The 56,467-nt window shown below is 74.1% G+C and carries 54 protein-coding genes and 1 tRNA gene (2 of these 55 only partly in view); 33 read left to right on the top strand and 22 right to left on the bottom strand.

Annotated elements, in window-relative coordinates:
* Positions 1 to 29 carry the final stretch of a response regulator gene (locus tag BD833_RS09390; RefSeq protein WP_279536007.1) on the top strand. Its footprint begins 610 nt before the window's first position, so only the last 29 of its 639 coding nucleotides appear in the window; its start codon lies beyond the left edge, outside the window; it ends in the stop codon at positions 27 to 29.
* A gap of 14 nt (positions 30 to 43) precedes the next feature.
* On the opposite strand, the gene BD833_RS09385 is transcribed toward BD833_RS09390, so the two are convergent.
* The 5 genes from BD833_RS09385 to BD833_RS09365 form a co-directional block, all read right to left on the bottom strand.
* On the bottom strand, positions 44 to 1,519 hold the full coding sequence (locus BD833_RS09385) for a sensor histidine kinase (protein WP_166532868.1): 1,476 nt from the start codon (positions 1,517 to 1,519) through the stop codon (positions 44 to 46).
* Positions 1,520 to 1,708: 189 nt separating this feature from the next.
* A tRNA-Gly gene (locus tag BD833_RS09380) sits at positions 1,709 to 1,782 on the bottom strand.
* A gap of 52 nt (positions 1,783 to 1,834) precedes the next feature.
* Positions 1,835 to 2,788, bottom strand: coding sequence for a methyl-accepting chemotaxis protein (locus tag BD833_RS09375; protein WP_166532867.1), 954 nt, complete (start codon positions 2,786 to 2,788; stop codon positions 1,835 to 1,837).
* 1 nt (position 2,789) lies between these two features.
* Complete coding sequence (locus tag BD833_RS09370) at positions 2,790 to 3,368, bottom strand: PAS domain-containing protein (RefSeq protein WP_208092499.1); 579 nt, start codon at positions 3,366 to 3,368, stop codon at positions 2,790 to 2,792.
* Between the two features lie 162 nt (positions 3,369 to 3,530).
* A complete protein-coding gene (locus BD833_RS09365) occupies positions 3,531 to 6,218 on the bottom strand; it encodes a S8 family serine peptidase (RefSeq protein ID WP_166532866.1) in 2,688 nt (895 codons plus the stop codon).
* A 178-nt stretch (positions 6,219 to 6,396) separates the two neighbouring features.
* On the opposite strand from BD833_RS09365, the gene dcd reads away from it, so the two are divergent.
* Entirely contained in the window at positions 6,397 to 6,981 is a 585-nt protein-coding gene (gene dcd / locus BD833_RS09360) for a dCTP deaminase (RefSeq protein WP_166532865.1), read from the top strand.
* Here the strand turns inward: dcd and BD833_RS09355 are convergent.
* From BD833_RS09355 to BD833_RS09350, 3 genes are all read right to left on the bottom strand, one after another.
* Positions 6,953 to 8,023, bottom strand: a complete 1,071-nt coding sequence (locus BD833_RS09355) for an MFS transporter (protein WP_243737558.1) — start codon at positions 8,021 to 8,023, stop codon at positions 6,953 to 6,955. The genes dcd and BD833_RS09355 overlap by 29 nt on opposite strands.
* On the bottom strand, positions 8,020 to 8,307 hold the full coding sequence (locus BD833_RS22960; RefSeq protein ID WP_243737557.1) for a hypothetical protein: 288 nt from the start codon (positions 8,305 to 8,307) through the stop codon (positions 8,020 to 8,022). The genes BD833_RS09355 and BD833_RS22960 overlap by 4 nt, the downstream gene beginning before the upstream one ends.
* Positions 8,308 to 8,462: 155 nt before the next feature.
* Complete coding sequence (locus tag BD833_RS09350; RefSeq protein ID WP_166532864.1) at positions 8,463 to 10,763, bottom strand: (Fe-S)-binding protein; 2,301 nt, start codon at positions 10,761 to 10,763, stop codon at positions 8,463 to 8,465.
* A 488-nt stretch (positions 10,764 to 11,251) separates the two neighbouring features.
* Between BD833_RS09350 and dnaK the strand changes: the two genes are divergently transcribed.
* The 7 genes from dnaK to BD833_RS09315 all read left to right on the top strand — a co-directional run bounded on the left by dnaK (position 11,252) and on the right by BD833_RS09315 (position 18,332).
* Positions 11,252 to 13,132 carry a molecular chaperone DnaK gene (gene dnaK, locus BD833_RS09345; protein WP_166532863.1) on the top strand — a complete coding sequence of 627 codons (1,881 nt, stop codon included), beginning with the start codon at positions 11,252 to 11,254 and terminating at the stop codon, positions 13,130 to 13,132.
* Positions 13,129 to 13,815, top strand: a complete 687-nt coding sequence (gene grpE / locus BD833_RS09340; RefSeq protein ID WP_166532862.1) for a nucleotide exchange factor GrpE — start codon at positions 13,129 to 13,131, stop codon at positions 13,813 to 13,815. Before dnaK ends, grpE begins: the two co-directional genes overlap by 4 nt.
* A 31-nt stretch (positions 13,816 to 13,846) precedes the next feature.
* Complete coding sequence (gene dnaJ, locus BD833_RS09335; protein WP_166532861.1) at positions 13,847 to 15,058, top strand: molecular chaperone DnaJ; 1,212 nt, start codon at positions 13,847 to 13,849, stop codon at positions 15,056 to 15,058.
* Complete coding sequence (locus BD833_RS09330; protein ID WP_166532860.1) at positions 15,055 to 15,495, top strand: heat shock protein transcriptional repressor HspR; 441 nt, start codon at positions 15,055 to 15,057, stop codon at positions 15,493 to 15,495. The genes dnaJ and BD833_RS09330 overlap by 4 nt, the downstream gene beginning before the upstream one ends.
* Positions 15,492 to 15,986, top strand: a complete 495-nt coding sequence (locus BD833_RS09325; RefSeq protein WP_166532859.1) for a MarR family winged helix-turn-helix transcriptional regulator — start codon at positions 15,492 to 15,494, stop codon at positions 15,984 to 15,986. Before BD833_RS09330 ends, BD833_RS09325 begins: the two co-directional genes overlap by 4 nt.
* A gap of 91 nt (positions 15,987 to 16,077) precedes the next feature.
* Complete coding sequence (locus tag BD833_RS09320; RefSeq protein WP_166532858.1) at positions 16,078 to 16,596, top strand: MarR family winged helix-turn-helix transcriptional regulator; 519 nt, start codon at positions 16,078 to 16,080, stop codon at positions 16,594 to 16,596.
* A 50-nt stretch (positions 16,597 to 16,646) separates the two neighbouring features.
* Positions 16,647 to 18,332 carry a DHA2 family efflux MFS transporter permease subunit gene (locus BD833_RS09315; protein ID WP_243737556.1) on the top strand — a complete coding sequence of 562 codons (1,686 nt, stop codon included), beginning with the start codon at positions 16,647 to 16,649 and terminating at the stop codon, positions 18,330 to 18,332.
* An 86-nt stretch (positions 18,333 to 18,418) separates the two neighbouring features.
* On the opposite strand, the gene BD833_RS09310 is transcribed toward BD833_RS09315, so the two are convergent.
* Together BD833_RS09310 and BD833_RS09305 are read right to left on the bottom strand one after the other, a co-directional pair.
* Positions 18,419 to 18,856: an OsmC family protein gene (locus tag BD833_RS09310; protein WP_166532857.1), complete on the bottom strand. Its 438-nt coding sequence runs from the start codon at positions 18,854 to 18,856 to the stop codon at positions 18,419 to 18,421.
* Between the two features lie 75 nt (positions 18,857 to 18,931).
* Positions 18,932 to 19,408 carry a MarR family winged helix-turn-helix transcriptional regulator gene (locus BD833_RS09305; RefSeq protein ID WP_166532856.1) on the bottom strand — a complete coding sequence of 159 codons (477 nt, stop codon included), beginning with the start codon at positions 19,406 to 19,408 and terminating at the stop codon, positions 18,932 to 18,934.
* Positions 19,409 to 19,627: 219 nt separating this feature from the next.
* Between BD833_RS09305 and clpB the strand changes: the two genes are divergently transcribed.
* Positions 19,628 to 22,219 carry an ATP-dependent chaperone ClpB gene (gene clpB, locus BD833_RS09300; RefSeq protein ID WP_166532855.1) on the top strand — a complete coding sequence of 864 codons (2,592 nt, stop codon included), beginning with the start codon at positions 19,628 to 19,630 and terminating at the stop codon, positions 22,217 to 22,219.
* A 108-nt stretch (positions 22,220 to 22,327) separates the two neighbouring features.
* Positions 22,328 to 23,131, top strand: coding sequence for a hypothetical protein (locus tag BD833_RS22685; protein ID WP_208092491.1), 804 nt, complete (start codon positions 22,328 to 22,330; stop codon positions 23,129 to 23,131).
* Positions 23,132 to 23,149: 18 nt separating this feature from the next.
* Here the strand turns inward: BD833_RS22685 and BD833_RS09290 are convergent, their stop codons facing one another.
* Entirely contained in the window at positions 23,150 to 23,611 is a 462-nt protein-coding gene (locus tag BD833_RS09290; RefSeq protein ID WP_166532854.1) for a hypothetical protein, read from the bottom strand.
* A 164-nt stretch (positions 23,612 to 23,775) separates the two neighbouring features.
* On the opposite strand from BD833_RS09290, the gene BD833_RS09285 reads away from it, so the two are divergent.
* From BD833_RS09285 to BD833_RS09250, 8 genes are all read left to right on the top strand, one after another.
* Entirely contained in the window at positions 23,776 to 24,438 is a 663-nt protein-coding gene (locus BD833_RS09285) for a fasciclin domain-containing protein (protein ID WP_166532853.1), read from the top strand.
* An 86-nt stretch (positions 24,439 to 24,524) separates the two neighbouring features.
* Complete coding sequence (gene pyrE, locus BD833_RS09280; protein ID WP_166532852.1) at positions 24,525 to 25,076, top strand: orotate phosphoribosyltransferase; 552 nt, start codon at positions 24,525 to 24,527, stop codon at positions 25,074 to 25,076.
* A gap of 40 nt (positions 25,077 to 25,116) precedes the next feature.
* A complete protein-coding gene (locus BD833_RS09275) occupies positions 25,117 to 26,532 on the top strand; it encodes an FAD-binding oxidoreductase (RefSeq protein ID WP_208092490.1) in 1,416 nt (471 codons plus the stop codon).
* Positions 26,529 to 27,881, top strand: coding sequence for an FAD-dependent oxidoreductase (locus tag BD833_RS09270; RefSeq protein ID WP_166532851.1), 1,353 nt, complete (start codon positions 26,529 to 26,531; stop codon positions 27,879 to 27,881). Before BD833_RS09275 ends, BD833_RS09270 begins: the two co-directional genes overlap by 4 nt.
* Positions 27,882 to 27,885: 4 nt before the next feature.
* Positions 27,886 to 28,476: a pentapeptide repeat-containing protein gene (locus BD833_RS23225; protein ID WP_166532850.1), complete on the top strand. Its 591-nt coding sequence runs from the start codon at positions 27,886 to 27,888 to the stop codon at positions 28,474 to 28,476.
* A 136-nt stretch (positions 28,477 to 28,612) separates the two neighbouring features.
* Positions 28,613 to 29,032, top strand: a complete 420-nt coding sequence (locus BD833_RS09260; RefSeq protein WP_166532849.1) for a hypothetical protein — start codon at positions 28,613 to 28,615, stop codon at positions 29,030 to 29,032.
* Positions 29,033 to 29,162: 130 nt separating this feature from the next.
* Positions 29,163 to 30,197, top strand: coding sequence for a class II fructose-bisphosphate aldolase (gene fbaA / locus BD833_RS09255; protein ID WP_166532848.1), 1,035 nt, complete (start codon positions 29,163 to 29,165; stop codon positions 30,195 to 30,197).
* A gap of 2 nt (positions 30,198 to 30,199) precedes the next feature.
* A complete protein-coding gene (locus BD833_RS09250) occupies positions 30,200 to 30,622 on the top strand; it encodes a DUF3151 domain-containing protein (protein ID WP_166532847.1) in 423 nt (140 codons plus the stop codon).
* 237 nt (positions 30,623 to 30,859) lie between these two features.
* On the opposite strand, the gene BD833_RS09245 is transcribed toward BD833_RS09250, so the two are convergent.
* The 3 genes from BD833_RS09245 to BD833_RS23220 all read right to left on the bottom strand — a co-directional run bounded on the left by BD833_RS09245 (position 30,860) and on the right by BD833_RS23220 (position 33,475).
* Positions 30,860 to 31,693 carry an ATP-binding cassette domain-containing protein gene (locus tag BD833_RS09245; protein ID WP_166532846.1) on the bottom strand — a complete coding sequence of 278 codons (834 nt, stop codon included), beginning with the start codon at positions 31,691 to 31,693 and terminating at the stop codon, positions 30,860 to 30,862.
* Positions 31,690 to 32,754, bottom strand: a complete 1,065-nt coding sequence (locus tag BD833_RS09240; protein ID WP_243737555.1) for an ABC transporter permease — start codon at positions 32,752 to 32,754, stop codon at positions 31,690 to 31,692. Before BD833_RS09240 ends, BD833_RS09245 begins: the two co-directional genes overlap by 4 nt.
* A gap of 106 nt (positions 32,755 to 32,860) precedes the next feature.
* Positions 32,861 to 33,475, bottom strand: coding sequence for a hypothetical protein (locus BD833_RS23220; RefSeq protein WP_166532844.1), 615 nt, complete (start codon positions 33,473 to 33,475; stop codon positions 32,861 to 32,863).
* 80 nt (positions 33,476 to 33,555) lie between these two features.
* Between BD833_RS23220 and BD833_RS09230 the strand changes: the two genes are divergently transcribed.
* Positions 33,556 to 34,845, top strand: a complete 1,290-nt coding sequence (locus tag BD833_RS09230; RefSeq protein WP_166532843.1) for an adenylosuccinate synthase — start codon at positions 33,556 to 33,558, stop codon at positions 34,843 to 34,845.
* A gap of 290 nt (positions 34,846 to 35,135) precedes the next feature.
* Positions 35,136 to 36,167 (top strand): ribosome small subunit-dependent GTPase A, encoded by a 1,032-nt coding sequence (gene rsgA / locus BD833_RS09225; RefSeq protein WP_166533068.1) that lies wholly within the window; start codon positions 35,136 to 35,138, stop codon positions 36,165 to 36,167.
* 10 nt (positions 36,168 to 36,177) lie between these two features.
* Here rsgA and BD833_RS09220 read toward each other — a convergent pair whose 3' ends face one another.
* On the bottom strand, positions 36,178 to 37,203 hold the full coding sequence (locus tag BD833_RS09220) for a glycerophosphodiester phosphodiesterase family protein (protein WP_166532842.1): 1,026 nt from the start codon (positions 37,201 to 37,203) through the stop codon (positions 36,178 to 36,180).
* A 217-nt stretch (positions 37,204 to 37,420) separates the two neighbouring features.
* Here BD833_RS09220 and purD point away from each other — a divergent pair, with 217 nt between their 5' ends.
* Positions 37,421 to 38,704 carry a phosphoribosylamine--glycine ligase gene (gene purD, locus BD833_RS09215; protein WP_166532841.1) on the top strand — a complete coding sequence of 428 codons (1,284 nt, stop codon included), beginning with the start codon at positions 37,421 to 37,423 and terminating at the stop codon, positions 38,702 to 38,704.
* Here the strand turns inward: purD and BD833_RS09210 are convergent.
* A complete protein-coding gene (locus tag BD833_RS09210) occupies positions 38,691 to 40,157 on the bottom strand; it encodes an AI-2E family transporter (protein ID WP_166532840.1) in 1,467 nt (488 codons plus the stop codon). The genes purD and BD833_RS09210 overlap by 14 nt on opposite strands.
* Positions 40,158 to 40,284: 127 nt before the next feature.
* On the opposite strand from BD833_RS09210, the gene purB reads away from it, so the two are divergent.
* Together purB and BD833_RS09200 are read left to right on the top strand one after the other, a co-directional pair.
* On the top strand, positions 40,285 to 41,592 hold the full coding sequence (purB, locus tag BD833_RS09205) for an adenylosuccinate lyase (RefSeq protein ID WP_166532839.1): 1,308 nt from the start codon (positions 40,285 to 40,287) through the stop codon (positions 41,590 to 41,592).
* The gene (locus BD833_RS09200; RefSeq protein ID WP_166532838.1) at positions 41,589 to 42,449 is read left to right on the top strand and encodes a phosphoribosylaminoimidazolesuccinocarboxamide synthase; all 861 of its coding nucleotides are present in this window, start codon (positions 41,589 to 41,591) and stop codon (positions 42,447 to 42,449) included. Before purB ends, BD833_RS09200 begins: the two co-directional genes overlap by 4 nt.
* 21 nt (positions 42,450 to 42,470) lie before the next feature.
* Here BD833_RS09200 and BD833_RS09195 read toward each other — a convergent pair whose 3' ends face one another.
* Positions 42,471 to 43,058: a hypothetical protein gene (locus BD833_RS09195; RefSeq protein ID WP_166532837.1), complete on the bottom strand. Its 588-nt coding sequence runs from the start codon at positions 43,056 to 43,058 to the stop codon at positions 42,471 to 42,473.
* A gap of 5 nt (positions 43,059 to 43,063) precedes the next feature.
* Positions 43,064 to 43,552 carry a hypothetical protein gene (locus BD833_RS09190; protein WP_243737553.1) on the bottom strand — a complete coding sequence of 163 codons (489 nt, stop codon included), beginning with the start codon at positions 43,550 to 43,552 and terminating at the stop codon, positions 43,064 to 43,066.
* 240 nt (positions 43,553 to 43,792) lie between these two features.
* On the opposite strand from BD833_RS09190, the gene purS reads away from it, so the two are divergent.
* From purS to BD833_RS09170, 4 genes are read left to right on the top strand one after another with little or no spacing between them, the layout of a single operon-like run.
* Entirely contained in the window at positions 43,793 to 44,032 is a 240-nt protein-coding gene (gene purS / locus BD833_RS09185; protein WP_040338692.1) for a phosphoribosylformylglycinamidine synthase subunit PurS, read from the top strand.
* Between the two features lie 7 nt (positions 44,033 to 44,039).
* A complete protein-coding gene (purQ, locus tag BD833_RS09180) occupies positions 44,040 to 44,711 on the top strand; it encodes a phosphoribosylformylglycinamidine synthase subunit PurQ (RefSeq protein WP_166532836.1) in 672 nt (223 codons plus the stop codon).
* Entirely contained in the window at positions 44,708 to 47,089 is a 2,382-nt protein-coding gene (gene purL, locus BD833_RS09175) for a phosphoribosylformylglycinamidine synthase subunit PurL (protein WP_243737552.1), read from the top strand. The genes purQ and purL overlap by 4 nt, the downstream gene beginning before the upstream one ends.
* Entirely contained in the window at positions 47,089 to 47,466 is a 378-nt protein-coding gene (locus tag BD833_RS09170) for a sterol carrier family protein (protein ID WP_166532835.1), read from the top strand. The genes purL and BD833_RS09170 overlap by 1 nt, the downstream gene beginning before the upstream one ends.
* A 181-nt stretch (positions 47,467 to 47,647) precedes the next feature.
* Here BD833_RS09170 and BD833_RS09165 read toward each other — a convergent pair whose 3' ends face one another.
* Both BD833_RS09165 and BD833_RS09160 read right to left on the bottom strand, forming a co-directional pair.
* On the bottom strand, positions 47,648 to 47,794 hold the full coding sequence (locus BD833_RS09165) for an MFS transporter small subunit (protein WP_166532834.1): 147 nt from the start codon (positions 47,792 to 47,794) through the stop codon (positions 47,648 to 47,650).
* The gene (locus tag BD833_RS09160; RefSeq protein WP_208092487.1) at positions 47,791 to 49,209 is read right to left on the bottom strand and encodes an OFA family MFS transporter; all 1,419 of its coding nucleotides are present in this window, start codon (positions 49,207 to 49,209) and stop codon (positions 47,791 to 47,793) included. Before BD833_RS09160 ends, BD833_RS09165 begins: the two co-directional genes overlap by 4 nt.
* 216 nt (positions 49,210 to 49,425) lie before the next feature.
* On the opposite strand from BD833_RS09160, the gene BD833_RS09155 reads away from it, so the two are divergent.
* From BD833_RS09155 to purM, 4 genes are all read left to right on the top strand, one after another.
* Positions 49,426 to 50,511 carry an S-(hydroxymethyl)mycothiol dehydrogenase gene (locus tag BD833_RS09155; RefSeq protein WP_166532832.1) on the top strand — a complete coding sequence of 362 codons (1,086 nt, stop codon included), beginning with the start codon at positions 49,426 to 49,428 and terminating at the stop codon, positions 50,509 to 50,511.
* Complete coding sequence (locus BD833_RS09150; protein WP_208092485.1) at positions 50,511 to 51,119, top strand: MBL fold metallo-hydrolase; 609 nt, start codon at positions 50,511 to 50,513, stop codon at positions 51,117 to 51,119. The genes BD833_RS09155 and BD833_RS09150 overlap by 1 nt, the downstream gene beginning before the upstream one ends.
* A 66-nt stretch (positions 51,120 to 51,185) precedes the next feature.
* A complete protein-coding gene (gene purF, locus BD833_RS09145; protein ID WP_166532831.1) occupies positions 51,186 to 52,724 on the top strand; it encodes an amidophosphoribosyltransferase in 1,539 nt (512 codons plus the stop codon).
* Positions 52,721 to 53,803, top strand: a complete 1,083-nt coding sequence (gene purM / locus BD833_RS09140) for a phosphoribosylformylglycinamidine cyclo-ligase (protein WP_243737551.1) — start codon at positions 52,721 to 52,723, stop codon at positions 53,801 to 53,803. The genes purF and purM overlap by 4 nt, the downstream gene beginning before the upstream one ends.
* Positions 53,804 to 53,948: 145 nt before the next feature.
* On the opposite strand, the gene BD833_RS09135 is transcribed toward purM, so the two are convergent.
* Together BD833_RS09135 and BD833_RS09130 are read right to left on the bottom strand one after the other, a co-directional pair.
* A complete protein-coding gene (locus BD833_RS09135) occupies positions 53,949 to 54,170 on the bottom strand; it encodes a DUF3073 domain-containing protein (RefSeq protein ID WP_166532830.1) in 222 nt (73 codons plus the stop codon).
* 325 nt (positions 54,171 to 54,495) lie between these two features.
* Positions 54,496 to 55,545: a Glu/Leu/Phe/Val family dehydrogenase gene (locus BD833_RS09130; protein ID WP_166533063.1), complete on the bottom strand. Its 1,050-nt coding sequence runs from the start codon at positions 55,543 to 55,545 to the stop codon at positions 54,496 to 54,498.
* 161 nt (positions 55,546 to 55,706) lie between these two features.
* Here BD833_RS09130 and BD833_RS09125 point away from each other — a divergent pair, with 161 nt between their 5' ends.
* Positions 55,707 to 56,467: the 5' portion of a sugar ABC transporter substrate-binding protein gene (locus BD833_RS09125; protein WP_166532829.1), read on the top strand. The gene runs 223 nt beyond the window's last position; only the first 761 of its 984 coding nucleotides appear in the window; the start codon lies at positions 55,707 to 55,709; its stop codon lies off the right edge, out of view.

Raw genomic sequence — 56,467 nt, 5'->3', positions numbered from 1 at the left:
CCGAGCTGCGCGACCCACCGGGGCGCTGACCCGCGCACCCCGGTCACCCGGGCAGCGGCACCGTCCACTCGATCTGCGTCGCGGACGGGCCCGACGACACCGTCAGCCGGCCGCCGCGGCGCTCGGCCCGGTCGGCCAGGTTGACCAGCCCGCTGCGCACGACCACCTCCGGCAGCCCGCGGCCGTCGTCGGTGACGACGGCGGAGAGCCCGCCCTCGGCGGTGACCGTCACGGTCATCCGGGTCGCGCCGGCGTGCCGCACCACGTTGGTCACCAGCTCCCGGACGACGGCGATCAGGTCGCCGACCACGTCGGCGGGCAGGTCGTCGACCTCGCCGCGGATCCGGAGCGCCGGGCGCAGCGGCTCCCCGTCGGTGATCGACCGCACGACCTCCGCCAGCCGGCTCCGCACCGCGGTGGCCGAGGGATCCGCGGCGCTCTGCAGCTGGAAGATCGCCGTCCGGATCCGGGCGATCGTCCCGTCGAGCTCGTCGACGCGGGCGCCGATCCGCCCGGCCACCTCCGGGGCCGCCTCCTCCAGCGAGCGGCCGATCCGGTCCAGCGCCAGCGCCGTCGCGAAGATCCGCTGCACCACGTGGTCGTGGAGATCACGTGCGATCCGGTCGCGGTCGCCCTGCACCTGCAGGCGCCGCTCGCGCTGCTGGCTGCGCACCAGCTCCAGCGCCACCGCCGCGTGGGTGGCGAAGGCGGCGGCCGGCTCCAGGACCGCCGGGTCGAACGGCGCCCGGTCCCGGGTCCGCAGCGCGACCAGCGTCCCGAGCGGGGTCGGCCGGCCGAGGGGGAGGAGCAGGGTGGGCCCGTAGCCGCCGGCGAGCTCCCCGATGACGCCGCCCTTCGGCGCCCCCGGCCGGGCGATCGCCTCGTCGAGCAGCCGGGGGACGCCGGACCGGTGCGCGGCGCCGAGCCGGCTGCCGGCCAGCGGGATCCGGACGCCCTCCACGTCCTCCGCACCGGGCCCGATCGCGGCGGTGACGGTCAGGGTGTCCTCGTCCCCGGACAGCGGGACGAGCACGCCCACGGCGTCGGCCTCGGCCAGCTCGGCGACCCGGGCGGCCGCGGCGCGCAGCACGTCGTCCGAGGCTGTGCCGGACAGCAGCGCCGTGGCGATCTCGGTGCCCGCCCGCGACCACGCCAGGCACCGTTCGGCGTGGTCGAGCCGCCGGGCGTGCTCGATGGCCGGCCCGGCGACGGACGCGACGGCCTCGGCGAGCGCGCGGTCGGGCCGCGGGGGCGCCGGTGCCGGGCGCCGGCCGCGCAGCCGCAGGGTGCCGATGCCGGTGCCGTGGGCGCGCACCGGCACCTCGAGGTCGTCGTCGCCGGGACCGTCCGGCGTCCCCGCGCCCGGAGGGGCCGTGACGGAGTGGTCCGGCGCGGTCCCGCGGGGGTCGTGCAGGCGGAGGGTGGCGGAGGTCGCGCCGGTGTGGCGGGCGGCGACCCGGACGATCTCGGCCAGCAGCTCGTCCACCCGGCTGCCCGGGCGGGCTGCGTCGTCGGTCACGGGGTGCGCCGACGGGTGGGCGGGGGCACGGCCCGACCGTAGGAGCGGCGCCGCCCCGGGGGAAGCGCTGCGCTCATGGTGCGGTGCCGGTGGCGGCCTTCCCAGGGGCCAAGGACCCGCCGAGGAGCGGTGGCGGCCCGGGATGCGACGAGGCCCCGGTCGGGGGGGACCGGGGCCTCGGGGACGTCGTGGAGCGGGTGACGAGAATCGAACTCGCACTGTCAGCTTGGGAAGCTGATGTTCTACCATTGAACTACACCCGCGAACGGCGCCGAGACTACCTGGTCGTCCCGCCGCCGCGACAGCCACCTCCGGTCAGCGGCGCATCACCGCGAGGAACCCGGTGGCCTCCGACCGCAGCTTCTCCGCCATCTGCGACAGCCCGGTCACGTCGTCGGAGCCGGTGTTCAGCGACGCGGAGCCGTCGACCGCGGCCGCGATCCCGTCGACCAGCCCGTTCATCTCGCCGACGGTCGAGCCCACGCTGCTCATCACCTCGGCGACGTCCTCCGACGCCTGCCGGATCTGCTCGACCTGGGCGGTGACCCGCTCGGTCGCCCGGCCGGTCTGGTCGGCGAGGTCCTTGACCTCCGAGGCGACGACGGCGAAGCCCTTGCCGGCCTCCCCGGCGCGGGCGGCCTCGATCGTGGCGTTCAGCGCCAGCAGCCGGGTCTGGGCCGCCACCGAGTCGATCAGCGCGATGATCTCCTTGATCTCGGCCGACGAGCGGGTGAGCGAGCCGATCGTCTCGCGGGCGGTGCCCACCTCGGTGCTGGCGGCCGACGCGGCCGCGGTGAGCCCGGACGCCGAGGCGCTGAGCTCCGTCGCCGCCGTCGCCACCTGCTCGGACATGGAGAGCACGACCGACTCGAAGTCGTCGGCCAGCCGCAGCCGGCTGCTCTGCGCCTCGGTGACCCGCCCGGCGGTCTCCTGCATGGCGCTGCGCGCGGCGTTGATGTCGGTGGCGCTGCGCCGGAACGACCCGAGCAGCCCGGTGGTCAGCAGCCTGCGGTGGAACCGGCCCTCGGCCGCCGAGTGCAGCGCGGCCGACGACTCGCGGACGAAGGCGTCGGAGACGTCGAGCACCCGGTTGAGCGCGTGGTGCAGCTCGACGAGCTCGGGCACCGCCTCGGCGTCGGGTGCGATCCGGCTGCGGGCCTCCAGGTCGCCCCGGGACGCTGCGTCGCACGCCGCCGTCAGCTGGCGCGCGAACGCCCGGTAGGCCGCCAGCTCGGCAGCGTCGGCCCCGCGGGTCGGGCGCACGCCCATGTCAGCTCTCCTCCCGGTTGATGACCGACCAGATGAACTCCTCGTACGTCTGCCCCTGCTCGTCGAGCACGTCGGCGAGCAGCCGGGAGGACGCCTCGGTGGCGGCGCGGGCGTTGGGGTGGCGGCGCTCCTCGTCCAGCAGCCGCTGGTAGAGCGGCAGCACCCGCTGGACGGCGCCCCGGGCCGGCCGGCGGCGGTTGGAGTGGTAGCCGACGGTGCGGCAACCGGCGTCGTAGGAGGGGGTGACGTGCGCGAGGACCCAGTAGTGCCCGCCGTCGGCCGCCAGGTTGTTGATGTAGGCGAAGACCTCCTGCCCCGCCGTCAGCGTGTCCCACAGCAGCTTGAACACCGCCCGCGGCATCTCCGGGTGGCGGATCATGTTGTGCGGCTGGCCCAGGACCTCGTCCTGCCGGTAGCCGCTCACCCGCAGGAAGACGTCGTTCGCGTACGTGATCACGCCGCGCGGGTCGGTCTTGGAGACGATCAGCTCGTCGGCGGAGAAGCTCCGCTCCCGGCCGGTGGGGCGGATGGCGGAGCGGGCGCCACGGGGCGCCGGTGGCGCCGGGCGGGTGTCCAGCACGAGGGGTTCTCCTGGGGATGCGTCCGATGTCGTTCCCCTTATCGGCAGACGACCGGACGGCCGGGAGGACGGCTCCGGACGACACCGCGCCCCGTCCGTATGGGGAAGCCGGACGGGGCGCGGTGGTTCAGGGGGTGCGCCGGGAGGGCGCGGTGGACGGCGTCAGACCGCGACGCCGGTGCAGGAGGCCGAGCAGTTCACCGACCAGATCGACCCGAGCCCGGCGAACCGGTCGGACCGGACCAGCCGCTCCCCGGAGGGGCCGGTGCGCACGCCCGCCGAGGGGTCGGGCGCCGTCCCGCCGGGGGTGCCCGGCGGAGGCGTGGCCGGTGCCGGCGTGCCGGGTGCCGGCGTGCCGGGCGTGGGCGTGCCCGGTGCCGGGGTGGTCGGCCTGGTCGGTGCCGGGGCGGTGCCGGCGCCGTCGGCGTACGTGAGCGCCCCCGGCAGCACCGTCGACCGCCCGTCGCGGGCGAAGACGGTGACGTCGTAGGTGCCCGCCGTCCGCGCCGGGACCCGGACGAGCAGGCTCGTCGTGGTGCTCCGGACCACCGTGGCGGTGGCCGACGTCCCGATCCGCACCGTCGGTGCGCTGGGCAGCGCGACGCCGGTGATGGTGACGAGCGTGCCGCCCGCGGTGTCGACCACGTTCGGGCTCAGCGAGGTGATCCGGAACGGCCCGACCTCCGGGTACGTCGTGGTTCCCGGTGCGGGTGCCGTGCCCGGCGGGGTCCCACCCGGGGCCGGGGCGACCGGCGTGGTCCCGGGCGTGCCCGGGTTCGGCGCCGTGCCGCCGGGCGTGGTGCCGGGCGTGGTGCCGGGCGTGGTGCCGGGCGTGGTGCCCGGCTGGGTGCCTGGCGTGCTCGGGGCCGTGCCGCCAGGCGTGGGAGTGCCCGGCTGGGTGCCCGGCGTGCCCGGGTTCGGGGCCGTGCCGCCAGGCGTGGTGCCGGGCGTGGTGCCCGGCTGAGTGCCCGGGGTGGTGCCGCCGGGGGCGGGCGGCGCGCCCGGCTGGGTGCCGGGGGTGGTGCCGCCGGGCGACGTGGTGGCGGGACCGGTGCCCGGCGTGGTGCCGCCCGGCTGGGTCCCCGGCGTCGTGCCCCCGGGAGTGGGGGTGCCCGGCTGGGTGCCGGGCGTGGACGTGCCCGGGCCGGTGCCGCCGGAGCCGGCCGCCGGCGAGACGAGCAGGGGCGCGGCGCGCATGCGCCCCAGGGCCTCGCCGTCGCGGTAGAGCTGGACGGTGAGCACGTAGCGTCCCGCGCCCAGGTCCATGGCCGGGGACAGTGCGATGCCGTCGGCGGCCGAGAGCGAACCGAGGTCGAACCGGGCGTCGCCGGCGTCGTCGGTGGCGACGGTGACGCCGTCGAGGGTCACCGGCTTGTCCGCCAGCGCCCAGATCTGGCCCTCGTGCTCCATGCCCAGGCCGACGTCGACCGTGTACCGGCCGGTGCCGGCAGGGGAGCTGATGCCGACGGTCGGGGTGACCGTGCCGGCGCGCGCGGTCATCGATGTGAACGCGTAGCGCACGGTGTCGTCGGCGTGCGCGCCGATGCGGGCCAGCGAGAGCCGGCCCCCGGTGACCGACCGGCCGGCGAAGGCCGCGACCCGGTCGGTGTCGGCCAGCAGCGCCCGCTTCAGCTCTGCGGCGGACGCCGTCGGCAGGACCGCGCGGTACAGCGCCACCGCCGCGGCCACGTGCGGCGCGGCGAACGACGTCCCGTCGACCTGGCGCATGCCGCCGTCGTTCCACGGCGCCGCCACCTTGAGGCCGGGGGCGAAGAGGTCCACCGACGTCGCGCCGTAGCCGGAGTGCGCGGCGACCGTGTCGGCGGCGGTGGAGCTGCCGACGGTCACGACGTTGGGCTCGGGCAGGCTGGCGGGGTAGACGATGCTGGTGTCGCGGTTGCCGCCGTCGTTGCCGGCCGCGGCGACCACCAGGACGCCGTGCGCCTCGGCGTAGGCGATGGCCGAGCGGAGCGTCTCCAGCGCGTGGCCGCCGAACGCGCCACCCCAGGAGGCGTTGATGACGTCGGCGCCGTGGTCGACGGCGTACCGGATCGCCCGGGCGCACAGGTAGATGTCGACGGTGCTCCCGCCGCCCGCGACCAGGGGCATGATCGAGACCCCGGGCGCGACGCCGGCGGAGCCGAACCCGTTGCCCGCCCGCGCGCCCACCACGCCGGAGACGCTGGTGCCGTGGCTGCCCAGGCTGCCGTTGTCGATGTCGGCGTTGTTGGCGTAGAAGTTCCAGCCGTGGCAGTCGCCGGGCAGGCCGTTGCCGTCGGTGTCGGACGAGCCGCAGCGCTCCGCGGGGTTGGTCCACAGCGAGCCGGTGAGCTCGGGGTGGTCGGAGTCGAAGCCCGAGTCGACGACGGCGACCACGGTGCCGACCCCCGTCCCGGTGTCCCAGCCGGTGGTGGCGTCGACGTCGGCGTCGGCCACGGCGGCCTGGCCGGTGGCGTTGCCGCCGGTGTTCTCGAGGTTCCAGCCGTACTGCGGGAACAGCGGGTCGGTGACGGTGCCGAACACGGGCACCGACGTCGACTCCGTCACGTCGGTGACGCCCGCGACCGCGCGCAGCCGCTCGGGCGTGACGCCGTCGGTGGCGACCAGGGCGCGGTCGCCGTCCACCCACTGCGCGCTGGCGACGCCGGGCACCGCCTCGAGGGCGGTCAGGAGGTCGGCGGACCGGGAGTCGGCGGTGAGCACGTAGCGGGTGAGGCCGTCACCCTCGCCGAAACCGCTGGCCACCTCGATCGGCGGCGGCGCCGCCCAGGCCGACCAGACGGCCGCGCCGGCATAGCCGGCGACCACGGCCGAGGCCAGGGTGGCTCCCAGGACCCGCTTGCTGTTCATCGGCAGTTGCCCTCCGGCGCGGCCGCCCGGGCGATCCGGGACGGGCCGGGAACCGGTGCGACCGGTCGCCGGCAGGCGCTCTCCCGGCTCGCTTCGGCAGCCCCGTCGTCGCGGTTGAGGGCCGCCGGCCCGGATTCACCCGGAGGGATGGCCACCGGCATTCCCTAGACTTCGCGCCATGCTGCTGAGCGACCGCGACATCACGGCCGCGATCGCCGGGGGACGCCTCGGCATCGAGCCCTACGACCCGGGGCTGGTGCAGCCGTCCAGCATCGACGTCCGGCTGGACCGGTTCTTCCGCGTCTTCAACAACGCCCGGTACACCCACATCGACCCGGCGAAGCAGCAGGACGACCTCACCACGCTGGTCGAACCCGACGGCGAGGAACCGTTCGTGCTGCACCCGGGGGAGTTCGTGCTGGGCTCCACGCTGGAGGTCGTCAGCATCCCCGACGACCTGGCGGCCAGACTCGAGGGGAAATCGAGTCTAGGGCGTCTCGGATTGCTCACCCACTCCACGGCCGGCTTCGTCGACCCGGGCTTCTCCGGGCACATCACCCTCGAGCTGTCCAACGTGGCGAACCTGCCGATCACCCTGTGGCCGGGCATGAAGATCGGGCAGCTGTGCCTCTTCCGGCTCACCAGCGCGGCCGAGCACCCCTACGGCTCGGCCGTCTACGGCTCGCGCTACCAGGACCAGCGGGGCCCCACGCCGTCCCGGTCGTTCCGCAACTTCACCCGCGCGGAGACGCGGCGTCCCTAGCCGGCGGGGCGTCGTCGACGCCGGCCGCGGCCGGGATCTCGACGCCGGCGCTCTCCAGCACCTCGGTGCAGCGCCCCGCCGGTGACCAGCCGGGCACGGTCCGCTCCACCTCGTCGTCGACGAACACCTGCCGGGTGGCGATCCATCCGGCGACGCTCAGCACGGCGACGCCGGTGAGCACGATGACGAACATGCCGTCGTAGCTGCCGGTCACCCCGCGCAGCACGCCCACCAGGAGCGGGCCGGTCCCGGCGATCACGTAACCCCAGCTCTGGCTGACGGTGGAGAGCGCGGAGACGGTCTCCGGCGTCCGGGCGCGCAGGCCGATGAGGGTCAGCACCATGGAGAAGGTGCCCATGCCGACGGCGATCAGGACCATCCACAGCCAGGGGGCGGCGGTGGGTGCCGTCCACAGGCCCATCCAGCCGGTCACGTAGCTGGCGACGAACCCCGCCAGCAGTGGGCGCTGGAGGCGCGGCCGGACGGTGAGCGAGGGGATGACCGCGCTCAGCGGCAGGCCGACGACGGAGTTCAGCCCCAGGAGCAGCCCGGCGGTCGCCGCGCTCAGCCCCGAGTCGCGCAGGTACTGGGCCGACCAGCCGATGACGACGTAGGCCTGGAGCGCCTGGACGCCGAAGAACGCGGTGATCGCCATCGCCGTCGGGCTGTGCACCAGCGCCCGCATCCGGACGGCGGTGTGGCTGTGCCGCGAGACGTCGGGGGCGGCCGGCACCGCCAGCCAGACGCCGGCCGCGAGCAGCGCCGGGAGGGCCCAGACGACGAGCGCCCAGCGCCAGCCCTCGGCCGAACCGCCCACCGCGCCCGCGATGGGCTGCGACGAGACCGCGGCCAGGGTCGCGCCCAGGCCCATCGCCGTGCTGTAGGCGCCGATCAGCGCGCCGGCCCGGTCCGGGAAGTGGCGCTTCACCAGGCCCGGCAGCATGACGTTGCCGAGCGCCCCACCGGCCATGGCCAGAGCGGTGCCGGCGAGGAAGACCGGGAAGGCCTCGGCCAGGCTGCGCAGCGCGAGTCCGGCGGTCATCGCGATGAGGGCGCCCGCGAGCACGTGCGAGTCGCGGTAGCGGGCCGACAGCGCCGGGCCGTGAACCCGATCAGTGCGAAGCAGAGCACCGGCATCGTCGTGATGACCCCGGCCAGGCTGCTGGAGATGCCGAGCCCCCGCTCGATCTCCTCCAGCACGGGGCCGACGCTGGTGACCGCCGTCCGGAGGTTGAGCGCCGTGAGCACGATGGCCACGGCCATCAACCCGAGGCCCCGACGGCGGTCGGTGCCGGTGCTGCTGCGGTCGGGGGCGGTGCGGGTCACCCGGAAAGCGTCCACCATGACCGGCCGCACACCGTTCCCGGGTGGGTGCGCCGGGCAACGACCTCGGCGGCCCCGGGAACGACGACGGCGCGCAGCCCGAGGGGTGCGCGCCGTCGTCGGGGCTCGCTCGAGCCCGAGGGGCCGGGGAGGTCCGCCTACTGCGGGCCGTGCTCGGTGGCCGCCGAGCCCTCGCCCACCGGGTCGGGGCCGGCCTTGGTGCCGACGTCCGGGCCGGAGTCCGCGCCCTGGGCGGAGACCGCCACCGGCTGCATCGAGCGCAGCAGGATCTGGCTGACGTCGAGCACCTCCACGTGCTCGGCCGCCTCGCCGCTCTGCTTCTTGCTGGTCAGCGCGTCGCTCAGCATGGTGATGCAGAACGGGCACGCGGTGGAGATGACGTCGGGATCGAGCTCGAGCGCCTCCTCGGTGCGCTCCATGTTGATCCGCTTGCCGATCTTCTCCTCCATCCACATGCGGGCACCACCGGCGCCGCAGCAGAAGCCGCGGTCCTTGCAGCGGTGCATCTCCTGGGTGGACAGGCCCTGGACGGAGTCGAGGATCTCCCGCGGGGGCGTGTAGACCTTGTTGTGCCGGCCCAGGAAGCACGGGTCGTGGTAGGTGACCTTGCGGTCCACCGGGGTGACCGGCGTCAGCCGGCCCTCCTCCACGAGCTGGCCGAGCAGCTGCGTGTGGTGCACGACCTCGTACTCGCCGCCGACCTGCGGGTACTCCCGGCCGAGCGAGTTGAAGCAGTGCGGGCAGGTCGCCACGATCTTGCGGGTGCCGGGCACCCGGCCCTCGAAGACGCCGTCGAGGGTTTCGACGTTCTCCATGGCCAGCTGCTGGAACAGGAACTCGTTGCCCATGCGGCGGGCCGGGTCGCCCGAGCAGGTCTCCCCGTTGCCCAGGACGGCGAACTCGACGCCCGCGGTGTGCAGCAGCTCCGCGACGGCCTTGGTGACCTTCTTGGCGCGGTCGTCGACGGCGCCGGCGCAGCCGACCCAGAACAGGTACTCGACCTCGTGCGGCAGCGGGCCGTCGGCGACGCGGACGTCGAAGTCGAGCTCCTTGATCCAGTCCTCGCGGACGTTGCCGCCCATTCCCCACGGGTTCCCGCGCTTCTCGAGGTTGGTCATCATGACGCCGGCCTCGGACGGGAAGTTGGACTCGATCAGCACCTGGTAGCGGCGCATGTCCTCGATGTGGTCGATGTGCTCGATGTCCACCGGGCACTGCTCCACGCAGGCGCCGCAGTTCGTGCAGCTCCACAGCACGTCGGGGTCGATGACCCCGCCCTCCTCGAGGGTGCCGACCAGCGGGCGGTGCGCCTGCGCGTCGTTGGTGCCCTCGATGCGGGCGTAGCCCGACGCCCAGACCTGCTCGTCGGAGGGCTTGAGCACGTCGTAGTCCGGCGCGGTCTCGGACGCCGTCTTCTCGCCGAGGAGGTAGGGGGCCTTCGCGTACAGGTGGTCGCGGAGGTCCATGATCACCATCTTGGGGCTGAGCGGCTTGCCCGTGTTCCACGCCGGGCACTGGCTCTGGCACCGCCCGCACTCGGTGCAGGTGCTGAAGTCCAGCATCCCCTTCCAGGTGAAGTCCTCGATCTTGCCGCGGCCGAAGACGTCGTCCTCGCCCGGGTCCTCGAAGTCGATCGGCTTCCCGCCGGAGGTCATGGCGGGCAGCGGGCCGAGCGCGGGCGCGCCGCTGGCCTCGCGCTTGAAGTAGATGTTGAAGAAGGCGCTGAACCGGTGCCAGGCCACGCCCATGTTCAGGATCCGGCTGATGACCACCAGCCAGGTCAGCGAGACGACGATCTTGACGAACGCGACGATCGAGACGACGTCGGGGTTGTCCGGGAAGAGGTTCGACGCCAGGCTCGCGAACGGGTGCGACCAGGTCGGGGCGTCGTCCAGACCGGAGGCGACCTTGGCGGCGCGGATGCTCAGGATGCTGATGCCGACGATCAGGACGACGGCCTCGACGAAGTAGCCCCGGCCCTCGTTGGACCCGGCGAAGCGGCTCTTGCGGCCCTGTCGGCGCGGGTGGTCGCGCTGGCGCCGGATGATCAGGTAGATGATCCCGAGGATCGTGCCGGCGCCGATGAGGTCGACGAAGAGGCTCCAGATGGCCCACTCGCCGATGAGCGGCAGGTGGAAGGCGGGGTTCCAGACCTCCCCGAACGCCTCGACCAGCGTCAGGAACAGGCCGTAGAAGCCGACGAAGACGAACCAGTGGGCGATGCCGATCGACGACCACTTGAGCATCCGGGTGTGGCCGACCGACTCGACCACGAGCGTCTTCAGCCGGCTCTTCACCGGCCCGAAGCGGGTGCCGTCGGGCTGGCCGGTGCGGATGATCCGCACCATGGCGCGCACGGCCCGGTAGGCCATGACGCTGGACACGATCAGGAACAGGACGCTGATCGTCCCCAGGACGATCTGCAGCGGGCCCGTCATCTCTTCCCCTCCCGTACGCCTGGCGGCGTCGGCTGGCCCCGCACCGCCGCGAGGGCGGGGGAGCGTGTCGTGGTGCGCGCGCCGGGTGCGCCGGCTCCGAGCCGGCGCGCGGATCGCGTGCGGGCACCGCTGCCCGCACTGCGTCGCACGATAGCTGGCGCGGCGGGGGGCTACTCGCGGGTAACCCCGGGCGCAGCGCCCCGATCTCAGGGTGCCCGGCCGTGCATCGCGCCCATCCGGGCGCGGTGGTGGTCCGCCGCGCCGGCCGGCGTGGCCGACGTCACGGTCTCCTCCGCTTGCACGGGGAACGAGTCGGCCGGCCGTGAGCGCGGTGGGGCGGCCGCCCCCGGGAACAGTTCCGCGGTGGCTGCCGTTAGGCTGGGCAGGAAAGTTGAGCGAACCCGGCGCAAGGCTGATCGCGCCGTGGCTCCTCGGCTACCCCCACGGACCAGAAGTACCCGCACACGAACGGAAGAGAGGCCATCTCCATGGCTCGAGCGGTCGGTATCGACCTCGGCACCACCAACTCCGTCGTCACCGTCCTGGAGGGCGGCGAGCCGACGGTCATCGCGAACTCCGAGGGCGCGCGCACCACCCCGTCGGTCGTCGCCTTCGCCAAGAACGGCGAGGTCCTCGTCGGCCAGTCGGCCAAGAACCAGGCCGTCACCAACGTCGACCGCACCATCCGGTCGGTCAAGCGCCACATCGGCACCGACTGGAAGACCGAGGGGATCGACGGCAAGAACTACACGCCGCAGGAGATCTCCGCGCGCATCCTGCAGAAGCTGAAGCGGGACGCCGAGACCTACCTGGGCGAGCCGGTCACCGACGCCGTCATCACCGTCCCGGCCTACTTCGAGGACGCGCAGCGCCAGGCCACCAAGGAGGCCGGGGAGATCGCCGGTCTCAACGTCCTGCGCATCGTCAACGAGCCCACCGCGGCCGCCCTGGCCTACGGCCTGGACAAGGGCGAGACCGAGCAGACGATCCTCGTCTTCGACCTCGGTGGCGGCACCTTCGACGTCTCGCTCCTGGAGATCGGGGACGGCGTCATCGAGGTGAAGGCCACCGCCGGTGACAACCACCTCGGTGGTGACGACTGGGACGAGCGCGTGGTCAAGCACCTGGTGCAGACCTTCAACGCGCAGAACGGCATCGACCTGTCCAAGGACAAGCTGGCGATGCAGCGCCTCCGCGAGGCCGCCGAGAAGGCCAAGATCGAGCTGTCCGGCGCGCAGTCGACCAACCTCAACCTGCCCTACATCACCGCCGGCGCCGAGGGCCCGCTGCACCTCGACATCACGATCACCCGCGCCGAGTTCCAGCGGATGACCCAGGACCTGCTCGACCGCGCCCGCGCGCCGTTCAACCAGGCGATCCGCGACGCCGGCATCTCGGTCAACCAGATCGACCACGTCGTCCTCGTGGGTGGCTCGACCCGCATGCCGGCCGTCTCGGACCTGGTGCGCGAGCTGACCGGTGGCAAGGAGCCCAACAAGGGCGTCAACCCCGACGAGGTCGTCGCCATCGGTGCCGCGCTGCAGGCCGGTGTCCTGCGCGGTGAGGTCAAGGACGTCCTGCTCCTCGACGTCACCCCGCTGTCCCTGGGCATCGAGACCAAGGGCGGGATCATGACCAAGCTCATCGAGCGCAACACCACGATCCCGACGAAGCGCTCGGAGATCTTCACGACGGCCGACGACAACCAGCCGTCTGTGCAGATCCAGGTGTTCCAGGGTGAGCGCGAGATGGCGATGTACAACAAGAAGCTCGGCATGTTCGAGCTGACCGGTCTGCCCCCGGCGCCGCGCGGCGTCCCGCAGATCGAGGTCGCCTTCGACATCGACGCCAACGGCATCGTGCACGTGTCCGCGAAGGACCTGGGCACGGGCAAGGAGCAGCGGATGACCATCACCGGTGGCTCGGCCCTCCCCAAGGACGACATCGAGCGGATGATGAAGGACGCCGAGGCGCACGCCGAGGAGGACAAGCGCCGCCGCGACGAGGCCGAGACCCGCAACCTGGCCGAGTCGCTGCAGTACCAGACCGAGAAGTTCCTGGCCGAGAACGGCGACAAGATCCCGGCCGAGAAGAAGGACGAGCTCGGCGAGGCGCTCAGCGAGCTGCGCTCGGCCCTCGGTGGCTCGGACATCGAGGCGATCAAGTCCGCGCAGGAGAAGGTGGCCCGCGTGTCGCAGGAGGTCGGCGGGGCGCTCTACGCCCAGCAGGCCGAGGCGGCCGGCGCGGCCGGTGCGGCCGATGGGGCCCCGGGAGCCGACGCCGGTGCCGGCACGGCGCCGGGCGCGACGGCGGCCGACGACGACGTCGTCGACGCCGAGATCGTCGACGAGGACACCGACCGCCGATGAGCACGGGGGACGAGCAGCCGCGGGTCGTCATCCGTGACAAGCGGCGGATCGACCCCACCACTGGTGCAGTACGGACGCCGGCCGGCCCGCCGCCGGCCGGCGTCCGGCCCGGTACCGACCTCCCAGGGGAGCAGATGAGCGAGCACGACACACCGGTGGCCGACCAGCCGGCGACGGCGCCCTCCGGCGACGGCGCCCCCGCGGGCGATCTCGCCCAGCAGCTGGCCGAGCGCACCGAGGACCTGCAGCGGGTCACCGCCGAGTACGCCAACTACCGGCGTCGGATCGACCGGGACCGGTCGGCCGTCGTCGACCAGGCGGCCGAGCGGTTCGCCACCCAGCTGTTCCCGATCGTCGACGACATCGAGCGGGCCCGGGACCACGGTGACCTCACCGGGGCCTTCAAGCTCGTCGCGGACCGGATCCTCGGCCTCCTCGACGGGCTCGGCGTCGAGGCCTTCGGCGTGGCGGGCGACCCCTTCGACCCGTCGCTGCACGAGGCGGTCATGCACGACACCTCCGCGGACGTGGACGTGCCGACGGCCACGACGGTGCTGCGGCAGGGCTACCGCCGCGGCGACCGGGTGCTGCGCACGGCCATGGTGGCCGTGACCGAGCCCGAGTCACCGGCCGCCGCACCGCAGCCGCAGGACGGCGACGACGCCGGCCAGGCGGCGGGCTGAACCGCACGAGAGCGACGAGAGGGGGCGTCCGATGAGCACCCGTGACTTCATCGAGAAGGACTACTACGGCGCGCTCGGCGTCCCCCAGGACGCCGACGCCGCCGCGATCAAGAAGGCCTACCGCAAGCTGGCCACGGAGCTGCACCCGGACAAGAACCCGGGGAACACCGAGGCCGAGACCCGCTTCAAGGAGGTCTCCGAGGCCTACGACGTGCTCTCCGACCCCAAGCGGCGCGGGGAGTACGACGACGCCCGGCGGCTGTTCGGCGCCGGGGGAGCCGGTGCCCGGGCCGGGTTCCCCGGCGGCTTCCCGGGGGCCGGCCCCGGTGGCCAGCCCTTCGACCTCGGCGACCTCTTCGGCGGCGCCGGGGGCGCCGGCGCTCGTGGCGCCGGCGGCCTGGGCGACATCCTGGGCGGCATCTTCGGCGCCGGCGCCGCTGCCGGCGGCGCCCGTGCCCGCAGCCAGGCGGCGTCCGGGCCCGCTCGGGGCCAGGACGTCGAGACCGAGGCGACGCTCTCCTTCGACGAGGCGGTCCTCGGGGTCACGGTGCCGCTGCGCATGCAGAGCCCGGGCAGCTGCCCGACCTGCGCCGGCTCCGGCGCCCGCCCCGGCACGAGCCCGCACACCTGCCCGGTGTGCCACGGCGCCGGGGTGACCAGCCGCAGCCAGGGGGCGTTCGCGTTCTCCGAGCCCTGCCGCAACTGCCGGGGCAGCGGCCAGGTCGTCGACGACCCGTGCCCGACCTGCGCCGGCAGCGGCATCACCAGCCAGACCCGCACGATCACCGTCCGGATCCCGGCCGGGGTCAAGGACGGTCAGCGGATCCGGCTGCCGGGCAAGGGGGCGCCCGGGCGGCGCGGTGGCCCGGCCGGCGACCTGTTCGTCGTCGTGCACGTCGCCGAGCACTCGCTCTTCGGCCGCAAGGGCGACAACCTCACGCTGACCGTGCCGATCACCTTCGCGGAGGCGGCCCTGGGCACCACGCTCACGGTGCCCACGCTGCAGGGCACCGTGTCGCTGAAGGTGCCGGCCGGCACCGCCAGCGGGCGCACCCTGCGGGTGCGTGGCCGCGGGGTGTCCGGCAAGGGGCGCCCGGGTGACCTGCTGGTCACCGTGGAGATCGCCGTCCCGGTCCGGCTGACCCCGGGCCAGCGGAAGGTCATCGAGCAGCTGGCCGAGGAGATGGACGAGGACCCGCGCCCGCAGATCACCGCGGCGGTGCGCGGTGGAGGTGAGGCATGACCACGCCGGCAGGGAGTGCGGCCCGGGCCGTCGCGGAGGACGCGCCGGTCTTCGTCATCTCCGTGGCGGCCGAGCTCGCCGGCATGCACGCGCAGACCCTGCGCCAGTACGACCGGCTCGGCCTGGTCAGCCCCGGGCGCACCCCCGGTGGCGGGCGGCGGTACAGCCCCCGGGACGTCGCGCTGCTCCGCGAGGTGCAGCGGCTCTCGCAGGAGGACGGCGTCAACCTGGCCGGCATCAAGCGGATCATCGAGCTGGAGTCGCAGGTCGAGGCGCTGCAGGCGCGCGTGCACGAGCTGCTGGCCGAGCTGCAGCACGCCGAGAACCGCCGGATCGCGGCGGAGTCGGCCGTGCCGGCGGCCTACCGCGCCGACCTCGTCCCGCACCGGCGGCCGAGCTCGGCGCTGGTCGTCTGGCGGCCCGGCGGTGCGCGGTGACCGGGAACGCGGTCGACGCCCACGCGGCCTTCGTCGAGCTGGAGCGGGAGATCGGGCTGCTGCTGCGGCGGTCCCGGGCGATCTCGGCCCGGCTCGCGCGGGAGCTGCACCCCGACCTGGACGGCGCCGCCTACGGCCTGCTCGCGCTGCTGGAGGACGCCGGCCCGCTGCGCGCCGGTGACCTGGTGCTGCGCCTCGGCCTGGACAAGAGCACCGTCAGCCGGCAGGTGGCCAGCCTGGTGGAGCTCGGCCTGGTCGACCGGGTCGCCGACCCCGACGACGGGCGCGCCCAGGTGCTCTCGCCGTCGGCGGAGGGCGCCGCGCGGCTGGCCGGCATCCGCGCGGCCCGCCGGGCCCGTTGGGAGAGCGACCTGGCCGGCTGGCCCGCCGACGACGTCGCCACCCTCGCGGTGCTCCTGGAGCGGCTGAACCGCATCGGCGACGCCCGCGAGGCCGAGTCGGAGGAGGGCTCCACCCCTCCGGGGGAGTGACCGGAGAGACTCGCGAGATCTGTTGCAGACCGCAACCATATGACTGTATGGTTGCGGTCTGCAATCAGTTCATCTCCGCGAGGACGACGCCATGCCCCTCACTCCCGCGACGCGCGACCGCCTCATGGTCGGCGTCGCCCAGCTGCTCCGTGCCGGCCGGCACCTGAGCGCCCGCGCGGCCACCCGGCTGCACGGCGACCTGCCCTCCTTCGGCTGGGCGCTGCTCACCCCGCTCGAGCGCGACGGCGACCTGCGCTGCAGCGCCCTCGCCGCCCTCGCCGGGGTCGACGCCTCCGTGGTCAGCCGCCAGCTGGCCGCCCTCGAGCGGGCCGGCTACGTGGCGCGCCGCCCGGACCCGCGGGACGGCCGCGCGGCCCTCTTCCACCTCACCGGCCGCGGCGCCGAGGCGCTCGCCACCTCGCGGGCGCTGCGCTCGGAGTGGGCCCTCGGTGCCCTCGCCGACTGGACCGAGGACGACGCCGACCGGCTGGCCGGGCTCCTCGAACGCCTGGTCGGCGACATCGACGCCGTCAGCAGCATCGACGCCGTCAGCAGCATCGACGCCGCCGGCGACCCGCAGCGGCCCGTCTCCGTGGCGGTGGCCGGATGACCGCCCGCCCCGCGCTCCCTCCCTCTCCCTCCCGATCGACCAGGAGTTCCGTGAGCACCGTCCAGACCACACCGGAGGCGCCCGTCGCGCAGGCGCCCGTCGAGCAGCAGGGGAGGATGAGCCACCGGCAGGTGCTGGAGGCCCTCTCCGGCATGTTGCTGGCGATGTTCGTGGCGTTCCTGTCCTCGACCGTCGTCTCCAACGCCCTGCCGACGATCATCACCGAGCTGCGGGGCACGCAGAACCAGTACACCTGGGTGGTCACCTCGACCCTCCTGGCGTCGACGGCCTCCACGCCGATCTGGGGCAAGCTCGCCGACCTGTTCAGCAAGAAGCTGCTGATCCAGCTGTCGATCGTCATCTTCATCGTCGGCTCGATGCTGGCCGGGCTGGCGCAGTCGGTGGACACGCTCATCGCCTGGCGGGTGCTCCAGGGCCTCGGGCTCGGTGGGCTGCAGGCCCTCGTGCAGATCGCGATGGCGGCGATGATCAGCCCCCGCGAGCGCGGCCGGTACTCCGGGCTGCTGGGCGCGGTCATGGCCGTGGCCACCGTCGGCGGCCCGCTGCTCGGTGGCCTGCTGGTCGACACCAGCTGGCTGGGCTGGCGCTGGTGCTTCTACGTCGGGGTGCCCTTCGCCGCCGTCGCGCTGGTCCTGCTGCAGCGCACCCTGCACCTGCCGGTGACCAAGCGGGACGTGACGATCGACTACCTCGGTGCCGCGTTCCTCACCGCGGCGGTCTCCGCGCTGCTGATCTGGGTGACGCTGGCCGGGAGCAGCTTCGACTGGGCCTCGGTGGAGACCGCGCTCTTCCTCGGCGGGGCGGTGCTGGCGACGGTGGCCTTCCTGGTCACCGAGATGCGGGCGGCCGAGCCGATCGTCCCGCTGCGGCTGTTCCGGGACCGGACCACCACCCTGGCGATCGTCGCCAGCATGGCCGTCGGTGTCGCGATGTTCGGCTCGACGGTCTTCCTCGGGCAGTACCTGCAGATCTCCCGCGGCTTCTCGCCGACCGAGGCGGGCCTGCTGACCATCCCGATGGTGGGCGGGTTGCTCATCTCCTCGACCGTCTCGGGGCTGCTCATCACCCGGTTCGGCCGGTGGAAGATCTTCCTGACGACCGGCACGGTGCTCGTGCTGGGCGGGTTCGCCCTGCTGTCCGGCGTCGACCACGAGACGAACATGGTCCTGCTGTGCAGCTTCCTGTTCGTGCTCGGCCTCGGGATCGGCATGAGCATGCAGAACCTGGTGCTGGCCGTGCAGAACACGGTGGCCGCCACCGACCTGGGGGCGGCGAGTTCGGCGGTCGCCTTCTTCCGCAGCCTCGGCGGCACCATCGGTGTCTCCGTGCTGGGCGCGGTGCTGAGCAACCACGTCGGGAGCCTGATCCGGGACGGCCTGACCCGCATCCCGGGTGCCGCGGAGGCCGCCGCGGCGGGCGGCGGCAGCGTGGGCCTGGCCGACCTGGCCGACGCGCCGGCGCCGATCCAGGACCTGATCCGGGTCTCCTACGGCGACGCGACGGGGCGGATCTTCCTGGTCTCCGCGATCGTGTCGGTGATCGCCGTCCTCGCGGTCGTGTTCATCCGCGAGGTGGCGCTCCGGACCGAGACCGGGAACGAGCGGGAGGCAGCCGAGCGGTCCGACGCGGTCCGCATCGACACCGATGCCATCGAGGGCCGGGACGCCGACGGCGAGCGCACCGGCGAGGTCTCCCCGGCCGGAGCCGCCCGCTAGCGACTCACCGATGACGACGGCCCGTCTCCCGGGAGGCGGGCCGTCGTCGTCCGGCCCCGTCCGTGAGGGGGACGGGGTCGTCCCTGCTACTGCTCGAGCGCGGCGTCGAGGGTGATCTCGGTGCCGGTGAGCGCCTTGCTGACCGGGCAGCCGGCCTTGGCCGCCTGGGCGGCCTTGTCGAACCCCGCGGCGTCGAGACCCTCGACCTCGCCGCGGACGGTGAGCGTGATGCCGGTGATCGCCGGCGCCCCGTCCTGCTGCCCCAGCGTCACGTCGGCCGAGACCTCCAGGGACTGCGGGGTGCCGCCGGCCTTGCCGATCTCGCTGGAGAGGGCCATCGCGAAGCAGGCCGAGTGCGCCGCCGCGATGAGCTCCTCGGGGCTCGTGGTGCCCCCGGCCTCGTCGGCGGCGCGCTTGGGGAAGGACACCTCGTAGGTGCCGACCTTGGAGCTGGAGAGCTCGACCTGTCCCGAGCCCTCCTGGAGCGTGCCGTTCCAGGCGGTGCGTGCGGTGCGAGTGGGCATGCTGCCCCTTCCGGGCCGTGGCCGCCCTCGGTCGGGCGGCGCCGTGGCCGACCTCCTACCCGGCCGGCGGGAGCCCTACCGTCCCGGCTGTGCGGCGTCCGTCGCCCCGGCGGCGGTGTTGACCCGGTCGGTCAGCAGCCGGAGGCGGGCCTTGAGGTCGTCGAACTCGCCGGAGTCGAAGCCGATGGCGCCGATCATCTCCTCGGAGATGGCGATGGCCTTGTCCTGCAGCGCGCGGCCGGCGTCGGTGAGCGCGATGGACACCGAGCGCTCGTCCTCCACCCGGCGGTGCCGGGTGACCAGGCCCGCGGCGGTCAGCCGCTTGAGCAGGGGCGAGAGGGTGCCGCTATCCAGCGCCAGCCGGGACCCGAGCTGACCGACCGTCTGGTTGTCGGACTCCCAGAGCAGGAGCATCACCAGGTACTGGGGGTAGGTCAGGCCGATCGCGTCCAGCATCGGCCGGTAGCGGGCCGTCACCGCGCGCGAGGCGGCGTACAGCGCGAAGCACAGCTGGTCGTCGAGCGCCACGCTCGGCGCCGGCAGGGCGGTCATGCCCAGAGTCTAGGGGGCCGATGCCCCACATCGGGTACGGGCGCAACTGGTTGTTCGCCACATCGATCCCTGCGGCGGGCCCTGATCGGGTGGGGGCAGCCGCTACGCTGGCCGCAAGTTGAGCGGAACAGACTCAACCTCTGCGCCGTTGGGGCAGGCAGACGCGCCGTCCACCGGACCGGCGGCGCGGAAGACAGAGGGAAGGACGTGCGCCGCAGCATGGACAGCAAGCTGACGACCCGTTCGCAGGAGGCCGTCGCCGGGGCCCAGCGCCTCGCCGTCGGCCGGGGTCAGGCGGCCCTCGAGCCGCTGCACCTGCTCGCCGCCCTGCTGGAGCAGACCGACGGGATCGCCGGGCCACTGCTGACCGCCGTCGGCGCCGACCCGGTCGACGTCCGCAGCAAGGCCGACGCGGCCCTGGGCCGGATGCCGAGCGTCAGCGGGGCGACGGTGTCGGCGCCCGCGCCGTCCCGGGAGTTCCTCCGGGTGATCAACGCCGCCGCCGAGCAGGCCGGCGCCCTGGGCGACGAGTACGTCTCCACCGAGCACCTCCTGGTGGGGCTGGCCGGCTCCGAGGGGGAGGCGGGCGCGGTCCTGACCGGCTCGGGGGCGACGAGGGACGCGCTGCTCGGCGCCTTCCGGACGGTGCGCGGCAACCGCAAGGTGACGACGGCGGACCCGGAGAGCACGTTCCAGGCCCTGGAGAAGTACGCCGTCGACCTGACCGAGCGGGCCCGCGAGGGGAAGATCGACCCGGTCATCGGCCGGGACACCGAGATCCGCCGGGTGGTGCAGGTCCTTTCCCGCCGCACCAAGAACAACCCGGTGCTCATCGGTGAGCCGGGCGTGGGCAAGACCGCCATCGTCGAGGGTCTGGCCCAGCGCATCGTGGCCGGCGACGTGCCGGAGAGCCTCAAGGGCAAGCGGCTCATGGCGCTCGACCTCGGGGCGATGGTGGCCGGCGCCAAGTACCGCGGCGAGTTCGAGGAGCGGCTCAAGGCCGTGCTCCAGGAGATCACCGAGGCCGAGGGCCAGGTGGTCACCTTCATCGACGAGCTGCACACGATCGTCGGCGCGGGCGCGACGGGCGACTCCGCCATGGACGCCGGCAACATGATCAAGCCGATGCTCGCCCGCGGGGAGCTGCGGATGGTCGGCGCGACGACGCTCGACGAGTACCGCCAGCACATCGAGAAGGACGCCGCGCTCGAGCGCCGGTTCCAGCAGGTGTTCGTGGGGGAGCCCTCGGTGGAGGACACCATCGGCATCCTCCGCGGGCTCAAGGAGCGCTACGAGGTGCACCACGGTGTGCGCATCACCGACACCGCCATCGTGGCGGCGGCGACGCTGTCGGACCGGTACGTCACCTCCCGGTTCCTGCCGGACAAGGCGATCGACCTGGTCGACGAGGCCGCCAGCCGGCTGCGGATGGAGATCGACAGCCGCCCGGTGGAGGTCGACGAGGTCGAGCGCGCCGTCCGCCGGCTGGAGATCGAGGAGATGGCACTGGCCAAGGAGGACGACCCGTCGTCCCTCCAGCGGCTGGCCGCGCTCCGGGAGGACCTCGCCGACAAGCGCGAGGAGCTCGCCGAGCTGACCGCCCGCTGGCAGCAGGACAAGAGCGCCATCGGCCGGATCCAGCAGATCAAGGAGGAGCTGGAGCGGTTGCGGCTCGAGGCGGAGCGGGCCGAGCGCGAGGGCGACCTGGCGCGGGTGGCCGAGCTCCGCTACGGCCGGCTCCCGCAGCTGGAGAAGGCGCTGGCCGAGGCGGAGACGTCGGTCGAGGCCGAGGCCTCCATGCTCAAGGAGGAGGTCGGCCCGGACGACATCGCCGAGGTCGTGCAGGCCTGGACCGGCATCCCCGCCGGGCGGCTGCTCGAGGGGGAGACGCAGAAGCTGCTGCGCATGGAGGAGGAGCTCGGCCGCCGCGTCGTCGGCCAGCCGGACGCGGTGCGTGCCGTCTCCGACGCCGTGCGGCGGGCCCGCTCCGGCGTCGCCGACCCCGACCGCCCCACCGGCTCGTTCCTGTTCCTGGGTCCCACCGGTGTCGGCAAGACCGAGCTGGCCAAGGCGCTGGCGGAGTTCCTGTTCGACGACGAGCGCGCGATGGTGCGCATCGACATGAGCGAGTACTCCGAGAAGCACTCGGTGGCCCGGCTGGTCGGTGCCCCGCCCGGCTACGTCGGCTACGAGGCCGGCGGCCAGCTCACCGAGGCGGTCCGCCGCCGTCCGTACACCGTCGTCCTGCTCGACGAGGTCGAGAAGGCGCACCCCGACGTCTTCGACGTCCTGCTGCAGGTGCTGGACGACGGCCGGCTGACCGACGGCCAGGGCCGGACGGTGGACTTCCGGAACACCATCCTGATCCTGACCTCGAACCTGGGGTCGCAGATCATCGCCGACCAGTCGGTGCCCGAGGCGCGCCGCCGTGACGCGGTCCTGGAGGTGGTCCGGTCGCACTTCAAGCCGGAGTTCCTCAACCGGCTCGACGACGTCGTGGTGTTCCGGGCGCTCGGCACCGACGAGCTCGCCGGCATCGTCGACATCCAGGTGGGCGTCCTCGCCCGCCGGCTGGCCGCCCGCCGGCTCACGCTCACGGTCAGCGACGCGGCGCGGGAGTGGCTGGCGCTCAACGGGTTCGACCCGGTGTACGGCGCCCGGCCGCTGCGCCGGCTGGTGCAGTCGGCGATCGGCGACCAGCTGGCCAAGGCCCTGCTGTCCGGGGACATCCGGGACGGCGACGAGGTCGTCGTCGACTGGGCCGACCTGTCCGGTGAGGCCGATGCCGGGCTCAGCGTGACGAGGGGCTGACCCGCCGGGACGGCCACCGGATCGGGTGCGCCCGCGCGCCCCGCTGGTCCTCGGTCCCCGCGTCGTCCATGATCGCGACGACGACGGGGACCGGGGAGCGGAGGCGGAATGACCGCGGGTCAGGACGACCAGCACGGCGAGCAGGGCCGTCCCGAGGGGCAGGGCGGGCAGCCACCGGGGTGGCCCCCGCCGCAGCAGGGGCAGCCGCCGTACGGGCAGCAGCCCCCGCCGTACGGGCAGCAGCAGCCGCCCTACGGCCAGCAGCCCCCGCCGTACGGGCAGCAGCAGCCGCCCTACGGCCAGCAGCCCCCGCCGTACGGTCAGCAGCAGCCCCCTCACGGCCAGCAGCAGCCGCCGCACGGGCAGCAGCCCTACGGCTACGCGCCCGCGCCGAGCTCCCCCGGCTGGGGCCCCGACGCCCCGGCGCCCATGGAGCGCCCGCTGACGGTGCGCGCGGGCATCGGCGCCCTCCTGGCCGCGCTGGTGCTCAGCGCCGTCGCCACCGCCGCGCTCCTGCTCAACTGGCAGGAGTTCCTCGACTGGACGCTGGCCGAAGCCGGGAACGACCTCGGGGCCACCGAGATCGAAGGGCTCGACGCCGACGCCGTCGCGGAGCTCACCCTGCAGCTCGGGATCGCGATCTCGATCGTGATCCTGCTGCTGCAGCTGCTGTTCATCTGGTTCGCCTGGAACGGCCGGAACTGGGCGCGGATCGTCCTGTGGGTCCTCGGTGGGATCACCCTGCTGTCCACCCCGTTCGCCGGCACGTCCGGCGGGCCGCTGCCGTTCGTCACCACGCTGACGTGGTTCCAGATCGTCCTCACCGCGGTCGGTGTCGTGCTGCTGGCGCTCAAGCCCTCCAACGACTGGTACCGCTTCCGGAAGTGGCAGCGGTCCACCGGGCAGGGCTGAGCCGCTCCGGTCCCGCGCTCAGGCCCGCGGCGCCGCCAGCCAGTCCCGGGTGGTGCGCGCCGCGAGGCTGGCGGCGGCCGCCACCGACAGCACGAGGAGCAGCAGCGAGATCAGGGTGACCCCGCCGGCGGTCAGCATCGTGGCCAGCACGAGCAGCGCCAGGGCGGCGGTACCCGCCAGCCCGGACCAGCGCCCCCACGACCGGTGGGTGGACAGCGCCCAGGCGGAGACGCCGTAGAGCAGTCCCATGGCCAGCGGGGCCGTCGTGTTGACGATCAGGTACTGCCGGGCCTCCTCGGCGGTCAGGCCGACCTCCACCAGCGCCGTGACCAGGCCGTCCCAGCCCAGCACGGTGACCACGACGTAGATCAGCAGCAGCACGGCGAGGGTCGCCAGCAGGGCGAGGGCGACTCGCACCGACGGCGGGGTCTCCGGGGCGGCGGAGCCGTCGGCGGGGGTGGGGGAGGAAGAGGCCGGCACCCGCCCAGCCTGGCAGACCGGTCGTGCGCCGCCGGTCGCGGCGCGGGAAGATCACCGGGAAGATCACCGGGACGAGGCCGTTCCCGCGCCGTGCGTCCCCCGCCGGCCGGCCGGTCGGGCGCGTGCCCCCGCCGCCGCGAACGAGGACAGGAGCACCACCGACCATGACGCACAGGCCGCGCTCCGGCGTCCTACTCCCCGCCGTCGCGGCGCTCGCGCTCGCGCTGGGCGCCTGCAGCTCCGACGGGTCTCCCGACGGTGCCGGAGACGCGGCGGCTCCCAGCTCGTCGGCCGCGGAGAGCACCGCGAGCGCCGCCCCGGCCCCGGAAGGGCCGTTCGGCGACGGGTGCGCGGCGGTGCCGGTCGAGGGGGAGGGCAGCGTCGCGGGCATGGCCGACGACCCGGTGGCGACGGCGGCCGCCAGCAACCCGGCGCTGTCGGCCCTGGTGCAGGCCGTCCAGGCCGCCAGCCTGGTGGAGACCTTCAACACGACGCCGGACATCACCGTGCTGGCCCCGGCCAACCCGGCCTTCGAGGCCTTGCCGGCGGACCAGCTCGCCGCGCTCCTGGGCGACACCGCGCAGCTGACCGCCGTGCTCACCCACCACGTGATCCCGGGGCGCCTGGGCCCGGCCGAGCTCGCCGGCACCCACACGACCCTCAACAACGACCAGATCACCGTCGAGGGCTCGGGGACCGACCTGACCGTCGCCGCCGACGCGACCGTGCTGGGCCAGGCGGAGGCCACCGTGCTCTGCGGGAACCTGCAGACCGCGAACGCCACCGTCTACGTCATCGACCAGGTCCTCGCGCCCGCCGAGCAGTGAGCCCGCGGGCCCGCGGGCTCGGTTCCGGCGGAACCACCCGGCTGGCGGGATCGGTGCCCCGACCGCCCTCAGTAGGGTCGGGCGCCATGGACCCCACCGCGCATCCCGACCGCGACCGGCTGCTCCAGCTGATCCTCGACCTCGCCGTGGTGCACGGGAAGGTCACGCTGTCCTCCGGGCAGGAGGCCGACTGGTACATCGACCTGCGCCGGCTGACGCTGCACCACGAGGGCGCGCCGCTGGTCGGCCGCGTCATGCGGCAGCTCACCGGCGACCTCCGCTACGACGTCGTCGGCGGGCTCACGCTGGGAGCGGACCCGGTGGCGGCGGCGATGCTGCACGCAGCCGCGGCGGGGGAGGGCTTCCTGGACGCCTGCGTGGTGCGCAAGGCCGGCAAGGCGCACGGGCTGCAGCGGCGGATCGAGGGGCCGGACGTCGCGGGCCGCGCCGTCCTGGTGGTCGAGGACGTCTCCACCACCGGGGGCAGCCCGCTCACCGCCGCGGAGGCCCTGCAGGAGGCCGGCGCCGAGGTGGTGGCGGTCGCGGTGATCGTCGACCGCGGCGGCCGCGCGGCGGTGGAGGAGGCCGGCTTCGAGTACCGGGCCGCCTTCACCCTGGCCGATCTCGGGCTCGGGTAAGCCCCCTGGTCATCCGCCGCGAAGGCCGTACGGTGTGACGGTGACCACGACGACGGCGACGTGGCTCGCCGAGCTGACCGACGCCCTGGGTGCCGATGGCATCCTGACCGATCCGGACGTCACCGCGTCCTACGCCCGCGACCAGGCGATGCTGGCGCCCGCGGGCGTCCCGGCCGCGGTGGTGTTCCCGCGCCGCACGGACGATGTCGTCGCGGTCATGCGGATCGCGGCCCGGCACGGGTTGCCGGTGGTGCCCCGCGGCGCGGGCTCGGGGCTGGCCGGCGCCAGCAACGCCGTCGACGGCGGCATCACCGTCGTCATGACCCGCATGGACGCCGTCCTGGAGGTCTCGCCGGCCGACCGGCTCGCCGTCGTGCAGCCCGGCGTGGTGAACAAGCAGCTGCGCGACGCCGTCGCCGGGGCGGGGCTGTTCTACCCACCGGACCCGTCGAGCTACGACTGGTGCACGATCGGCGGCAACCTCTCCACGAACTCCGGCGGGCTGTGCTGCGTCAAGTACGGCGTCACCACCGACTACGTGCTCGGGCTGGAGGTCGTGCTGGCCGACGGCCGGGTGCTGCGCACCGGGCGGCGCACCGTGAAGGGCGTGGCCGGCTACGACCTGGCGAGGCTGTTCGTCGGCTCCGAGGGCACGCTCGGGATCATCACCGAGGCGACCCTGGCGCTGCGGCCGGCGCCGCAGCGGCCGGTGACCCTGGCCGCCACCTTCGCGACGACGGCGCAGACCGGGCAGGTCGTCGAGCGGGTGGTGACCGCCGGGCTGGTGCCCAGCCTCATGGAGGTCATGGACAACACCTGCATCCGCGCGGTCGACGACCTGCTGCGCGCCGATCTGGACCGCTCAGCCCACGCCCTGCTCGTCGCCCAGTCCGACGCCGGTGGCGCCGCCGCCGCGGCGGAGATCGAGGCGCTCGCCGAGCTGTGCCGCGCCGCCGGCGCGCAGTTCGTGCACACCACCGAGGACCAGGCCGAGGGTGATCTGCTGCTCGCGGCCCGCCGCATGGCGCTGCCGGCCCTGGAGCAGCTGGGCAGCACGCTGATCGACGACGTCGCCGTCCCGCGGTCCCGGATCGCCGCGTTCCTCGACGGCTGCGACGCCATCGCCGTCGCCCGCGCGCTCACCATCGGCGTCGTGGGGCATGCCGGCGACGGCAACATGCACCCGACCATCGTCTTCGACCCCACCGACGCCGACCAGCGCGCCCGGGCGTTCGGGGCCTTCGACGACATCCTGGAGCTCGGGCTGGCGCTGGGCGGCACCATCACCGGCGAGCACGGCGTGGGGGTGCTCAAGGTCGACTGGCTGGAGCGGGAGATCGGCCCGGTCGCCCTCGACGTCCACCGGTCCCTGAAGTCCGCGCTGGACCCGGCCGGGCTGCTCAACCCGGGCACGGTGTTCCGCAGCGCGCCGGCGGGTGCCACGCTGGGCCGATGAGCAGGGAGCGGTTCCTCGTCATCGGGGGCGACGCGGCAGGCATGTCGGCGGCGGCCCAGGCCCGCCGGCTGAGGGACGCCGACGACCTGGAGGTCGTCGTGCTGGAGCAGGGCGACGTCGTCTCCTACTCCGCCTGCGGCATCCCGTACTGGGTGGGCGGGCAGGTCGAGGACCGGGACTCGCTGATCGCCCGGACGCCGGCGGAGTTCGCCGCGAAGGACATCACCGTGCACACCGGCACCCGCGCGGTCGAGATCGACGCCGACGCCGGGAAGGTCGTCACCGACACCGGCGAGCGGCTCGGCTACGACCGCCTGCTGGTGGCCACCGGGGGGCGCCCGAGCCGCCCGCCGATCCCCGGCCTGGACGCCCCGGGCGTCTTCGGCGTCCACCGGCTCGACGACGGCGCGGCGATCCGGGCCGCGCTCGACGCCGGGCCGCGCCGCGCGCTGGTGCTGGGCGGCGGGTACATCGGGCTGGAGATGGCCGAGGCGCTGCAGCGCCGGGGGCTCGAGGTCACCGTCGTGCTCGCCGACCCGCTGCCGATGCAGCTGCTGGACAGCGACATGGCCGCACGCGTGTGCGCCGGCATGGGCGCCATGGGCATGGAGATGCACCCCGACCAGGCGGTCCGCGAGATCCTGGTGGACGAGTCCGGCCGGGCGCGGGGTGTGCGCACCGACGCCGGCAGCTACGACGCCGACCTGATCGTGCTCGGCCTCGGCATGGGCCCGGAGGTGGCGCTGGCCGAGCAGGCCGGCATCCGGCTGGGCACGACGGGTGCCATCGCCGTCGACCGGACCCAGCGCACCCGCTCGCACCCGGAGATCTACGCCGCCGGCGACTGCGCGCAGACCTTCCACCGGGTCACCGGCGAGGCCACCCACGTCGCGCTCGGCACCCACGCGAACAAGCAGGGCCGGGTGGCCGGCTCGGTGATCGGCGGCCGGGCGGCCCGCTTCGCCGGGGTCCTGGGGACGGCGCTGACCAAGGTGGGGGACCTGGAGATCGGCCGCACCGGGCTGTGCACCACCGAGGCGGAGCAGGCCGGGTTCGACTACCGCACCGACACCATCGAGGCGACGACGAAGGCCGGCTACTACCCGGGCGCCGAGGAGGTCGCGATCAAGCTGCTGAGCGAGGCCGGGTCGGGGCGGCTGCTCGGGGCGCAGATCGTCGGCGGCCCCGGCTCGGGCAAGCGGATCGACGTGCTGGCCGCCGCCATCTGGGCCGGGATGACCGCCGAGGACCTGGCCGGATCCGACCTCTCCTACGCGCCGCCGTTCTCGCCGACCTACGACCCGGTGGTCGTGGCCGCGCGGGTGGTCAGCCGCATCGAGCAGGGCTGAGCCGGTGACGGCCACCGACGTCCGGGGCGCGGACTGGTACGCCGAGGACCTCTCCGGCCGAGAGCACACCGCGGTCGCGTTCAGCGCCGTCGACCTCACCGAGGCGACCGGCACCGGTGCGGTCTTCACCGACTGCTCCTTCACCGACTGCAAGCTGGCCCTGGTCGAGCTCGCCGACGCTGCTTTCGTCAACTGCCGCTTCACCGGCTGCTCGTTCTTCGCCGCCGTCCTCACCGACTGCAAGCTGGTCGGGGCCGCGTTCGACCGGTGCACCTTCGACCAGCTGACCGTCAGCCGGGGCGACTGGTCCTTCGCCGTGCTCCCCGGGGCCGACCTGCGCCGGGCGACCTTCCAGGGCACGCGGCTGCGCGAGGCCGACCTCACCGGCCTGTTCGGTGCGGGCGCCACGTTGCGCGACGTGGACCTCTCCGCGGCCGATCTGACCGGCGCCGACCTCACCGGGGCCGACCTGCGCGGCAGCGACCTGGCGGGCCTCGACCCGCGCCAGGTCCGGCTCGGGGGCGCGCGGATCGACGCGGTGCAGGCCGTGGTGCTGGCGACGGCGCTCGGCCTGCGGGTCGGCGACGACGCGTAGGAGCAGGGAGGAGGGTGGGGTGCTGCGACGCCGGGCAGGGCTCCTCGCCTTCCTGTGCCTCGGGGTGGCCGGGTGCACGGCGGACGGGGCTGCCCCCGCACCGCCGTCCGCCGCGTCCTCACCGGCGGTCCCGACCGTGGCGGAGCCGACCCTCGCGGAGCCGACCCTCGCGGGGCCGACCGGACCCGTCGCCGGCTGCGACTCCCAGCGGGCCGAGCCCCTGGACCCCCTGCAGCCGTTCGACGTGCCCGCGACCGGCGGCACGGTGACCGGCCTGGCGTTCGGCGCCGTCCCGGCGCGGGTCGGCGACGAGCTGAAGATCGTCTGGCGGGTCACCGGGACCGGCGACCTCTCCGTCCGGCCGGTGCGCCCCGACGGCACCGAGGGGGAGCTGGTGTTCGGCCCGGAGCCGCACGGCGGCAGCAACTTCGCCGCGCCGGGCGACGAGTGGGGCACCGGGTTCGTCCTCGACCAGGCCGGTTGCTGGCAGCTGGAGCTGTCCCGGGACGACGTCGCGGCCACCGTGCCGCTCCTGGTGGAGGAGGCCGCCGCGTGACCGCGCCGTCGCCCGGTCGGGGGCCGCTGCCGCCCGTGCTGTCGCGACCACGGGGTGCGGCGGGATACTGACCCCCGACGTCAGCCGTGCAGCGCCGTACCGCCGCCACCGATGCGAGGAGTGCCCGCCCATGCCCATCGCGACCCCCGAGGTCTACGCCGACATGATCAACCGGGCGAAGGAGGGCGGTTTCGCCTACCCGGCGATCAACTGCACCTCCTCGGAGACGATCAACGCGGCGCTGCGCGGCTTCGCCGACGCCGGGAGCGACGGGATCATCCAGTTCTCCACCGGCGGTGCGGAGTTCGGCTCCGGCACCAAGGTGAAGGACATGGTCACCGGCGCGGTGGCGCTCGCCGAGTTCGCCCACGTCGTCGCCGAGAAGTACCCGGTGAACGTCGCGCTGCACACCGACCACTGCCCCAAGGACAAGCTGGACAGCTACGTCCGCCCGCTGATCGCGCTGTCCAAGGACCGCGTCGACGCCGGGCAGGAGCCGCTGTTCCAGTCGCACATGTGGGACGGCTCGGCCATCGAGCTCGGCGAGAACCTCGACATCGCCGAGGAACTCATGGAGAAGTCCGCCGCGGCCAAGATCGTGCTGGAGCTGGAGATCGGCATCGTCGGCGGCGAGGAGGACGGCGTCGTCGCCGAGATCAACGAGAAGCTCTACACCGCCGACGGCGACTTCCTGCGCACCGCCCAGCAGCTCGGCCTCGGTGAGCGCGGGGTCTACCTGCTCGCGGCCACCTTCGGCAACGTGCACGGCGTCTACAAGCCCGGCAACGTGAAGCTCCGCCCCGACGTGCTCGAGCGCGGCCAGGCGCTGGTGGCCAAGGAGTTCGGCCTCGGCGAGGGCGCCAAGCCGTTCAACCTGGTGTTCCACGGCGGGTCGGGCTCGGCGGAGTCGGAGATCCGCGAGGCGCTCTCGTACGGCGTGGTCAAGATGAACGTCGACACCGACACCCAGTACGCCTTCACCCGCTCCATCGCCGGGCACATGTTCAGCAACTACGACGGCGTGCTGAAGATCGACGGCGAGGTCGGCAACAAGAAGGCCTACGACCCGCGCAACTACCTCAAGGCCGCCGAGACGAGCATGGCCGCCCGCATCGTCGAGGCCTGCGAGCACCTGCTCTCGGCCGGCCAGTCGCAGGGGGCATGAGCATGAGCCACTCCCACGGCAACCTGCTGGGCGAGCCGCCCGCCACCCTCCTGCCGCCCACCCCGGAGGCCGACGCGGAGCTCGCCGAGGGCGCGACGCTGGCCGAGGCCGCCGCCCACCACCCCACGGTGAGCGCGGTCTGGGCCGGCCTGGCCGAGGCGGCGCTGCACCGCACCGAGCGGGCGCTCGACGACACCGTCCAGGCCTACGCCTACGCGCGCACCGGCTACCACCGCGGCCTCGACGCGCTGCGCCGCAACGGCTGGAAGGGCTACGGCCCGGTGCCGTGGTCGCACGAGCCCAACCGCGGCTTCCTGCGCTGCGTCACCGTGCTGGCCGCGGCGGCCGAGGCGATCGGCGAGACCGACGAGGCCGAGCGCTGCCGGCAGCTGCTGCGCGACTGCGACGCTGTGCAGTTCCCGTGATCGTCCCGATCACACCGCGGTGACATCGGTCGTCCTCCGGACGACACCGCGGCCAGGAGACGTTCCCCTGCTGCGCTGAGCGCGTCCGGCGGCCCGCGCCGGGGAGCCTCCGGCCCCCGCGTCGCGGGTCGCCCCTCGCGGGGCGGCTCGCGTCCTGTTCCGCGACCGGCGTTCTCGTCGGCTGCGAGCCGCGGCTCCAGCGCCTCCTCGGGGACCCTGCGGGCCCCCTCGTCGGCGCTAGCGCTCGCCGAGCTCGGGGTGCAGGGCGGTCAGCGCGTCGGTGAGGGTGTTCAGCTGATCGCCGCCGGCCATCAGGGCGGTGAGGACGTCGGCGTCGACGTCGTCCCGGGTGAGGTTGCCGGCCACGTGGCCGTGCGCCAGGAGCAGGAACCGGTCACCGATCAGGTGCGCGTAGCGCGGGTTGTTCGTGACCACCACGACCGCGAGCCCCTGCGCCCGGGCGGCGAGGACCGACTGCCCGAACAGGGTCTGCCGGGCGACCGTGATCGGCGTGGAGGGCTCGTCGATGAGCAGGGCCCGCGCGCCGAAGTGCAGGGCCCGGGCGACGGCGAGGCTCTGCCGCTCCCCGGCCTGCAGCGCGCTCGCCGGCTGGTCGGGGTCCAGCCCGGTCACACCCACCCGGGCCATGGCGCGCAGGGTGGTCTCGCGGGCGCCGTCCACGTCCAGCCGGCGCAGCGGCCACACCCCCCGGGTGGGCTCGGCGCCGAGGAAGAAGTTCCGCCAGACCGAGAGCAGCGGGGCCACCGCGAGGTCCTGCCAGACGGTGGCGATGCCGGCTTCCCGCGCCTGCCGGGGCGAGCGGAAGCGCACCGGCGTGCCGTCCACCAGGAGCTCGCCCTCGTCGTGCCGGCGCAGGCCGGACAGGACCGAGACCAGCGTCGACTTCCCGGAGCCGTTCTCGCCGAGCACGCAGGTGATCTGGCCCGGCAGGAGCGTGGCGTGCACCCGGTTCAGGGCCGGCACGGCGCCGTGCCGGACGGTCACCCCCCGCAGCTCGACCGACGGCGTCACCGTCCCGGCCGGTCCCTCCGGGGGCAGCGCGGTGCTCACGAGCGCGGCACCGCCTTCAGCCGGCGGCGCACCACGCCGTTGGCGAGCAGGGCCACCAGCAGCAGCGCGCCCAGCAGCGCCTGGAACCACCGCGGGTCCCAGCCGGCCAGCGTGATGCCCTGCCGGGCGACGGCGTAGAGCAGCGCGCCGACCGCGGCGCCGATCGCCGAGCCGTAGCCGCCGGTGAGCAGGCAGCCCCCGATGACCGCCACGACGATGAAGTCGATGCCGCTCACGAAGCTCGTGGGGCCGCCGGCCTGCACGCTGCCCAGCCGGATCAGGGTGATCGTGCCCAGCAGCCAGCCCGCCGACGCGGTCAGGCAGAACAGGCCGACCGTCGTCCGGCGCACCGGCACGCCGAGCTCGCGGGCGGCCTGACGGGCGCCGCCGCAGGCGAAGACGGCGTTGCCGAACTTGGTGCGCCACAGCGCCCACGTCGCCAGCGCGGTGAGGCCCAGCCACCACACGACCGAGATGCTGAACAGGCCGTTGCCGGCCTCCAGCGTCGCGTCGAAGACGGTGCTCGCCGACGCCCACCCCGGCGTCTGGTCGAGCCCGCTCACCCGGGTGGCGCCCGCGACCGCCTGGGCACCGGCCTGCGAGGTGCCCTGGAGGATGAGGAACGTCGCCAGCGTCACCAGGAAGCTCGGCAGGCCGGTGTTCACGACGAGCACGCCGTTGACCACGCCGACCAACAGCGCGGCGAGGAGGGAGACCGCCAGCGCGGGCCACGTGCTCCAGCCCGCGTAGCCGATCAGCAGGGCGGTCAGCAGCGAACTGGAGACGGCGACGACGCCGACCGACAGGTCGAACTGCCCGGCCACCAGCAGCAGCGCGACGGCGACCCCGCCGATGCCCAGGAGCGCGGCGGTGTCCAGCACGCCCGCGAGGCCGAACGGGCTCAGCAGATCCGGGGCCTGGGAGGCGAAGAAGAGCACGACCACGACCAGGCCCACGACGGCGGGCAGGCTCGGCCGGCCGAGCGCGCGGGCGAGGAAGGGCCGGCCCGGCGGCGCTGCGGCGGGGCGGGCACCGAACACCGGCGGGCGGCCGCTGATCACCGGCACGGGAACCCGGCGGGGCGGCGGAGCGTCGGCAGCGGGTCCTCCTCGTCGTGGGGTGGCATCCCAGTGTCCACGACGCGGCGCCGACCGCGCAGCGGCCCGCCTACGGCTGCAGCCGCCAGCGCACCCGGTCGTCGGCGTACCAGGTCCAGCGCTGCACCGACCGCACGTAGGCGACGCCGTCGCGGACGATCCGTGCCGGATCGGAGGCGATCTGCAGCGCGCGCCCGCTGGTGTGCCGGGTCGGCCGCAGCGGCAGGGTCATGACGGTCACGCCGATCGTGTCGACGGCGGTCCAGTCGGGCCGGACGTCGATCCGGGTGATCTCGCCGTCGGCCACCTTGATGTCGTCGTGGTGCGCCTGCAGGCCCAGCCGCCGCGACAGCGACCGGCGGCCCTGGCCGGCCGCCTCGACCCGGCCGTGGTGCAGCAGCACGCCGCCGTGGTCGTCGCGGACCAGGGTGAGCTCCCGCGGCCCGCCGCTGCCCACGCCGAGGTCGTGCGCCAGGGCCGTCGACGCCTTGTCCGCCGTCGGCTCCCAGGCCACCGGCACCTCCGCCGTCCGCCCCGCCTTCAGCAGGGCCGCGAGCACCGCCGACAGGCCGGCCACCGGGCCGCGGACGGTCAGCGAATCGGCGGCCGGCACCGCCTCCAGCTGGCTCGCGCGGGGCGCCTCGCCCGGGTCCAGGCGGCGGAGGTCCAGCTCGACCGGCGGCATGCCGATACCCTGTCACCCGTCCCGCCCGCGCTCCCCGCCGGCCGGGATCCGCCCCGACGAGCAAGGAGAACCCCGAGCCGATGCCCGCTGTCGTGCTGATCGGTGCCCAGTGGGGTGACGAGGGCAAGGGCAAGGCCACCGACCTGCTCGGCGGCCGCGTGCCCTACGTCGTCCGCTACCAGGGCGGCAACAACGCCGGTCACACGGTGATCACCCCGGACGGCGAGAAGTACGCCCTCCACCTGATCCCGTCGGGGATCCTGACGCCGGGCTGCACGCCGGTCATCGGCAACGGTGTGGTGATCGACCCCGAGGTGCTGATCGGCGAGCTGGCCGGGCTGGACGAGCGCGGGGTGGACACCTCGCGGCTGGTCATCTCCTCGGACGCGCACTTGATCATGCCGCACCACCGGGCCCTCGACAAGGTCACCGAGCGCTTCCTGGGCAAGCGCAAGATCGGCACCACCGGCCGCGGCATCGGCCCGGCGTACGGCGACAAGGTGGCCCGCGTCGGCATCCGGGTGCAGGACCTGCTGGACCTGTCGATCCTCCGGCAGAAGCTCGAGGGCACGCTCCAGGAGAAGAACCAGATCCTGGTCAAGGTCTACAACCGCAAGGCGATCGACGTCGACGAGGTCGTCGAGGAGTACACGGCCTACGCCGAGGCGCTCAAGCACCGGATCGTCGACACCCGCCTGCTGCTCGGCACGGCCCTCGACGCCGGCGAGTGGGTCCTCCTCGAGGGCTCGCAGGGCACGCTGCTCGACGTCGACCACGGCACCTATCCGTTCGTCACGTCGTCCAACCCGACCGCGGGCGGCGCCGCCGTCGGCGCCGGCGTGGGCCCCACCCGGATCGAGCGGGTCGTCGGGATCCTCAAGGCCTACACGACCCGCGTCGGCTCCGGCCCCTTCCCGACCGAGCTGTTCGACGCCAGCGGCGAGTACCTGCGCAAGCAGGGCGGCGAGGTCGGCGTGACCACCGGCCGCGACCGCCGCTGCGGCTGGTTCGACGCCGTCGTCGCCCGCTACGCCAGCCGGGTCAACGGCATCACCGACTACTTCCTCACCAAGCTCGACGTGCTGTCGGGCCTCGACAGAGTGCCGATCTGCGTGGCCTACGACGTCGACGGCGTCCGGCACGACGAGATGCCGATGACGCAGACCGACTTCCACCACGCCAAGCCGGTCTACGAGGAGATGCCCGGCTGGTTCGAGGACATCCGGCACTGCCGGACCTTCGACGAGCTGCCGCCCAACGCCCAGGCCTACGTGCGGCGGCTGGAGGAGCTCTCCGGCGCCCGGATCAGCGTGATCGGGGTCGGCCCGGGCCGGGACGAGAACGTCGTCATCCACGATCTGATCGGTTGACGGTGCTCATCGCGGCCCTCCGGGCCGCACCGCGGCCAGGTGCCGTCCCCGGCCTGCGTGGAGCCGCTTCGTCGTGGCTGCGCGGAGGCCTCCGGTCCCACTCGCCACGACCGGGCAGGCCCGCTGGCTGTGACATCGTCGTCCTCCGGACGACACCGCGGCCAGGAGTCGTCCCCCAGCTGCGCTGAGCCCTTGCGTCGCCCCTGCGCGGACCCCTCCGGGGCCCACTCGGGGCGACAGGACACCTCGTCGCGAAAATGCCGCGACAGACGGGTTCGCCCGGGCCCACCATGCCGGGCGTGGAGCTCCCTGATCTCGGCTGGACGGCCGATCGCGCGGCCGCGCTGCCCGCGGGCTGCGAGCCCGGCCGGGTGGCGCGGGTGGACCGCGGCCGGCTGACCGTGCGCACCGCCGCGGGTGAGCAGCGGGCAGCCCTCGCGGCGGGGCTGCACGACGCGGCGACCGGGCCCGCCGTCGGTGACTGGGTGGCCCTGCGCGGGGAGCTGGCGGTCGCCGTCCTGCCGCGCACCAGCGCGTTCACCCGCACGGCCGCGGGCCGGACCTCGGCGGCCCAGGTGGTGGCCGCCAACGTGGACACCGTCCTGGTGGTCGACGCGCTGATCGGCGAGGCCCGGGTGCGGCGGATCGAGCGCTACCTGGCCGTGGCGTGGAGCAGCGGTGCCGCACCGGCCGTCGTGCTCACCAAGGCAGACCTGTGCCCGGACGTGCCGGCCGTGGTCGCGCAGGTCGGCGAGGACGCCCCCGGCGTCCCGGTGCTGCCCGTCAGCTCGGTCACCGGCGCCGGGCTCGAGGCGGTCCGGGCGCTCCTGCCCCCCGGCGGCACGGCCGCGATGGTCGGCCCGTCAGGCGTGGGGAAGTCGAGCCTGGCCAACGCGCTGGCCGGCCGGGCGGTGGCCGTCACGCGCGACATCCGCGACGACGGCCGCGGGCGGCACACCACCACGGCGCGCGAGCTGCACCTGCTCCCCGGGGGCGGCCTGCTGATCGACACCCCCGGCATGCGGGAGCTGGGCCTGCGCGACGACGCGGACGGCGTCGACCGGGCGTTCGCCGACGTCGCGGAGCTGGCCGCCGGATGCCGCTACCGCGACTGCGCGCACCGGACCGAACCCGGCTGCGCCGTCGCCGCGGCGCTCGAGGCCGGGCGGCTCGACCCCGCGCGCTACACGTCGTGGCGGAAGCTGCAGGCCGAGGCCCACCGCCAGGAGCTGCGCGTGGACGCGCGGGCCCGGGCGCAGGAACGCGCCCGGCTCCGGGCGCTGCACCGGGCGCAGCGCGCGCAGCCGAACCGGGTGCGGTGACCCGGCCGGCTCAGACCAGCTGCGCGGTGACGGCGGTGCGCGCCCGGACGGCGTGGTCGGGGGAGTCGGTGATCAGCCCGTCCAGGCCCAGCGACAGCAGCGCGACGGCGTCGGCGACGGCGTCCCCCTGGGCCCCTGGCTCCCGGCCCCGGCGCAGGTGCGGGGGGAGGAAGGTGTTCTCCGCCCGCAGCGTCCAGCAGAACACCGCCAGCTGGGCCGCGTGCGCCTGCTGCACGAGGTGCGCCGTGCCGGTCAGCCCGGCGCCGGCCGCGCTGGCCAGCACCCGGTCGCGGCTGGGCGCCACGGCCTGGGCGTAGGTGGAGATCTCGCGCAGCCCGGCGGGGGTCACCATGGCGTCGCCGACGGGCTGGTCGGAGACCAGCTGGGCCATCTCCGGGCCGCCGTCCCCGAGGCGGCCGCGGAGCTCGCGCAGCAGCGCGGCGTCGAACGCCTGGACCACGACGGTGCCGTCGGCGGTGTCGGCGCCGAGCCGGCGGAGCTCCTCGGCGACCAGCTCGCCCATGGGCAGGCCGGCCGCGGCCGCCCACTCGGGGTGCTTCAGCTCGGCCAGGACGCGGATCGGCCGGTCGGCCGTCGAGCGGCAGCGGGCGAGCTCGACCACGTCGGCGAGGGTGAGGATGCCGAAGCGCCCGTCGTAGGCGGTGTTGAGCGGGCGCAGGGCGGGCATCCGCTCGATCGCCCGGAGCGTCCGGAGCTCGGCGAGATCGAAGTCCTCGGTGAACCAGCCGGTGCAGGCGGCGCCGTCGACCACCCTGGTGGTGCGGCGGTCGGCGAACTCGGGGCGTTCGGCGACGTCGGTACTCAGCGAGAGCTCGTTCTCGTGCCGGACGACGAGCACGCCGTCCCGGCTGACCACGACGTCGGGCTCGATCAGGTCGGCTCCGAGGTCGATGGCCAGCTCGAAGCTCGCCGCGGTGTGCTCCGGCCGGTAGGCCGGGGCTCCGCGGTGTCCGATGACGACGGGCCGGGGAAGGCGTGTCGCTGGTCGGTCCACCAGCGACTCGGTCGCGCGCATGGCACCCACAACACAGGAATCGGATGAATCGGGGGCGAACTGAAAGAAACTGATTGCGCACGATCGAGCGGCCACTCGACTGACCAGTGCAATTCCAGCCCGAAAGTGGCTCAGATCACATGGGGTGTCTGTGACTGGTGGGGTTTGAACGGGTCGGAGCCCGATCGGCCGCGGGACCGGCGACTCCGCCCGGCAGAGGTCGGTAGGGTCGCCGGTCGTGCGCGTGCTGGTGATCGGCTCCGGAGCCCGGGAGCACGCCCTGTGCGTGGCTCTCCAGTCCGACCCCGGGGTGAGCGCGCTCGCCTGCGCCCCCGGCAACGCGGGAACGCGGGCGGTCGCCCCGCCACCGGCCGGCGGGGAGTCGCTGGCGGTGGCGGACCCGGTCGCGGTGGCCGCGCTCGCGCGGGACTGGGGGGCCGACCTCGTCGTCATCGGCCCCGAGGTGCCGCTGGTGGCCGGTGCGGCCGATGCGGTGCGCGAGGCCGGCATCGCCTGCTTCGGGCCGTCGGCGCAGGCCGCCCAGCTGGAGGGCAGCAAGTCCTTCGCCAAGCACGTGATGACGGCAGCCGGCGTCCCGACGGCCCGCTCCTGGGCCGTCGGCGGGGCCGCCGAGCTGGAGACGGCCCTGGACGAGGTGGCCGCGCTGACCGGCGGCGCACCGTTCGTGGTCAAGGACGACGGGCTGGCGGCCGGCAAGGGCGTCGTCGTCACCCCGGACCGGGAGGCCGCCGCCGCCCACGGCCGCTCGGTGCTCGACGCCGGCGGCGCGGTCCTGGTCGAGGAGTACCTCGACGGCCCGGAGGTCTCGCTGTTCGCCGTCACCGACGGCACGACGGTGCTGCCGCTGCTGCCCGCGCAGGACGCCAAGCGGCGGGACGACGGCGACGGCGGTCCGAACACCGGCGGCATGGGCGCCTACGCGCCGCTGCCCTGGGCACCTCCCGGCCTGGTCGAGGAGGTGCTGGCCACGGTGCTCCAGCCGACCGTCGACGAGATGGCCCGCCGGGGGGAGGCCTTCTCCGGGCTGCTCTACGCCGGGCTCGCGCTGACCTCCCGGGGGGTCCGGGTGGTGGAGTTCAACGCCCGCTTCGGCGACCCCGAGACCCAGGTGGTGCTGCCGCTGCTCCGGACGCCGCTGGGCGGGCTGCTGCACGCCGCCGCGACCGGGGGGCTGGCCGCGCATCCGCCGCTGCGCTGGCGCCCCGGCGCGGCGGTGACCGTGGTGGTGGCGGCGCCGGGCTACCCGGAGGCGCCCCGCACCGGGGACGCGATCACCGGCGCCGACGGCGAGGGGGTGCTGCACGCCGGCACCGCGCCGGCCGCCGACGGCACCGTCGTCTCCGCCGGCGGGCGGGTCCTGGCGGTCACGGCGACCGGCCCGGACCTCGCGGCCGCCCGGCAGACCGCCTACGAACGGGTGGCCGGTGTACGGCTGGCCGGCGCGCACTGGCGCACCGACATCGCGCTGGCCGCCGTCGAAGGGCGGATCAGCCCGCAGTGACCGGTGGCCGGGCCCGTTCGGGGCGCGGCTCCGGCGGGCGGGGCCCGTCGTGCCGCCGGCTCAGGTAGGTGCCGGCGACGTTCGCGCAGGCCACCGTCGGCACGGCGATCAGCGCGCCGAAGACGCCGCCCAGCAGCAGGCCGGCGGCGATGGACAGCACCACCGCCAGCGGGTGCACGTGCACGGCGCGCCCCAGCAGCAGCGGCTGCAGGACGTGCCCCTCCAGCTGCATGACCAGCACGACGATGGCCAGCGCGATCAGCGCCTTGATCGGGCCCACCGCGACCAGGGCGACCAGCACCGCCACGGACCCGGCGAGGAACGACCCGATGATCGGGATGAAGGCGCCGAGGAACACCAGCGCGGCCAGCGGGATGACCAGCGGGACCTGCAGGATCGCCAGGCCGATGCCGATGCCCACGGCGTCGACCAGCGCGACCGCCACGGTGGCCCGCACGTAGGAGATGAGCGTGCGCCACGACCGGCGGGCCGCCTCGTCGACGTAGGCCCGGGACTCGGCCGGGAAGAGGCCGACCAGCCACAGCCAGATGCCCCGGCCGTCCTTGAGGAAGAAGAAGAGCGTGAACAGCGCGAGGACGATCCCGGTGAACACCTCGCCCACGGTGGTGGCGGTGGTGATGGCGCCGGTGGCCAGCTCCTCCTCGTTGCTGACCAGGAAGTCCTGCGCCTGGCCGACCGCCTCCTCGAGCTGGTTGGCCGTGATCGGGAAGCTGCGGACGACGAAGCTCTCGATCTGCTCGAGCCCCTCGCTGACCTGGTTGGCCAGGTCGGTGAACCCGGCGAGGACCCGGTTCACGACCAGCGCGATGATCCCGGCGACGACCCCCAGGCCGACGACCAGCATCGTGAACGCCGCCAGGGACCTGGGCCACCCCTGCCGCACCAGCGCGGCGGCGCCGGGCTGCAGCAGGGCGGCCAGCAGCAGCGCGACGATCACCGGCACGACCACCACGGCGACCGACGACATCGCGTAGACCAGCGCGTACAGCCCGGCCAGCACCACCAGCACCCGCCACGACCAGGCGGCCGCCGTGCGCAGCGCCGCCGGGACGCCGTCCTCGGCCCGCGTGCGGCGCGTCGCGCCCACCGGGGGACGGCCCCGTCCGCCGGCCGGGCGCGGGCGTCCACCCTCCGGCGGGCCGCTCACCCCGCCCGGACCGAGCGGTCCGTCCAGGTCCGGCGCACCCGCTTCGGGGCTGCCCAGGGGCGGCCGGCTGGCGCCGCTGCCGGCGTCCTCCCCGTCGTGCTCGTCGCCGGTGGAGTGGTCCCCGGTGTGGTCGGGGTGCTGGTCGGCGTCGTCCTCCGGAGCCGGCTCGACGGCGGTCGCGGTGCCCCCGTGGCCGTGGTGGTGCCACGCGTGGGGGTCGTGCTCGCGGGCGTCCCGGATCCGCTTCCGGGCGCGTTGGGTCAGGTCGCGGGCACGGGCGCGCATCGAGTTCCTCCCGGGCGGGGCGACGGGCTCAGGACGATCATCGAAGCCCCACAGGGGAGACTCTGCCAGCCCTGCGGGAGGATGGACCCGTGGTGCGACGAGCTGAGCAGTGGCAGGCGGTACCCGCATGATCGAGCGCTACACGCTCCCCGAGATGGGCCGGGTCTGGAGCGACCAGCACAAGTACGCGCTGTGGTGCCGGGTCGAGACCCTCGTCCTCGAGGCGCACGCCGCCGCCGGCCGGGTGCCCGCCGACGTCGTCGAGCCGGTGCGCAACGCGCCGCCGCCCACCCCGGAGCGGGTCGCGGAGATCGAGGAGACGACGCAGCACGACGTCATCGCCTTCCTCACCGCCTGGGCCGACAACACCGAGCCGCGCTCCGCCGCCGCCTACGTGCACCACGGCATGACGTCCTCGGATCTGCTGGACACCGCCCTCGCCGTGCAGCTGACCGACGCGACCGACGTCCTGCTGGCCAAGGCCGACCGCCTGGTGGCGGCGCTGCGGGATCACGGCCTGGCGCACCGGGACACGATCAAGGTGGGCCGCACCCACGGCGTGCACGCCGAGCCCGTGGTCTGGGGCCACCGGGTCGCCGACCTCGCCTTCGCCGCCGCCCGGTCCCGCGACCGGCTGCGGGCGGCGCGGGAGGCCGTCGGCGTCGTCGCGATCTCTGGCGCCGTCGGCACGTACTCGCTGATCGACCCGGCGGTCGAGGGCACCGTGGCCGAGGCGCTCGGGCTGCGCCCCGCCGACGCCTCCACCCAGGTGGTGCTGCGCGACGGCATCAGCGAGTGGGTCTCGGCGCTGGCGATCATCTCGACCGTGTGCGAGGCGATCGCGCTGGAGGTCCGGCACGGCCAGCGCACCGAAGTGCGCGAGCTCGCCGAGGCGTTCGGATCGGGCCAGAAGGGCTCGAGCGCGATGCCGCACAAGAAGAACCCGATCCGGTCCGAGCGCATCGCCGGCCTCGCCCGGGTGGTGCGGGCCGCGATCGTGCCGGTGATGGAGGGCATCCCGCTCTGGCACGAGCGCGACATCTCGCACTCCTCCACCGAGCGGGTCTTCCTGCCCGACGCGGCGATCACCACCGACTACCTGCTGAACCTGACGGCGGGGCTGGTGGAGAACCTGGTCGTGGACGCAGACCGGATGCGGGCGAACCTGGAGTCCACCGGCGGGCTGATCTACACCTCGTCGGTGCTGCTGGAGCTGGTCGAGAGCGGGCAGTCCCGGGAGGACGCGTACGCGCTGGTGCAGTCGGCGGCGATGGAGACGTGGAACAGCGGCACGCCGTTCCGCGAGACGCTGCGGAACCGGGCCGCCGCCTCGGGCGTGACGCTGGACGAGGGCCGGCTGGACGAGATCTGCCGGCCGGAGCAGTACGTGGCCAACTTGGGTCCGTTGTTCGACCGGCTGGCCGCGCTGTCGTGACGGTGGACCTCCCGCTGGTCGCCCGCGGCAAGGTGCGGGAGATCTACGACGCCGGGAGCGACCGGCTGCTGCTGGTCGCCTCGGACCGGATCTCGGCCTACGACTGGGTGCTGCCCACGCCCATCCCCGACAAGGGGAGGGTGCTCACCCAGCTGTCGGTGTGGTGGTTCGAGCAGCTCACCCCGGTGCTGGACCGGTTCGGTGCCTCGCACCACCTGGTGAGCGCCGTCGACGTGCCGTCCGAGGTCGCCGGGCGGGCGATGCTGGTGCGCCGGCTGGAGATGCTGCCCGTCGAGTGCGTGGCCCGCGGCTACCTCTCGGGTGGCGGCACCAAGGAGTACGAGCGCACCGGGTCGATCCGCGACGTCGTCCTGCCGGCCGGGCTGGTCGAGGGGTCGCAGCTGCCCGAACCGGTCTTCACGCCGTCGACGAAGGCGGAGATCGGCGAGCACGACGAGCCGATCGACTTCCCTGCCGTCGTCGGGCTGGTGGGTGCCGACCGCGCGGAGGAGCTGCGCGAGCTGACGCTGGCGCTGTACCGCCGCGGCGCGGAGATCGCCCGCGGTGCCGGGATCGTGCTGGCCGACACCAAGTTCGAGTTCGGCGAGGCTGGGGCGTCCCTGGTGCTCGGCGACGAGGTGCTCACGCCCGACTCCTCGCGGTTCTGGCCGGCGTCGTCGTGGTCCCCGGGATCGGTGCAGCCGTCGTACGACAAGCAGTTCGTGCGCGACTGGCTGACGTCGTCCGGCTGGGACCGGGTATCGCCGCCGCCGGAGCTGCCCTCGGACGTCGTCGCCGCGACCCGGGATCGCTACGTGACCGCCTACGAACGGCTCACCGGCCGCTCGTTCGGCTGAGGGCGCCGTCGCGCGGAGGGCTCAGCTGTAGGAGGGCGACGACGTCGACGTCGGGCCGGTCCAGCGGCCCATCACCGGGGTGACGGTGTACGAGACCGTCCCGCTGGTGTAGGCGTCGAGATCGGTGCACGACTGGGTCGGTGCGTCCGGGTCGCTCGGCACGAAGACGTTGGGCATGCCGTCGACGGTGGTGCCCGCGCACGTGCCGCTCGTGACGACGAGACCGGAGCCCTGCCACTGGGTGCGCCGGACCTGGTAGCCGATCACCCCGCGGCCTCCGGAGTGCTTGGTGGTGGTCCAGGTCAGCGTGTAGACGGGCAGGTACTGCGGCGCGGGGGTGGCCTTGGTGGCCGCCGGGGTCGCCGTCTGCGGGATGACCACGGCCTGGGCGCGGGCCGGGCCCGCACCCTTGGTGGCCCACGCCGCGGATGCCGGATCCGCGGCGAGCAGGAGCGGGACGAGAGCGAACGCGACGACGGCCAACCGGAGGGTCAGGGTTCGCAGCATGTCGGTTCTCCTCTCGTCGTCGTGGTGGTCGTGGTGGTCGTGGTGGTCGTGGTGGTCGTGGTGGTCGTCGTGGAGGACGCCGCGCCCCGCGGCGTCCTCCACGACGGTCAGGCAGAGGCGCCGGACAGCGTGACCTGGACGCTGTACGTGGCGCCCTGGCAGCCGTTGTCGGCGCTGGAGACCATGGTGACTGCGTTCGGGATGGTCACCGCGGTCGCGCCGGAGTTCGCGGACAGGTTGACGGGCGAGCCCAGGGTCACGGGGCCCGAGACGGTGAGGCTGGCGGCGGTGCACGTGCGGCCGGCCAGCGGGGTCACGGTGACGGCACCGAACGACGCACTGGTCACGCGCACCGGGAACGGGTTCGGGTTGGCCACGCTGGCCACCACCGCACCCGAGGCGCCCGGATACAGCGTCGCGGTGGGCGTGCCGGCGGAGACGGTGAGGTTGACGGCCGTCGCCGCCTGCGTCGTGGCCGAGCCGGTGCCGCTCACCAGCCACGCGGCCGTGGCGATGCCACCGCCGATCAGGGCGACGACGAACAGGGCCACGACGACGAGCCGTCGGGGGAGCTTGGTGGTGATGCGCAGCTTCACGGTGTGCCTCTCTGGGGCGTCCGGGACGACGGGCGTCGTCCGTTCTGCACCCAGTTCACGGCGGCGCGGCAGCTCGGGGAACAGCGACCAAGCGCTCTCACCCCGCCGGGTGAGGAGTCTTGCGCCGGAGTAGGGCGTGCCTTGCGGATTCCTTGCGGAAAGGCCGCCCGGGCGGCCGGCCCGGGCGTTCCGCGGCAGCGCCCGCCGGGGCCCCCGTCGTCTCCCGGTACCCTCGGCGGCGTGTCCCGGGTGGTCGTCGACGTCGTCCTGAAGCCAGAGATCTCCGACCCCCAGGGTCAGGCGGTGCTCGGCGCGCTCGGCCGGCTCGGCCACGACTCCGTCCGGAGCGTCCGCCAGGGCAAGCATTTCGTCCTCGAGGTCGACGGGACCCCCGACGAGGCCGAGCTGAAGCAGATCGCCGAGACGCTGCTCGCCAATCCGGTGATCGAGGACGTCGAGCTCCACCTCCCCAAGGACTGAAGCAATCGTGCGCATCGGTGTCATCACCTTCCCGGGCTCCCTGGACGACGTCGACGCCGCGCGCGCGGTGCGGCTGGCCGGGGGTGAGCCGGTCGCCCTCTGGCACGCCGACCACGACCTGCAGGACGTCGACGCCGTCGTCCTGCCCGGCGGCTTCTCCTACGGCGACTACCTGCGTGCCGGTGCCATCGCCGCCCGCTCCCCGCTGATGCAGGACGTCGTCACCGCGGCCAACGGTGGCCTGCCCGTGCTGGGCATCTGCAACGGCTTCCAGGTGCTCTGCGAGGCCGGCCTGCTGCCCGGGGCGCTGACCCGCAACAGCCACCTGCACTTCCGCAACCGCGACCAGGTGCTGGCCGTCGAGCGCGCCGACACCGCCTGGACCCAGGACTACCGGGTCGGCCAGCGCATCGTCATCCCGGTCAAGAACGGCGAGGGCCGCTACGTCGGCTCCGACGCCGACCTGGACCGGCTGGAGGGCGAGGGCCGGGTCGTGTTCCGCTACGCGGACGGCAACCCCAACGGCAGCTCCCGCGACATCGCCGGGGTGGCCAGCGAGAACGGGCGCGTCGTCGGGCTCATGCCGCACCCCGAGCACGCGATCGAGGACCTCACCGGGCCGAGCACCGACGGCCTGGGCTTCTTCACCAGCGTCCTGAAGGCGGTCGTGAACGCGTGAGCGAGGACCGGACGGCGGGGCAGGCGAGCGCCACCGCGGGGCTCTCGGAGCTCGACACCGGGCCGGGCCGGCTGACCGGCCGGCTCGACACCGTCGACCTGGCGGCGAGCACGCCGGAGGACGAGCAGCCCTACGCCGAGCTCGGCCTCAAGGCCGACGAGTACGACCGGATCAAGGCGATCCTCGGCCGGCGGCCCACCACCGCCGAGCTGGCGATGTACTCGGTCATGTGGAGCGAGCACTGCTCCTACAAGAGCTCCAAGGTGCACCTGCGCCAGTTCGGCGATCTCCCGCCCAGCGACGCACTGCTGGTGGGCATCGGCGAGAACGCCGGCGTCGTGGACGTCGGGGACGGCTACGCGGTCACCTTCAAGGTCGAGTCGCACAACCACCCCAGCTACGTCGAGCCGTACCAGGGCGCGGCCACGGGCGTCGGCGGCATCGTCCGCGACATCCTGACCATGGGCGCCCGCCCGATCGCGGTCATGGACAGCCTGCGCTTCGGCCGGGCCGACGCCCCCGACACCGCCCGCGTGCTGCCCGGCGTCGTCGCCGGGGTCGGCGGCTACGGCAACTGCCTGGGCCTGCCCAACATCGGCGGCGAGCTGCTCTTCGACGACTGCTACGCCGGCAACCCGCTGGTCAACGCGCTGTGCGTCGGTGTCATGAGGCACGAGGACGTGCGCCTGGCCAAGGCCGAGGGCGCCGGCAACAAGGTGATCCTCTTCGGCGCCCGCACCGGCGGCGACGGCATCGGCGGGGTCAGCGTGCTGGCCAGCGAGACCTTCGACACTCGGTCGGACGGCACCGGGGGCCCGGCCAAGCGACCCAGCGTCCAGGTGGGCGACCCGTTCACCGAGAAGCTGCTCATCGAGGCGTGCCTGGAGATCTTCGCCCAGGACCTGGTCACCGGCATCCAGGACCTCGGCGGCGCCGGACTGTCCTGCGCCACCTCCGAGCTGGCCAGCGCCGGCACCGGCGGCATGCACGTCGACCTGGACACCGTCCCGCTGCGCGACAGCACCCTGACGCCCGCCGAGATCCTGATGAGCGAGTCGCAGGAGCGGATGTGCGCGATCGTCGAGCCGGCCAAGGTCGACGCCTTCCTCGCCGTCTGCCGGAAGTGGGACGTGCTGGCCACCGTCATCGGTGAGGTCACCGACGGCGACCGGCTGACCGTCGACTGGCACGGCGAGCGGATCGTCGACGTCCCGCCGCGCACCGTGGCGCACGAGGGCCCGGTCTACGAGCGCCCCATGGCCCGCCCGCGGGACCTCGACGCGCTGCAGGCCGACGACGCGGCGGACCTGCCGAGGCCCACGACGCCCGCGGAGCTGCAGGCCCACTGGCTCGCCGTCGTCAGCAGCCCGGACGGCGCGGACAAGACCTGGGTGACCGAGCAGTACGACCGCTACGTCCGGGGCAACACCGTGCTGGCGCAGCCCGACGACGCCGGCGTGCTGCGCATCGACGAGGAGTCCAACCGCGGCATCGCGCTCTCCCTCGACGGCAACGCCCGCTACGCCCGGCTGGACCCCTACGCCGGGGCCAAGCTGAACCTGGCCGAGGCCTACCGCAACGTCGCCGTCTCCGGCGCGAAGCCCCTCGCCGTCACCAACTGCCTCAACTTCGGTTCGCCCGAGGAGCCCGAGGTCATGTGGCAGTTCGCGCAAGCCGTGCGCGGCCTCGCCGACGGCTGCCGCGAGCTCGGCCTGCCGGTCACCGGCGGCAACGTGAGCCTCTACAACCAGACCGGCGACGTGCCGATCAACCCGACGCCGGTCATCGGCGTCCTCGGGGTGCACGAGGACGTGCGCACCCGGGTGGGCTCGGGCTGGCGGCAGGACGGCGAGACCGTCCTGCTGCTCGGCGAGACGCGGCCGGAGTTCGGCGGCTCGGCCTGGGCGAGCGTCGTGCACGGCCACCTCGGCGGGAAGCCGCCGGCGGTCGACCTGGCCGCCGAGCGGGCGCTCGGGGAGCTGCTGGGCGCGGTCGGCCGGGAGGGCCTGATCAGCTCCGCGCACGACCTGGCCGACGGCGGGCTGGCCCAGGGGCTGGCCGAGTCGGCGCTGCGCCACGGCGTGGGTGCCCGGCTGGAGCTCGGTGAGGACCAGTTCACGGCGCTGTTCAGCGAGTCCACGGCTCGGGCGATCGTCACGACGTCGGATCCCGGCGGCGTGAAGACGACGGCGCGCTGGGCCGGGGTGCCGGTGACCGAGCTCGGGACCACCGGCGGCGACGCCCTCGTGGCCGGCGGGCTGGAGCTGCCGCTCGCCGAGCTGCGTGCGGCCTGGAGCGCGACGCTCCCGGCGCTGTTCGGCGGCCCGGAGCACAGCACGCCGTCCACCGTCCCGGCGGGCACCGTCCCGACCTCCTGATGCCGGCCCCGATCCCGGCCGAGGAGCTGCGGGCCGCGGTCGACCCGGTGCGGGGCTGGCTGGCCGGTGAGGCCGATCAGCCGCCGCGGGCCGTGGTCGGGGCCGCGGTGAAGACCACGGCGCGCTGGCTGGCCCAGCAGGTGCCGGGGCGATCGGTGGAGCTGCGGGTGCCGCCGCACGTCGCCGTCCAGTGCGTCGAGGGGCCGCGGCACACCCGCGGCACCCCGCCGAACGTCGTCGAGACCGACGCCGCCACCTGGCTGCGCCTGGCCACCGGGCAGACGACCTGGGACGAGGCCGTGGCCGCGGGGAAGGTCACCGCCAGCGGCAACCGGGCGGACCTGTCGGCGAACCTGCCGCTGCGCCCTCTGCGGTGAGCCGCCCTGCGGGCGGCAGTGCCCGGTGGAGGGCCCGGAGGGTTCCCGCCGGGTGCGGCGGACGGGCTCGATGCAACGGGGGGACGGCAGCTGGCCGCCGTGTCGGCCGGTAGGCCGACGATGTGCACAGCACGACGCCCCCGTCCGCGCGATGCGGACGGGGGCGTCGAGGTCAGGTGGCTCAGCCGAAGAGTGCGCTGGCTGCCTTGATCGTGTTGTACAGGCCGTAGGCCAGCGGGACGCCCACCAGTGCCCAGGCGAAGGCGATGAGGCCCGTGGGGGTGTGCGTGGTCGGCTGGTCGCCGGCCGTGGACGCGGGGTGGCTCATCGGACGGTGCTCCTCTCGGGGGCCGCCGCAGCGGTCGGGACGTCGGTCGGCTTGGGCTCGAAGTACTTCTCCGACACCGGCTTGATCAGCAGGTTGGCGACGAAGCCGACGGCGAGCAGGCCCACCATGATGAACAGCGCGGGCCGGTAGTCACCGGCGACGAGCTGGCCCGGGGTGCCCCGGGAGTCGAGCACGCCGTTGACGATCAGCGGCCCGGCGATACCGGCGGCCGCCCACGCGGTCAGCAGCCGGCCGTGGATGGCGCCCACCTGGTAGGTGCCGAAGAGGTCGCGCAGGTACGCCGGCACCGTGGCGAAGCCACCGCCGTAGAAGCTGATGATGATGGCGGCGGTGACGACGAAGATCCAGGTCGCCGTGCTGCCCAGGGTGGCCAGGATGACGTACAGGATGATCCCGACGCCGAGGTACACCATGTAGATCGGCTTGCGGCCGATGTAGTCCGAGGTGGACGACCACACGAACCGGCCCGCCATGTTGAACAGCGAGAGCAGGCCGACGAAGCCCGCGGCCGTGGCGGCGAGGACCGTGGAGGTCTCACCGGTGCGGAAGAAGTCCTGGATCATCGGGGCGGCCTGCTCGAGGATGCCGATGCCCGCGGTCACGTTGCAGAACAGGACGGTCCACAGCAGCCAGAACTGCGGCGTCTTGATCGCGTTGTTGGCCGACACGTTCTCGGTGGTGACCAGCGACTTGGCCTTGACGGTCGACGGGTCGAAGCCGTCGGGCCGCCAGTTCGCCGCCGGCACGCGGACGATGAACGCGCCGAACATCATGAAGACCAGGTACAGCAGACCCAGGGTGAGGAACAGCCCGGCGACCGCGTTGCCGCTGGGCACCGTGCCGGCGACGGCCGGGTCGTAGTTCGGGTCGTACCAGTTCATCAGCTGGCGGGACAGCGGCGAGGCGATGAGCGCACCACCACCGAAGCCCATGATCGCCATGCCGGTGGCCAGGCCCGGGCGGTCGGGGAACCACTTGATCAGCGTGGACACCGGCGAGATGTAGCCGATGCCCAGGCCGATGCCGCCGAGGACGCCGTAGCCGAGGTAGAGGAGCCAGAGCTGCTCGGTGTAGATGCCGAGGGAGCCGACGAGGAAGCCGGAGACCCAGAAGACGGCCGAGGTGAACATCGCGGCACGCGGGCCGTTCTTGTCCACCCAGGTGCCGAAGACGGCCGCCGACAGGCCCAGCATCACGATGGCGATCGAGAAGATGATGCCGATCGCGGTCAGGCTGGCGTCGAAGTGCTCGACGAGGGCGACCTTGTAGACGCTGGTGGCGTACGCCTGGCCGATGCACAGGTGCACGGCGAGCGCCGCCGGTGGGATGAGCCACCGGTTGAAGCCTGGCCGGGCGACGATGCGCTCGCGGGCCAGGAAGCTGGGTACTGCCACGGGGGGAACCTCCGGGGGCGGATGGGACAGGTGATCGGACGGGCACGACCGGGACGCGCCCGATCGTCTGTGATATCGGTCGCTTTCGGGGCGCACCGTACGTTCTTTATCGGAGAAATTGCACATTCAACATGCGAACGTGATCGCTATGTGACCCGCTGTGGTCAATTCCGGCCGTCGAAGCGACTCATCACGGCGGGCCATAGGGTCGACCGCATGGCGTACGAGGTGCAGGGCGTCATCGCCCGCGGCAAGGGACAGCCGGTCACGGTGGAGACCATCGTGGTCCCCGACCCGGGGCCGGGTGAGGCGGTCGTCGACGTGCAGGCGTGCGGGGTCTGCCACACCGACCTGCACTACCGCGAGGGCGGCATCAACGACGACTTCCCGTTCCTCCTCGGCCACGAGGCGGCGGGTGTGGTGTCGGCCGTCGGCGAGGGCGTCAGCAACGTCGCCGTCGGCGACTACGTCGTCCTGAACTGGCGCGCCGTCTGCGGCGAGTGCCGGGCCTGCCGCAAGGGGCAGCTGCAGTACTGCTTCAACACCCACAACGCCACGCAGAAGATGACGCTGACCGACGGCACCGAGCTCTCCCCGGCGCTGGGCATCGGGGCGTTCGCCGAGAAGACGCTCGTCCACTCCGGGCAGTGCACCAAGGTCGACCCGGCCGCGCCGCCGGCCTCCGCCGGCCTGCTGGGCTGCGGCGTGATGGCCGGCGTCGGCGCCGCGATCAACACCGGCCAGGTGCAGCGTGGTGAGACCGTCGCCGTCTTCGGCTGCGGCGGGGTGGGCGACGCCGCGATCGCCGGCGCCAAGCTGGCCGGGGCGACGACGATCATCGCCGTCGACATCGAGGACCGGAAGCTGGAGTGGGCGAAGCAGTTCGGCGCCACCCACACGGTGAACTCGGAGGAGACCGACGCGGTCGAGGCCATCAAGGCGCTCACCGGCGGCTTCGGCGTGGACGTCGCCATCGACGCCGTGGGCCATCCGAAGGTCTTCGAGCAGGCGTTCTACGCCCGCGACCTGGCCGGCCGGGTGGTGATGGTCGGCGTCCCGACCCCGGGCATGGAGGTCACCCTGCCGGCGATCGAGATCTTCGGCCGGGGCGGGGCGATCAAGTCCTCCTGGTACGGCGACTGCCTGCCCAGCCGCGACTTCCCGATGCTGGTCGACCTCTACCTGCAGGGCCGCTTCGACCTCGACGCCTTCGTCTCCGAGACCATCGGGCTGGGCGACGTCGAGGGCGCCTTCGACAAGATGCACAAGGGCGAGGTCCTGCGATCCGTGGTGGTGTTCTGATGGCCGCGCGCATCGACAAGGTCGTCGTCCCCGGCGTCTTCAGCCTGGACGGGCAGGACTTCGACGTCGAGAACAACGTCTGGCTCGTCGGCGACGACGACGAGGTGCTGGTCATCGACGCCCCGCACGACGCCGCTCCGATCGTCGAGGCGGTCGGCGGCCGGACGGTCACCGCGATCGTCCTGACGCACGGGCACAACGACCACATCACCGCCGCGCCGGCCCTGCGCGCGGCCACCGGGGCCCCGATCTGGTTCAACCCCGCCGACCGGATGCTCTGGGACATGACCCACCCGGACGCCGCGCCCGACGAGGAGCTGCGGGCCGGCAGCCGCTTCCGCGTGGCCGGCGTGACGCTGACGGCGCTGCACACCCCCGGCCACTCGCCGGGCAGCACCTGCCTGCACGCTCCCGACCTGCGGACGGTGTTCACCGGAGACACGCTGTTCTGCGGCGGCCCCGGCGCGACCGGCCGGTCGTTCAGCGACCACCCGACCATCGTGAACTCGATCCGGGCCCAGCTGCTCAGTCTGCACGGCGACACCGTGGTGCGCACCGGGCACGGCGACGACACGACGATCGCGGCGGAGCTGTCGAACGTCCGCTGAGGCCCGGGTGACACGGGACACCACCTCGGCGCCGGGAGAAGCGCCCCGCGCCGGTACGCTCGACCCGTGCCTCGCGGTGATGGACGGCTGACGCACGACCTCGACCCCCAGTTCCCCGGTCCCCAGGACGCCTGTGGCGTCTTCGGGGTCTGGGCGCCGGGGGAGGAGGTCGCGAAGCTGACCTATTTCGGTCTGTACGCCCTCCAGCACCGCGGGCAGGAGGCGGCCGGCATCGCGGTGTCCGACGGGGCCTCCGTCGTCGTCTACAAGGACCTCGGCCTGGTCAGCCAGGTGTTCGACGAGGCGACCCTGGGCAGCCTGCGCGGCCACCTGGCCGTGGGCCACACCCGGTACTCCACCACCGGCTCCTCCACGTGGGAGAACGCGCAGCCCACGTTCCGGACGACCGAGGCCGGCACCGGGCTGGCGCTGTGTCACAACGGGAACCTGGTGAACACCGCCGAGCTGGCCAGCCGGGCCGCCGACGCCGGTGTCCCGGGCGCCTTCGCCGCCACCACCGACTCCGACCTGGTGACGGCGCTGATCGCCTCCTACCAGGACATCTCGGTCGAGGCGGCCGCGATGGAGGTGCTGCCGCAGCTGCGCGGCGCCTTCTCGATCACCTTCATGGACGAGGACACCCTGTACGCGGCCCGCGACCCGCAGGGGGTCCGTCCGCTGGTGCTCGGTCGGCTGGAGCGCGGCTGGGTGGTGGCCAGCGAGACGGCCGCCCTGGACATCGTCGGCGCCTCCGTGGTGCGCGAGGTGGAGCCCGGCGAGCTGATCGCGATCGACGAGAACGGCCTGCGCAGCCAGCACTTCGCTCCGGCGGCGCCGAAGGGCTGCGTCTTCGAGTACGTCTACCTCGCCCGGCCCGACACCACGATCTCCGGCCGTGGCGTGCACGCCGCCCGGGTCGAGATCGGCCGCCGGCTGGCCAAGGAGCACCCGGCCGAGGCCGACCTGGTCATCCCGGTGCCGGAGTCGGGCACCCCGGCCGCCGTCGGCTACGCCGAGGCGTCCGGGATCCCCTACGGCCTCGGCCTGGTGAAGAACTCCTACGTGGGCCGCACCTTCATCCAGCCGAGCCAGACGATCCGGCAGCTGGGCATCCGGCTGAAGCTGAACCCGCTGCGCGACGTCATCCGGGGCAAGCGGCTGGTCGTCGTCGACGACTCGATCGTGCGCGGCAACACCCAGCGCGCGCTGATCCGCATGCTGCGGGAGGCCGGCGCGGTCGAGGTGCACGTCCGCATCTCCTCGCCGCCGGTGAAGTGGCCGTGCTTCTACGGCATCGACTTCGCCAGCCGTGCCGAGCTGATCGCCAACGGGCTGGACATCGACGGGGTGCGCGCCTCCATCAACGCCGACTCCCTCGGCTACGTCTCCGAGCAGGGGCTGATCGCCGCGACCGAGCAGCCGGTCAACCGGCTGTGCACCGCCTGCTTCACCGGCGAGTACCCGATCGACCTGGGCACTCCCGAGGTGCTCGGGAAGCACGTCCTGGAGGGGATCGGCCAGCGCGCGGTGAGCGGCTGGACCGGTCAGCAGGCCGGCAGCGCGGCGATCCCCGGTGGCGCCGAGGACGCGCTGCGCCGCCCGTGAGCACCGGCCGAGGAGTGCGCGAGGAGTTCACCTACGCGGCCTCCGGCGTCGACATCGACGCCGGGGAGCGCGCCGTCACCCTGATGCGGGCGGCGGTCGAGCGCACCAACCGGCCCGAGGTGGTCGGCGGGCTCGGCGGGTTCGCCGGGCTGTTCGCCCTGGACACCCAGAAGTACCGCAGGCCGCTGCTGGCGTCCTCCACCGACGGCGTCGGCACCAAGATCGCCCTGGCGCGGCAGCTGGACCGGCACGACACGGTGGGCATCGACCTGGTGGCGATGGTCGTCGACGACCTCGTCGCCTGCGGGGCCGAGCCGCTGTTCCTCCAGGACTACGTGGCCTGCGGAAAGGTCGTCCCCGAGCGGATCGCCGCCATCGTCACCGGCATCGCCGCGGGCTGCACCCAGGCCGGCGCCGCCCTGGTGGGCGGGGAGACCGCGGAGCACGGCGACCTGATGGACGCCGACGAGTACGACCTCGCGGCCACCGCGGTCGGCGTCGTCGAGGCCGACGCGGTGCTGGGCCCCGAGCGGGTGCGCGAGGGCGACGCCGTCGTCGCGATGGCGTCGTCGGGCTTCCACTCCAACGGCTACTCGCTGGTGCGCCACGTGGTGGGCGCCGCGGGGCTCGACCTGCACGCGACGCCGGCCGGGCTCGACCGGCCGCTGGGCGAGGAGCTGCTCGAGCCCACCCGCATCTACGCCCTCGACTGCCTGGCCCTGGTCGCCGAGCTCGGCGTGGACACGGTGCACGCGCTGGCGCACATCACCGGCGGCGGGCTGGCCGGCAACACCGCACGGGTGGTCCCCGACGGGCTGCAGGCGGTGCTGGACCGCGGCACCTGGGCGCTGCCCGACGCGGTCCGGCTGATGGAGGAGCACGGGGTGCCCCGGGCGGAGAGCGAGCGGGCCTTCAACTGCGGCGTCGGGATGGTCGCCGCCGTCGCCCCGGAGCAGGCCGACGCCGCGGTGGCGCTGCTCGCCGCCCGCGGCGTGCCCGCCTGGGTCGCCGGGACCGTGCGGCGGCGCGCGGACGAGGCGGCGCCCGCCGCGGAGCTCACCGGCACCTACCGCCGCTGACGGACCCCCTGCCCCCACCGTGGCGGAGGCCCACCGTGGCGTGAGCCCGCCGAGGCCCGGTACCGGGCGGAACACCACGACACCGCTGCCCCGGGGGGCCGCGGTGTCGTGGTGTGCGACGGAGGAACGGGGAGTCAGCCGCCGGTCAGCGGCTGGCCGCCCAGTCGTCGTCCGTGTCGTCGTCCGCCCAACGATCGGCGTACTCGTCGTCGTCCTCGTCGTCGTCGTCCGCCGCGCTGGGCGCGGTGTACGTCGATGACGAGCCGGCCAGCTCGCGCTGCAGCGCGGTGAGGTCGGTGTTGGGTGAGCTGTACTTGAGCTCACGGGCCACGCGTGTCTGCTTGGCCTTCGCTCGGCCGCGCCCCATCGGCTCGACCCCCTCGTTACGGAGTGCGGAGGCTCAGCCAAGCGGCTGATGCGGCCCGCGTGGCGACCCCGACTGAGTGACTATGTCTCGGACAACACTACGACACGGATCGGCGGCGGGCATACGCCCCTCCCCCGGGAGGGCGGGGTGGCGCTGCCCGGCGGCGTGCCGAGGCCGCTGGGGCGGGCATCCCCGCAGGTGGGAACGCCGTGGCCGGGCCGCGCATCCATGCTGATCACGGCCGTGTCCGCCGGGTGACCGGGGTGCACCGACGCGCCGCCGCCCGTCGCGTGGCGGGCGCGGTGACATCGGTCACCCACGGAGCTCAGAGCCGAATGGTGGCCAGCCGGCCGACCGAACGGATCCGCTCCTCGGCCAGCCGGTCGGCGGCGACCGCCGGGGAGATGCCCTCGGCGTCGGCGAGCGCGAACACCCGGAGCGCGACGTCGTGGATGCCGGAGGCCTTGGCCTGCGCCCGCTCGAAGGAGAAGCCGTGCCGCTCGTCCTCCACCTGGATGACCCCGCCGGCGTTCACCAGGAAGTCGGGGGCGTAGAGGATGCCGCGCCCGCGGAGCCGTTCGGCGGCCTCCGGCGTGGCGAGCTGGTTGTTGGCCCCGCCGCAGACCACGCGCCCCGGCAGCGCTTCGACCGTCTCCTCGTCCAGCGCCCCGCCCAGCGCGCACGGCGCGTAGACGTCGTGCGGCGTCCGCACCAGGGTCGCGGTGTCGGCGACGGCGCGCACCCCCGGGTGCCGGGCCTGCAGCCGCCGCACCGCCTCGGGGTCCACGTCGGTGACGACCACGTCGGCGCCGTCGTCGGCGAGGTGGCCGACCAGCCAGGAGCCGACCTTGCCCACGCCCGCCACGGCGACGGTGCGGCCGGCGAGCGAGGGCGATCCCCAGCAGTGCTGCGCGGCGGCCCGCATGCCCTGGAAGACGCCGTAGGCGGTCAGCACCGAGGAGTCCCCGCACCCGCCGTAGGCCTCCGACCGGCCGTGCGCGTAGCGGGTCTCCCGCGCGACGAGGTCGAGGTCGGCATTCGTGGTGCCGACGTCGCAGGCGGTGAGGTAACGGCCGCCCAGGGACTGGACGAACCGGCCGTAGGCGCGGAGCAGGGCCTCGGTCTTCCCGGTGCGCGGATCGCCGATGATCACGGCCTTGCCGCCGCCGAGGTCCAGGCCGGCGAGGCTGTTCTTGTACGTCATGGCCGCCGAGAGCCGCAGCGCGTCGGCGACCGCGGCGTCCTCGCTCGGATAGGGGTAGAAGCGCGTGCCTCCGAGCGCCGGCCCGAGGGCCGTGGAGTGGACGGCGATGATCGCCCGCAGCCCCGATCCGGGATCGCTGCAGAACACGACCTGCTCATGACCGGATCCCATGACGTCCACGACTCCGGAGCCTAGATCGCCGCCGCGGATTCGCCCGGTCGGAGGAGCGCGGAGCCACGCCGGTGCCTCCGCCGCATCCCGCCGGAGGGCGGGGGGCATGATCCTGGGCAACGAATGCGCGGGCGCCGGCCCGCGGGCACAGGAGGATCTCGATGGCCGCACCCAAGCGACTGCTGGCGCTCGCCGTGGCCGCGCCCCTGCTCCTCGCGTCCTGCACCACCGGGGGCGGTGGCGGTGGGGACGACGAGCCCGCGGGCGGCGGGGCCGCCGCCGGTGGCGACCTCACCTTCTCGGTGATCACCCACGGCGCTGCCGGCGACGCCTTCTGGGACGTCGTCCAGAACGGCGCGGAGGCGGCGGGGGAGGACCTCGGCATCGAGGTGGACTACCAGAGCGACGGCGACCCGCAGCGCCAGGCGCAGCTGATCGACGCGGCGGTGAACCAGGACGTCGACGGCATCGTGGTGTCGATGGCCAACCCCGATGCGCTCCAGGACTCGATCGAGGGCGCCGTGGAGGCCGGCATCCCGGTCGTCACGATCAACTCCGGGGGCGAGCGGGCCACCGAGTTCGGGGCCATCGGCCACGTCGGGCAGGACGAGCGGATCGCCGGCCAGGGCGCCGGCACCCGGCTGGCCGAGGAGGGCGCCGGCAGCGTCCTGTGCGTCATCCACGAGGCCGGCAACGTCGGCCTGGATCAGCGCTGCGCCGGCGCGGCCGAGGGCTTCGGCGGAACCTTCGAGACCCTGCAGGTCGACATCAACGACCTGCCCGGCGCGCAGTCGGCGATCACCTCCGCCCTGCAGAGCGACCCCGCGATCGACGGCGTGCTCACGCTCAACTCGGCGGTGGCCGCGGTCGCGGCCGAGGCCGCGCAGGACGCCGGCTCCGACGCGCGGATCGCCACCTTCGA

This window comes from Blastococcus xanthinilyticus, from assembly GCF_008124835.1.
Lineage (GTDB): Bacteria > Actinomycetota > Actinomycetes > Mycobacteriales > Geodermatophilaceae > Blastococcus > Blastococcus xanthinilyticus.
The sequence above is the reverse complement of the archived record's forward strand: the minus strand, read 5'-3'. Positions and strand labels throughout refer to the sequence as shown.

Bases quoted from the DNA above. Each gene is read 5' to 3' on its own strand.
- BD833_RS23220 (WP_166532844.1), bottom strand. From the start codon at position 33,475: ATGCCGCCGGTCGAGCTGGACCTCCGCCGCCTGGACCCGGGCGAGGCG.
- BD833_RS09155 (WP_166532832.1), top strand. From the start codon at position 49,426: ATGGCGTACGAGGTGCAGGGCGTCATCGCCCGCGGCAAGGGACAGCCG.
- BD833_RS09220 (WP_166532842.1), bottom strand. From the start codon at position 37,203: ATGCGCGCGACCGAGTCGCTGGTGGACCGACCAGCGACACGCCTTCCC.
- BD833_RS09355 (WP_243737558.1), bottom strand. From the start codon at position 8,023: ATGACCGCCGGACTCGCGCTGCGCAGCCTGGCCGAGGCCTTCCCGGTC.
- BD833_RS09270 (WP_166532851.1), top strand. From the start codon at position 26,529: ATGAGCAGGGAGCGGTTCCTCGTCATCGGGGGCGACGCGGCAGGCATG.
- BD833_RS09130 (WP_166533063.1), bottom strand. From the start codon at position 55,545: ATGGGATCCGGTCATGAGCAGGTCGTGTTCTGCAGCGATCCCGGATCG.
- BD833_RS09320 (WP_166532858.1), top strand. From the start codon at position 16,078: ATGCCCCTCACTCCCGCGACGCGCGACCGCCTCATGGTCGGCGTCGCC.
- BD833_RS09285 (WP_166532853.1), top strand. From the start codon at position 23,776: ATGACGCACAGGCCGCGCTCCGGCGTCCTACTCCCCGCCGTCGCGGCG.
- BD833_RS09305 (WP_166532856.1), bottom strand. From the start codon at position 19,408: ATGACCGCCCTGCCGGCGCCGAGCGTGGCGCTCGACGACCAGCTGTGC.
- BD833_RS09135 (WP_166532830.1), bottom strand. From the start codon at position 54,170: ATGGGGCGCGGCCGAGCGAAGGCCAAGCAGACACGCGTGGCCCGTGAG.
- BD833_RS22685 (WP_208092491.1), top strand. From the start codon at position 22,328: ATGACCGCGGGTCAGGACGACCAGCACGGCGAGCAGGGCCGTCCCGAG.
- BD833_RS09310 (WP_166532857.1), bottom strand. From the start codon at position 18,856: ATGCCCACTCGCACCGCACGCACCGCCTGGAACGGCACGCTCCAGGAG.
- BD833_RS09365 (WP_166532866.1), bottom strand. From the start codon at position 6,218: ATGAACAGCAAGCGGGTCCTGGGAGCCACCCTGGCCTCGGCCGTGGTC.
- rsgA (WP_166533068.1), top strand. From the start codon at position 35,136: ATGCCGGGCGTGGAGCTCCCTGATCTCGGCTGGACGGCCGATCGCGCG.
- purB (WP_166532839.1), top strand. From the start codon at position 40,285: ATGATCGAGCGCTACACGCTCCCCGAGATGGGCCGGGTCTGGAGCGAC.
- BD833_RS09210 (WP_166532840.1), bottom strand. From the start codon at position 40,157: ATGCGCGCCCGTGCCCGCGACCTGACCCAACGCGCCCGGAAGCGGATC.
- BD833_RS09250 (WP_166532847.1), top strand. From the start codon at position 30,200: ATGAGCCACTCCCACGGCAACCTGCTGGGCGAGCCGCCCGCCACCCTC.
- pyrE (WP_166532852.1), top strand. From the start codon at position 24,525: ATGGACCCCACCGCGCATCCCGACCGCGACCGGCTGCTCCAGCTGATC.
- BD833_RS09330 (WP_166532860.1), top strand. From the start codon at position 15,055: ATGACCACGCCGGCAGGGAGTGCGGCCCGGGCCGTCGCGGAGGACGCG.
- dcd (WP_166532865.1), top strand. From the start codon at position 6,397: ATGCTGCTGAGCGACCGCGACATCACGGCCGCGATCGCCGGGGGACGC.
- BD833_RS09165 (WP_166532834.1), bottom strand. From the start codon at position 47,794: ATGAGCCACCCCGCGTCCACGGCCGGCGACCAGCCGACCACGCACACC.
- BD833_RS09170 (WP_166532835.1), top strand. From the start codon at position 47,089: ATGCCGGCCCCGATCCCGGCCGAGGAGCTGCGGGCCGCGGTCGACCCG.
- clpB (WP_166532855.1), top strand. From the start codon at position 19,628: ATGGACAGCAAGCTGACGACCCGTTCGCAGGAGGCCGTCGCCGGGGCC.
- BD833_RS09350 (WP_166532864.1), bottom strand. From the start codon at position 10,763: ATGACGGGCCCGCTGCAGATCGTCCTGGGGACGATCAGCGTCCTGTTC.
- dnaK (WP_166532863.1), top strand. From the start codon at position 11,252: ATGGCTCGAGCGGTCGGTATCGACCTCGGCACCACCAACTCCGTCGTC.
- BD833_RS09375 (WP_166532867.1), bottom strand. From the start codon at position 2,788: ATGGGCGTGCGCCCGACCCGCGGGGCCGACGCTGCCGAGCTGGCGGCC.
- grpE (WP_166532862.1), top strand. From the start codon at position 13,129: ATGAGCACGGGGGACGAGCAGCCGCGGGTCGTCATCCGTGACAAGCGG.
- BD833_RS09230 (WP_166532843.1), top strand. From the start codon at position 33,556: ATGCCCGCTGTCGTGCTGATCGGTGCCCAGTGGGGTGACGAGGGCAAG.
- fbaA (WP_166532848.1), top strand. From the start codon at position 29,163: ATGCCCATCGCGACCCCCGAGGTCTACGCCGACATGATCAACCGGGCG.
- dnaJ (WP_166532861.1), top strand. From the start codon at position 13,847: ATGAGCACCCGTGACTTCATCGAGAAGGACTACTACGGCGCGCTCGGC.
- BD833_RS09150 (WP_208092485.1), top strand. From the start codon at position 50,511: ATGGCCGCGCGCATCGACAAGGTCGTCGTCCCCGGCGTCTTCAGCCTG.